This is a genomic window from Brevundimonas sp. (assembly GCF_013912065.1).
Lineage (GTDB): Bacteria > Pseudomonadota > Alphaproteobacteria > Caulobacterales > Caulobacteraceae > Brevundimonas.
The window spans coordinates 57,672-110,814 of sequence record NZ_JACESA010000012.1 but is presented as its reverse complement, the minus strand read 5'-3'; the positions used below and the strand labels follow the sequence as shown (position 1 = coordinate 110,814).

Sequence of the window (53,143 nt, the reverse complement as noted above, 5' to 3'; positions counted from 1 at the left end):
CCGGCGGGATTTCGCGGTGCGCCCGGTCATGAAGGTCGTCGACGTTCTGCGTCACCAGCAGAAAATCCCCGTCCCAGCGCGCCGCCAGATCGGCGAGGGCCCGGTGGGCGGCGTTGGGCGCGACCTGGGCCAGCTGCCGCCGTCGCAGATTGTAGAAGTCCTGCACCAGGGCCGGATCGGCGGCATAGCCCTCGGGCGTCGCCACATCCTCGACCCTGTGCCCGCACCACAGGCCGTCGTCGGCGCGAAAAGTGGGCACGCCGGACTCGGCCGATATGCCGGCGCCGGTCAGGATGACGAGGTTTCGATGAGCCATGATCCTGGTTAGCCCGTCTCTCCTCGGCGGTCAGCATGCGACCTCTTTTGACGTAGCCTTCCTCTATCGGTCACGGGCTCTTCACGGCTCCTGCGAGAGCGGCGTCAGATCGGGCTTGCCTAAAGTGCACTCAAAAAATCTGACGCCATCAGGGCGGAGCGGGCTGGCGTCTTCGGCGCCCCTCGTGACAAACAGGCTTCAACCAAAGGAGCCCCCGCCATGAAGACCCGCGCCGCCGTCGCCTTCGAGGCCAAACGTCCGCTCGAGATCGTCGAGGTCGATCTGGAGGGGCCGCGCGCCGGCGAGGTGCTGGTCGAGATCAAGGCGACCGGCATCTGCCACACCGACGCCTATACGCTGGACGGCCTCGACTCCGAGGGCGTCTTCCCGTCGATCCTGGGCCATGAGGGCGCGGGCGTGGTGGTCGAGGTGGGGCCGGGCGTGACCTCGGTCGCGGTCGGGGATCACGTCATCCCGCTGTACACGCCGGAATGCCGCCAGTGTAAGTCGTGCCTCAGCCGCAAGACCAATCTGTGCACCGCCATTCGCGGCACGCAGGGCAAGGGTCTGATGCCGGACGGCACCAGCCGCTTCAGCTACAAGGGCCAGGCCATCGCCCATTATATGGGCTGTTCGACCTTCTCGAACTTCACCGTCCTGCCCGAGATCGCCCTGGCCAAGATCCGCAAGGACGCGCCGTTCGACAAGGCCTGCTACGTCGGTTGCGGCGTGACCACCGGCGTGGGCGCGGTGGTCAATACGGCCAAGGTCGAGCCCGGCGCCAACTGCGTCGTCTTCGGCCTGGGCGGCATCGGCCTGAACGTCATCCAGGGGCTGAAGATGGTCGGCGCCGACATGATCGTCGGCGTGGACCTGAACCCTGCGAAGGAAGAATGGGGCCGTCGCTTCGGCATGACCCATTTCGTCAATCCGAAGAATGTTTCGGATGTGGTGGCGAATCTGGTCGAGATGACCGGCGGCGGCGCCGACTACACCTTCGACTGCACCGGCAACACCACGGTCATGCGCCAGGCGCTGGAAGCCTGCCACCGCGGCTGGGGCGAGAGCATCGTCATCGGCGTCGCCGAGGCCGGCAAGGAGATCGCCACCCGCCCGTTCCAGCTGGTCACGGGCCGCGTCTGGCGCGGTTCGGCCTTCGGCGGCGCGCGCGGACGCACCGACACGCCCCGGATCGTCGACTGGTATATGGACGGCAAGATCGAGATCGATCCGATGATCACCCACACCTTCGGTCTGGAAGACATCAACAAGGCCTTCGACCTGATGCACGCCGGCGAGAGCATTCGCTCGGTGGTGGTCTTCTAAAAACAGAGGAGAGACGCATGTTCACCCACGTCACCGTCGGCGCGAACGACATCGAGGCGTCGCGCAAATTCTATGATGCGGCCCTCGGCGCCCTGGGGCTCGGTCCGGCCCAGGGCCCGGATCCCAAGGGGCGGTACTGGTGGCGCACGGCCCATGGCGCCTTCGCCGTCGGCAAGCCCATCGACGGCGATCCCGCCTGCCACGCCAACGGCGGCACCATCGGCTTCGCCGCCAAGGACACGGCCATGGTCGACGCCTTCCACGCGGCGGGCGTCGAGGCCGGCGGCGCCTCGATCGAGGACCCGCCCGGCCTGCGCAACGGCGCCTTCGGCGCCCTGTACCTGGCCTATCTGCGTGATCCTTCGGGCAACAAGATCTGCGCCATGCACCGGGTCGGCTGATGGAAACGACGAAGACCCATGTCGTGCAGGGCGGGACGCTTCGCTATCTGAAACACGACAGCGCGACGACCGGGACGGTCATGACCCTGTCGGTCTTCGTTCCCGGCGGGGAGGGGCCGTTCCCGGTGCTGATCTGGCTTAGCGGCCTGACCTGCACCGAGGACAACTTCACCACCAAGGCCGGCGTCTATCGCGCCGCGGCCGAGCAGGGCGTCATCGTCGTGGCGCCCGACACCTCGCCGCGCGGCCCTGATCTTGAGGGAAAGGGCGTGGCCGACGACCCTGCCTATGACCTGGGCCAGGGCGCGGGCTTCTATGTCGATGCGACCCAAGCGCCATGGGCGCCGCATTTCCGCATGGAATCCTACGTCACGCAGGAACTCATCGCCCTGATCGACGCCGAATTCCCGACCACGGGCGCGCGCTCGATCTCTGGCCATTCGATGGGCGGCCACGGCGCCTTGACCCTGGCCCTGAACCACCCTGAACTGTTCCGCTCGGTCTCGGCCTTCGCCCCGATCTGCTCGCCGACCCGATGCGCCTGGGGCGAAAAAGCCTTCACCGCCTATCTGGGCGAGGACCGCGCCGCCTGGGACCGCCACGACGCCGCCAAACTGATCGCGGCCGGCGCGGCGCGCGGCGTCTACGACGACATCCTGATCGACCAGGGCGACGCCGACAGTTTCCTGACCGACCAACTGAAGCCCGAACTGCTGAAGGCGGCCGCCGATGCGGCGGGCCAGACGCTCACCCTCCGCATGCAGTCCGGTTACGACCACTCCTATTTCTTCATGACCAGCTTCATCGCCGACCACGTGGCCTTCCACGCCGAGCGATTGAAAAGGTAACGAGATGTCTGTGCTGCGCACCGTCCTATGGAGCTTCGGGTTGCTGGCCGTATTGGCGGCGGTCCCGGCTAAGGCGCAGGAACAGGTCGGCGACACGGATTGGCGTCCTCGCGTCGCCGCGCCAGCCTATTCGGGCGAAGGGCCGCTGGTCCGTGTCGACGAAGCGCATGGAAGCGTCCAGACCATCGATGGACGCTATGCAGGCTTCGCGGCGCTGATGCGCGCCGATGGTTATCGGGTGGACGCGGGGCGGGGGCGGCTGGACCGACCCGGCGCGCTGGAGGGTGTCGCCGTTCTGGTGATTTCCAATCCCGCTAGCCCTGACGAGGACGCACGCGCCTCCGCCCTCGACGCGTCCGAGATCGAGGCCGTGGCGTCGTGGGTGGAGCACGGGGGCTCCCTGTTGCTAGCGGCCGACCATGCTCCCCACGGCGCCGCCGCAGAGGCCCTGGCCGCTCGGTTTGGCGTCGTGATGGGCAAGGGTTACGCGGTACAGCGGGCCGGGACCGAGGTCACCGGCAACCTGAATTTTCCGCGGGAGGCGCTTGCTGATCATCCCATCATCGCGGGCCGGAACGATGCTGAAGGCGTGGCGCGGGTTCGAAGTTTCACCGGGCAGTCCTTGAAGGGGCCGGCGGAGGCGACCGTTCTGATGGCCCTTAGCGATGACGCGGTCGAGGCGCCGGATCTGGAGACGCTGCAGACAATCCGCAGCCGTCTACGAGCCGGCGAGAACCCTCAGACCGTTATGGACGAGTTGACGCGTCCTGCTCTGCCGGCCCAAGGATTGGCCATGCCATTTGGCGACGGACGCGTCGTAGTGCTGGGCGAGGCCGGAATGCTGACAGCCCAGGTCGTCGGGTTTCCCGACCAGCCGGACCGGGAACCCTTTCGGTTCGGTCTGAACACCGAAGGCCACGACGACCAGCAGTTCGCGCTGAACCTGATGCACTGGCTGTCCCGGCTGACCCCCTGATGCTAGAGGGGCGGCATGAGCGCCACCGATCCTTATGAGCCGATGTTTTCCGCCCTGTGCCGCGAGGTGGGCTTCTGCCTGCACGAGAAGGGACAGAAGCGGGTGATCGCCGCCCTGCCGAGCGGGCTGGACGCCGCCGTTCGCGCCGTCTTCGCCGCCGAAGGGGTGGACGAGCCGAATGCGCCGGGCGACGTGAAGCGCGCCGTGCGCGAATGCCTGAAGGCGAACTTGCCAGCTTGACCGTTCCGTGGCGATAAGTCGGAACGAATCCGGGTGATGACGCTTGGGTTTCACGAACGGGCGCCTAGATGAGGCGTATCGGAATCTGTCGCGAGAGGAACTCCACATGGCCTTCACCCTGCCCCCGCTGCCCTATGCCTATGACGCGCTGGAGCCGGCCATCGACAAGGAGACGATGACCTTCCACCACGACAAGCACCACCAGACCTATGTCGACAATCTGAACAAGGCCGTCGACGCCGACGCCTCGCTGCAGGGCAAGTCGCTGGAAGAAATCTTCACCAGCATCTCGACCGCGCCCAAGGCCGTGCGCAACAACGGCGGCGGTCACTGGAACCACAGCCTGTTCTGGGAACTGCTGGCCCCTGCCGGTCAGGCGGGTGAACCCTCGGCCGAACTCGCCGCCGCCATCGACAGCGACCTGGGCGGCATGGACAAGTTCAAGGAAGACTTCAACGCCGCCGGCGCCGCCCAGTTCGGCTCAGGCTGGGCCTGGCTGATCGTTCAGAACGGCAAGCTGAAGATCACCTCGACCCCGAACCAGGACAATCCGCTGATGGATGTGGTCGAGGAACGCGGCGAGGTCGTCCTGGGCGCCGATGTCTGGGAACACGCCTATTATCTGAAATACCAGAACCGCCGGGCCGACTATCTGAAGTCCTTCTGGTCGGTGGTGAACTGGAACAAGGTCAACGAACTGTACGCCGCCGCCGTCTGAGGACAGCGGTCTGGATTGCAGACGAAACGACGCCCGCCGGACCTCCGGCGGGCGTTTTCGATGGGGCGGGTCTAGTTCAGAGCGTCGGCCGCATGACGCGATCTTTGCTGCATGCGGTCGGCATGGTGCTGGCGCACCATGCGGCGCTGGCGCAGCAGGTCGTGGATGCCGTCGGCGAGGTCCAGCAACTGGCTGTCGGACAGGGGCTCCACCAGATCGACCAGCTTGTGTTTCAGGGTGTCGAAAGCCTTGTTGGAAAAGTTCGGCTTCGCCACCGGAGTGGATTGCGCCATTGTATCCTCCAGGGCGGCCCGGAGACGGGCCGCACGAGTAAGAAGAGGACGCGAAAGGGGGCGTGGTTCCCGGCCAACGTGCTTAACGGCCCGCCCGGCTTGACTCCCGCCGCCGCTCTGGCCATAAGCGCCGCCTTCCACGTGTCCGGTTCGCCGGGCGCGGGACTGATGACGGAAGATGCGTGGACCGCCGTTGAGATCGCATTCCCAATCGAGGGGATGCCGGGCCGCATCGTGAAAAAGAGAATAGAATGTCCAAGCGCCACAGCGCCAAATACAAGATCGACCGCGCCATGGGTGAAAACCTGTGGGGTCGCGCCAAGTCTCCGGTCAACAAGCGCTCCTACGGTCCCGGCCAGCACGGCCAGCGTCGCAAGTCGAAGGTGTCGGACTTCGGTCTGCAACTGAAGGCCAAGCAGAAGCTGAAGGGCTACTACGGCAACATCACCGAGAAGCAGTTCGCCAAGACCTATGACGAGGCCGCCCGTCGCAAGGGCAACACCTCGGAAAACCTGATCGGTCTGCTGGAATCGCGTCTGGACGCCGTCGTCTACCGCGCCAAGTTCGTTCCGACCGTCTGGGCCGCTCGCCAGTTCGTCAGCCACGGCCACGTCATGGTCAATGGCAAGAAGGTCGACATCGCCTCCTATCGCGTGAAGCCGGAAGACGTCGTCACGGTGAAGGAAAAGTCGCGCAATATGGCCCTGGTGCTCGAAGCCCAGCAGTCGTCGGAACGCGACATCCCGGACTATCTGGAACTGTCGGATCGTTCGTTCTCGGTCCGCTACGTCCGCGTGCCGGAACTATCGGACGTGCCGTACGCGGTGAAGATGGAACCGAACCTGGTCGTCGAATACTACGCTTCGTAAGCCGCGCTTACGAAGCCCTCTCCAAGAGGGTTATCACTCGTCGGACGGTTTGAGCCCGCAGGTGATGATCTCGGAGATTTGAGTTGGAAGGGCCCCGGATCCGTCCGGGGCCCTTTGTCTTTCGGCCTGTTCCCTTTATCGGCGAACAGGCGCATTCTCGAGCTGTTCAGGGTTCGACGGAATAGGGGAGGCCGCCAGGTGACGCGCGCCGTCTTCAAATTTGCGGCGGTAGTAGCCGTAGCCGGCGTTTCCGCCTGCGCAGGGGGGCTTCAGGACCCCAGCGTCTCGACCGTGGGCATGCCGGGGGCGCTGGAGCCGATCCATGCCGCGGCCTTCACCAAGGATTCGGCCGTCTTCTGGGTCAGTTCGAACGGTTGCACGCGCAAGGAAGATCTGATCCCCATCGTCAGCATCAAGGGCGCCGACGCGATCATCACCCTGCGCCGCATCGACGAGGACACCTGCGAGGACCCCCTGGTCCACGGCGTCGAGCTGAAATGGTCGTTCGAGGAACTGGGCCTCGCGCCCGGCTCGCCGGTCAGCGTCAACAATCCCTATCAGCTTCCCCAAACCTGAAGCCCAGACCTCAAGCAGGCCCGATTAGGCTTTCGTTAGCCGTCTTGGTCGCGGGTTGGTTAAAGTCCTTTCTCTAGTGAACGCTCATCCACCCTCTTCTGGTGCAGTTGATGCGTATCCTTTCCTGCCTGACTGGCGAACATAATCTGATGCTGGTGGCCCTGGCGGCCGTGCTGTGCGTCGTCGGTTCGGCCGTCAGCCTGCGTCTGTTCCAGCGTCTGAGATATGCCGAGAAAGGCGCGCGTACGGCCTGGACCTTCATGGGCGCCGTGGCGACCGGCGCGAACATCTGGTGCACGCATTTCGTGGCGATGATCGCCTATGATCCCGGCGTCGCCGTCGCTTACGAGCCGATGCTGACCGGCCTGTCGCTGGGCGTCGCCATCGCCGGCAGCGTCCTGGCCCTCACCGTGGCGGCGCGACGCTTCCGTTTCGCCGCCGAACTGGGCGGGGGTCTGTTCGGTCTGGCCGTCACCGCCATGCATTATACCGGCATGGCCGCCTTTGCGGTTGAGGCCGTCATCCTGTGGTCCCCCGTCTATGTGGCCGTCTCCGTCGTCGGGGCGGTGGTCCTGGGCGGGCTGACCTTCAATCGGGCGCGCGCCGCCGGCCGCAATGGCGGAACCCTCGCGGCCGCGGTCCTGATGGTCGGGGGCATAGTGACCCTGCACTTCACCGGCATGGCCGCGATGACCATCATCCCCTTCGCGCCGGCCGTCGGCGAGGTGACGGCCGAGCAGGCCAATATCGTGGTGGCCTTCGCCGTCGCCGCCGTCGGCCTGCTGGTTCTGGGCACCGGTCTGGCCAGCCATGCGCTGGACATGCAGTCCCGCGCCCAGGCCAAGATCCGTCTGGAGCATCTGGTCGAAGGCAGCGTCGACGGCATGGTGGTCGAACAGGACGGCCGCATTCTAGCGGCCAACGCCGCCTTCGCCGCACTGATCGACAGCGACCATGACGCCCTGGTGGGCGAGACCCTGTCGCGCTGGATTCCGGGCCTGGATGATCTTGCCGTCGGGGCCCTGACCCAGGCCGATGTCAGGCTCGAGCAGGGCGCGCCCATCCCGGTCGAGATCGCTGTCCGTAGCGACGGGCTCGAAACCGGCGATGCCCCCCTGATGATCTACGCCCTGCGCGATCTGCGCCCTCGTCTGGCCCAGGAACGGCGTATCGCCCACCTGGCGCGCAACGACAGCCTGACGAACCTGCCCAATCGCGCCTCCTTCCTGGAATGGCTGACGAAACAGACGGCCCAGGACAGCGGCAACCAGAAGGTCGCCCTGCTGGCCATGGACCTGGACCGGTTCAAGGAGGTCAATGATATCCACGGCCACGCCGCCGGCGACCAGCTGCTGGTCCGGATCGGCGAGCGGATGCGCGCCGCGCTTCGTCCCGGCGAATTCGTGGCCCGTCTCGGCGGCGACGAGTTCATGGCGGTCGTGCCGGTCGAGCGGCGCGAGGATGCGCTGAGCCTGGCGGACCGTCTGCGCGACGCCATCGTCGCCCCGGTCGATCTCGGCCACGCGGAGGTCGCCTGCGGCCTGAGCCTCGGCATCGCCGTCTGGCCCGATGACGCCGCCGACGTCTCGGCCCTGATCAACGACGCCGACCTGGCCATGTATCGCGCCAAGGCCTCCCTGACGACCGACGTCTGCTTCTACGAAGAGGAGATGGACGAGGCGGTGCGTAATCGCCGCCGCATCATCCAGCAGCTGCGGGAGGCTTTGGATCAGGAACAGTTCAGCCTGAACTGGCAGGTGCAGGCCACGCTCGAGACCGGCGAGGTCTCGGGCTACGAGGTTCTGCTGCGCTGGATACAGGCGGATGGGACCTTTGTTTCCCCGGCCGATTTCATTCCGCTGGCCGAGGAGACCGGCCTGATCCTGCCGATCGGCGAATGGGTGCTGCGCAAGGCCTGCGCCGAGGCGGCGACCTGGTCCGAGCCGCACAAGATCGCCGTCAATCTGTCGCCGGTCCAACTGGGCCATGTCGACCTGCCGCGCCTGGTGCATCAGATCCTGATCGAAACGGGATTGTCGCCGTCGCGGCTGGAGCTGGAGATCACCGAGACGGCCATGATCAGCGACCTGGAGCGCACGACCCATGTGCTGCGTCAGCTGAAACTGCTGGGCGTCTCCATCGCCATGGACGATTTCGGCACCGGCTATTCCTCGCTGTCCACCCTGCGCGCCTTCCCGTTCGACAAGATCAAGCTGGACCGCTCCTTCATGTCCGAGTTGGACGGCGGGCCGCAATCCGCCGCCATCATTCGCGCCGTCCTGGCCCTGGGCGAAAGCCTGGAGATTCCGGTCCTGGCGGAGGGCGTGGAGACGATGGAGCAACTGCACTTCCTGCGCGAACAGGGGTGCGACGAGGTTCAAGGCTATCTGCTGGGTCGACCCAAGCCGGTCGCCGACAATCACATTCAGGACGCCGCCAAGGCGCTGTGGCGAGATGATCTCGACGGCCCGGTGATGATCCAGGCCGCCTGATCGAAGACCTAGCGGCCGTAACCGGGCCAGTGCGCCTTGTCGGCCCGCTGGTACTGGGGCGGCAGGCCCTCGCCGTGGCCCAGGGTCACGGCGGCGTGGTGGGCCCAGTTGGGGTCGTCCAGGACCGCACGGGCGATGGCGACCAGATCGGCCTGACCCGAGGCGACGATGTCTTCGGCCTGTTGCGGATCGAAGATCATGCCGACGGCCATGACCGTTGCGTCCGGAACGGCCTGTTTGACCGCTTCGGCGAAGCGGACCTGATAACCGGGCTCGGCGCCCGGTATGTCGGCTCGCGGGGCGTTGCCGCCCGAGGTCAGGTGCAGATAGTCATAGCCCATCTCGTAGAGAGCGCGGCCGAAGGCGATCACCTCGTCCAGCGCCAGCCCGCCCTCGATCCAGTCCGAGCCGTTGAAGCGGACGCCCAGGGCCTTGGTCCGGGGCCAGGCGTCGCGCACGGCCTGGGCGACACGTAGCGGGAAGCGGGCACGGGCCTCGGCCGAGCCGCCGTACCGGTCGGTGCGCTGGTTCGACAGGGGCGACAGGAATTCGCACATCAGATAGCCGTGGGCGGCGTGCAGTTCGACCAGGTCGAAGCCCGCGCGTTCGGCGCGACGCGCCGCGTCCTCGAAGGCGGCGACCACGCGATCCATGTCCGCCTCGGTCATTTCCGCCGGCGTGTGCCAGTCGTCGCGGAAGGGCAGGGCGGACGGACCATAGGTTTGCCAGGCGCCCTCTTCGGCCGTCAGGGCGCGACCGCCCTTCCACGGCGCCGACGTCGAGGCCTTGCGGCCGGCATGGGCCAACTGGATCCCGATAGGGGTGCTGGAATAGGTGCGGACGCCCCGGAGGATCTCGGCGAAGACGGCTTCCTGCTCGTCGTTCCACAGACCGACGTCGTCGGGCGTGATACGGCCCGCGGCCTCGACGCCCGTCGCCTCGACGATGACCAGGCCGGCGCCGGAAAGGGCCAGGCGGCCGATATGCTGGACATGCCAGGGCTGGGGCACGCCGTCGATCGCCGAATACTGGCACATGGGCGCGATGGCGATGCGGTTCTTCAGCGTCAGGGGGCCGATGCTGCGCGGCGAGAAGAGGTGGCTCATGAACAGATGTCCGGGGAGGAGAGGTGCGACCGTAGCTATGTCGGTTGCGATCCCGATCAAGGCCGACCTTTCCGATTGTTCACCTGGCTTGCTGAAAATTCACGTGCCTAGAAGGGCTTGGCGCGCCACAAAAGCGTAAAGCTTCAACCGGGGATCACACCAATGCTTCGTCTCGCCCTCGCTATCGCCATCGCCGCCCCTCTGCTGTCGGGCTGTATCATCGTCTCGACCGAAAAGCCGACCACGCGCGTCATCACCGCGCCGGCTTCGGATCAGTGATGCGCGGCGCCCTGAAGGTCCTGGCGGTCGCGGCCCTCGCCGCGCCCCTGATGTCGGCCTGCGTCATCTATGACAGCACCGGCGGCGAGAACGTCTCGGTCAATGTCACCCGCAGCGACGCCCCGCCGGCCGAGGCCATTCGCGAGGCCCGGTTCGCGGACGGCGGCTTGGTCGTGCGCGTCGATTCCAACGGCTGCACCCAGGCTTCGGATTTTGAAATCGCGGTGGCCGACAATACGCCGACCGAGATCACGCTTCGCCGCACCAAGCCGGACCTGTGCAAGGCCCTGGTTCCCGACGGCGTCGAACTGCGCTGGACCTATGCCGACCTGGGCCTGGAGCCCGGCGCTCCGGCGCGGATCCTCAATCCGCTGAAATAGGCGCGAGAGACGCGTCGCCGGTCGTGGCGAAGACCGCCACCATCGACGGCGGTATACGCTGCGGCCTCAAGGTGGCGGCGTCGACCAGGCACCATTCGGAGACGCCCTGGGCGCAGACGCGGCCCTGGGCGTCCTCGATCCGGACATAGCGGTTGAAGCGCGGCCCTTGCGGATCGCCGACCCAGGTCCGCGCGACCACGCCGGTCGCGCCCGGCGCTATGGCGCGCAGATAGTCGATCTCGTGGCGCAGGGCGACCCACGAGCATCGGGCGCGGGTCTCCTCATCGAAACGGGCCGACCAATGGGCCGTGCCGACGTCCTGGAGCCAGCCCACATAGACGACGTTGTTGACGTGATCGTTGGCGTCGATGTGTTCCGGCCGGACCTCGAGCGGAACGACGAAGACCTCTCGGTCCTCCCGAGGTTGAAGGACTGGCCGCGCCATCAGGCCTCGCCCGTAGCCCCGTCCGTCGCAACGCCCTTTTCGACCATCAGGGCCTGAAGTTCGCCCGCCTGGAACATCTCGCGGATGATGTCCGAGCCGCCGACGAATTCGCCCTTCACATAGAGCTGGGGAATGGTGGGCCAGTCGGTGAAGGCCTTGATGCCTTCGCGCAGAGCCTCGTCCTGCAGCACGTCGACGCCCACGAAGGCGGCGCCGACGTGGTCGAGAATCTGCACCGCCAGCGAGGAGAAGCCGCAGCGCGGCTGGTCCGGGGTGCCCTTCATGAACAGCACGACGTCGTGCTGGGCGACGGTGTCGCCGATGAAGGTGTGAACGGGATCGGTGGTTTGAACGGTGTCGGTCACGGGAGGGAGCCTTTCGTGAAGTCCGTCAGCTAGGGAGAGCCGATGGCCGGGTCAAGGCGCCGTTGCGGCCATGCGGCGTCCGGACGCCCGGATCGGTCGATATCAGGCGGCCGCCGAGGCGGTGACCCGGCCCATCTCGATCTGCGCGGCCAGGCCCGGCGGCAGGTCGCGTTCCGGCGTGGCGGCCAGCATGTTCAGGCGGTCGACGTCATTGGCGCGGACGATGACGCTGGAGATGGTCGGGTCGGTCAGGACATAGCTGAGACAGATCGCCTCGGCCGCCCAGTTGGGCGTGCGGTACAGAAAGCCGAAGGCGTCGTTCTTGCCGGATCGCGTCGGGTGTTTGGCGCCCCCGAACCCGAACAAGCCCTTCTTGGGCGCGGCCTCGGCTCCCCGCGCCTTGGCGCGGCGATCGGTGAAATAGTCGTAGGCGAAGACCGCCATATCCTGTTCTCGGGCCGCACGGATGCGGTTGCGCAGCCTCCAGTCGGCGTTGATGTCGAACGGCGTCAACAGGACGTCGAAGGCGCCAGTCGAGACATAGGTGTCCATGACCTCGTCCCCGCCGGCCACGCCGAGCAGCTTGATCCGGCCGGTGGCGCGCAGGGCCTTCAGCGCATTGAGCGAGGACTGCGGCAGTTCGTGCTCGCCCGGTTCGTGCAGCACCGCGACGTCGATCCAGCCCAGGCCCGAGAAATGCAGCGCCCGGTCGATGGCGCCGGTCATGCCTTCCGCCGAAAAGTCGCGTTCAGCCTCGCGTCCGGCCCCTAAGCCGAGCGTCAGGCCGACACAGACCAGTTTGCGATCGACATGGGCCAGGGCCTCGCCCAGCACCTCGGCCGCGACGGGATCGGCGGTCTCGAGCCGGTAGGCGTTCACCCCGGCTTCCAAAGCGGAGTACAGCAGGTGCAGGGCGGCCTCGCGCCCCCGCGCCAGACTGTCCAGGCCGAAGCTGAGCGTCAGGTTGGAAATGGCGGCGCCGGACATGCCGAAGGGGCGATAGCGCATCGGTTCAGCCCTCCCCGGGCGGTGCGGAGGTCTCGAGGGCCAGGGCGTGCAATTCGCCGCCCATTTGCCCCTTCAGCGCCGCATAGACCATCTGGTGCTGGCGCACGCGCGGCAGGCCGGCGAAGGCGCCGGAGACAATGCGGGCGCGGTAATGGTCGCCGTCGCCGGCCAGATCGTCGATGGCGATCTCGGCGTCGGGAAAGGCGTCGACCAGATGCCGGCGCAGTGTTTCGACGGACATGGGCATGGGCGGTCTCTCGAACCTTCGTCCGCCAGCTTGCCGGATAAACCTTAATGGCGGGCTACGGCTCGCCCCGGTCTTTTCGCGGGCGTTCGAACAGCTGGACCGGGTGATCCTTGTAGGTGGTCGTCGCATAGGGTCGAAACCCCACCCGCGTCGCCAGGCGGATGGAGGCGAGGTTCTCCGGCGCGATCATGCACACGGTCCGTGCGCCCGACAGATGGGCATCGGTCCAGTCCAGCGCAGCCCGCAGCGCCTCTGCGGCGAATCCCTGGCCCTGGAAGGCGGGCGACAAGCCCCAGCCCAACTCGGGATCGGTCAGAGGCGGCTCGATCAGTCGTCGATGGTCCAGGATGGCGACATTGCCCAGATAGGCGCCGCTGTCGGCCAGTCGCATGGTCCAGCTTCCGTAGCCGGCCACGCTCCACTGTCCCAGGTCGCGCAGGAGGCGGAACCAGACCTCCTCGCTCGTCATGGCCCGGCCCGTGATGTGGCGGGTGAAGTCTTCGTCGGCCCACAGGGCCAGCAGGTCGTCGAGATCGGTCGCGGCGACCGGCGTCAGAACCAGCCGCTCCGTCGTCAGAATCGCAGCATTCACATCAGGCCCAGTTGCTTGAAGCTGGCCACCCCGTCGCGGCCGACGACCAGATGGTCGTGAACCTCGACGTTAAGCGCTCTGCCGGCCTGCACAACCTGTTTGGTGATCTCGATATCGGCGCGGCTTGGCGTGGGGTCGCCGGACGGATGGTTGTGCACCAGGATCAGGGCGCTAGCCGACAGCTCCAGCGCCCGCCTGACGACCTCGCGCGGATAGACCGGGGCGTGATCGACCGTGCCGTGGTTCTGCACCTCGTCCAGGATCAGCTGGTTCTTCTTGTCGAGATACAGGATGCGGACCTGTTCGCGCGGTTCGTGCTGCAGGGCGACGCGGACATAGGCCAGCAGGGCCGTCCAGGATGAGATGACGGGGCGTTTGGCGGCCGGTTCACGCGCGATGCGGCGTGTGACGTCGAAGATCAGCTGCAGATCCAGGGCCACCGCCCGCGTCGCCTTGCCGGGCACATAGCCCAGCGAGCGGGCGGTCTGGTCCTCGATGGCCTCGTGGCTGGCCGCCCCTATGCCGTCCAGGCCGCCGAACCGGGCGATCATATCCTTGGCCAGGACCTTGACGTCCTTGTAGGGCACGGACCGGAACAGCAGCAGTTCCAGCAATTCATAGTCGGGCAGGGCGCCCAGGCCGCCCTTGGCGGCCCGCTCGCGCAGCCGTTCGCGATGACCGTCGTGATGCCGCCGGGCCCGCGATACGGGTTCGGGTGTCAGATCTTCGAGCATGTCCCCTCCGACTTGTCCGCAACCTGAGCGGAATGTCGGAGGCGATCAAGGGTTTAGTTCGGGCGGAACAGTCCGGCCGGAGAAACGGTGAAGATTTCCAGTCCGTCTTCCGTGACCCCGATGGTGTGTTCGCACTGGGCCGACAAGGATTTGTCGCGGGTCACGGCGGTCCAGCCGTCGGACAGGACCTTCACGTGCGGCTTGCCCAGATTGACCATCGGCTCGACGGTGAAGAACATGCCGGTCTTCAGCACAGCGCCCTCGCCCTTGCGGCCGTAGTGCAGGACATTGGGGCTGTCGTGGAAGACGCGGCCGATGCCGTGGCCGCAGAAGTCGCGCACCACGCTCATGCGCTGGGCCTCGACGAATTTCTGGATGGCGAAGCCGATGTCGCCGAACGTATTGCCCGGCTTGACCTGTTCCAGGCCCAGTTCCAGCGATTGATAGGTCACGTCGATCAGCTTCTTCGCCCGGGCGTTGATCTCGCCGACCGCATACATGCGGCTGGAGTCGCCATGCCAGCCGTCGACGATGACGGTGTGGTCGATATTGACGATATCGCCGTCCTTCAGGACGCGATCGCCGGGGATGCCGTGGCAGACGACGTGATTGATCGAGGTGCAGACGGTCTTCTCGTAGCCCTTGTAGCCCAGGCAGGCGGGCAGGCCGCCGTTGTCCAGGGTGAACTCGCGGATCAGGTCGTCGATCGTGCTGGTCAGCACGCCCGGCTTCACGTGGGCGGCGATCATGTCGAGCGCCTCGGCGACCAGACGGCCGGCCTTGCGCATGCCTTCGAAGTCCTCCGCTGTGTGGATGCGGATGGCGCTGGAGCGGACCAGGGCGTCGGTTTCTAGATCAGGCGTTTCGTACATGGTTCAATCAATATCGGTCGGCTTCAGATGGCGATCCTACCACGAATGCGCAAGCTGATTGTGGCAGGCTGAGAATTCCTTCCCTAAGGGAATAACGGATTGTGTGTTGCGCGCCACGGCTCCGCACGGAAAGGAAGTGCCGTAACGTCACCTCTCGCGGGTGTGATCGTGTGCGGATTTCAGGACACAGTTTCGCCCGTTTCCCGGCAGAGAGCGGCCATGCATGCAACGCTTTGACGACACAGGCGCTGCAGCATTCCTCCCCGATACCCACCGCCGCGTTGATGGCGGGGGCAACTGTATAGGATTGGTTATGACTCCCAGGAATTTCGCCCGCATGGGCGGCATCGCTTTGACCTCGGCCCTGCTGGCCGGCGTCGCGGCTCCGGCCATGGCCGGCTCCTTCTATGTCCAGGAACAATCGACCCGCGGCCAGGGTCGCGCCAACTCGGGCGAAGGCGCCGACAAGGGCGTGCAGTCGCTGTGGTGGAACCCCGCCGCCATCGCCGGCACCGAACGTCAGGTCTATGTCGGCATGCACGGCCTGGTCCTGGATTCCGACGTCGATAATCGCGGCTCCACCGTGACCTATAACGTCCCGGTGACCGGGGTCGGCGTCATCAGCAACACGACGGCGGTCAACGGCGACCCGCACGTCCATGAAGTGGTCGAAAGCGGCATTATTCCGAACTTCGCCATCGCCATGCCGATCGGCGACCGCTTCAACGTCGGCCTGGCTGTCCAGGCCCCGTTCAACTTCACCACCAAGTACGAGCCGACCGACTTCGCCCGCTATGACGCCCTGACGTCGGAACTGCGCTCGGCCAACATCAGCCTGGTCGCCGCCATGACGGTGACCGACTGGCTGGACATCGGCGCCGGCTTCGACGCCCAGTACGCGGACGCCACCCTCTCCTCGGCCCTGCCGAACGTGGCCGTCCCTGCCGCCCTGTCGCCCGCCTATGTCCTCTCGCCGTCGACCGACGGTCGCAATCAGCTGGAAGGCGACGGTTGGGACTACGGCTGGAACGCCGGCGCCCAGATGCATTTCGGCAAGCTGGACCTGGGCCTGTCCTACCGCTCCAAGATCGAGCACGAGTTGGAAGGCACCGTGACCATCTCGGGCCTGACGGGTATTCTGGCCGGCGCCAATGTCTCGGCCGATGGCGGTGCGACCTTCACCACGCCCTGGTACGCCACCGTCTCGGCTCGCTACGCCGTCAATGATCGCCTGACGCTGAACGCCCAGGTCAACCAGATCGGCTGGAGCGAGTTCGACGCCATTCGCGTGAGCTACACGGGCGGCGGCTCGACCCTGATCCAGGACTACGACGACGTCACCACTGGCGCGATCGGCTTTGACTACAAGATCGACCCCACCATGACGGTGCGTGCGGGCCTGGGCTACGACCCGACCCCGACGCCGGACGATCACCGCACCGCCCGCATTCCGGACGGCGATCGCTTCCTCTACACCGCCGGCCTGTCCAAGACGGTGGGTTCGATGACCTTCGACGGCGCGGTGACCTATATCGACATCGACACGGCGACGATCAACGACACCCGCGACGTTTACGGCAACGGTCTGGTAGTCTCGAACCTGCGCGGCGAGGCCAATGGCCAAGGCGTCGGTTTCTCGCTGGGCGCGACCTGGAACTTCTAAGGTCCACGGCCATCGGCTGACATGAGAACGGCGGCTCCTGCAAAGGAGCCGCCGTTTTTCTTTGCCGGTTTCCAGTCTGTCACCCTCGGGTCAGACCCAAGGGTGACAGGGTTGGATCAAGCCTTGCTGGCGCCGCCGTAGCCCTTGCCGCCGTTCGACGGGCGACGGCGGGGACGGCGCTTCATTTCGCCTTCCGGGCGCGGCTCGGTCGAGGGGACGCGCTCGTTGCCCAGCGGGTTGTAAGCGCGTTCCGGACGGGCCGGAGCGGCCTCGCCGGTGGTGCGGTTGCCGCGACGCTGGCGGTGGGGCTGGCCGCCGCCCTCCGGACGGACGCCGTCGCGATGCGGAACCCGACGCCCGCGGCCGCCGCGACCGTTCTCGCCGCGCTCGCCGCCTTCGCGTTCCGGCATGGTCGCCTTCTTGCCGACGCCGGTCGCCATGATGGTGGCGTCCAGCTGGCCCAGGGCCTTGTCGTTACGACGGTCGATGGCCGGGATCTTCTGGCGGGTGACCTTCTCGATATCCTTCAGCAGCTTCATCTCGTCGCCTGCGACGAAGCTGACGGCGGTGCCGTCCTTGCCCGCCCGCGCGGTGCGGCCGATGCGGTGGACGTAGCTTTCCGGCACGTGGGGCAGTTCGAAGTTCACGACGTGCGAGACGCCGTCCACGTCGATGCCGCGCGCGGCGATGTCGGTGGCGACCAGGACGCGCAGCTTGCCCTTCTTGAAGGCGTCCAGCGTGCGTTCACGCTGGGGCTGGCTCTTGTTGCCGTGGATGGCGCCGGCTTCCACGCCGCCGGCTTCCAGATAGGCCGCGACCTTGTCGGCGCCGTGCTTGGTCTTGGTGAAGACCAGGCAGCGCGTGTATTCGGGATCGCTGAACATCTCGGTCAACAGGGCGCGCTTGCGGCCCTGTTCGACGTGGACGACCGACTGGCTGATGCGCTGCACCGTGGTCGATTGCGGCGTGACCTGGACCTTGACCGGATCCTTCAGCAGTTCGCCCGCCAGCTTGCCGATCTCGGTCGGCATCGTGGCCGAGAAGAACAGGTTCTGGCGCTTGGCGGGGATCTTGGAGACGATCTGGCGGATCGGCTTGATGAAGCCCAGGTCCAGCATCTGATCGGCTTCATCCAGCACGAAGATTTCGGTCGAGGACAGGTCGAGGTTCTTCTGCTGGATGTGGTCCAGCAGGCGGCCCGGCGCGGCGATCAGAATGTCCAGACCCTGTTGCAGGGCGCGTTCCTGGGCGCCGTATTTGACGCCGCCGAAGATGACCGCGACCCGGAAGCCCAGGTGGGCGCCGTAAGCCTTGAAGCTGTCGCCGATCTGGCTGGCCAGTTCACGCGTGGGCGACAGGACCAGCACGCGGGTGGTGCGCGGCTTGGGGGCGATGCGGTTCTCGGCCAGGCGGTGCAGGATCGGCAGGGCGAAGGCGGCGGTCTTGCCGGTGCCCGTCTGGGCGATGCCCAGCAGGTCCTTGCCCATCATGACGTCGGGAATGGCCTTTTCCTGGATCGGGGTCGGCTTGGTGTAGCCTTCCGACGCCAGGGCCTGGAGAAGGGCCTTGTTCAGGCCCATGGATTCGAATGTGGTGCTCACAGCAGTGTCTTTCGCGTGCGGCAGGGCGCATCTGGCCATGGCATGACGCCGTGGGGCCGCGCACCGCCAGTCCCGACGGGGCTTCGAAATGAAGCCTGCGGGGTGGATCGGGCGCCGCCCCGCGTGTCCGGGCAGCGAATGAATATGAGGGGCCGGCGGCTTCTACAGACAGGTCCGAAACGGACTTACACGCGCTGGAGACGCCGGAGGTCGCGATTGTGCGATGCAGCGCAAATGGGCGATCGGCGACATAAAGTCAAGCCGCCGGCGCCCGAACCGCCTGGGTGGGTCGATTTTCAGCCGGCCAAGGCGGCGCCGACGACCTGTTTGGCCTCGCCCTGAACCTGGGCCAGATGGTCGGGCCCGAGGAAGGATTCGGCGTAGATCTTGTACACCTCCTCGGTGCCCGACGGGCGGGCGGCGAACCAGGCGTCGGCGGTGACGACCTTCAGCCCGCCGATGGCCTCGCCGTTGCCGCTGGCCTTGGTCATGATGTCGACGATTGGCTGGCCGGCCAGGGTCTGGGCGGTGACGTCGGCGGGGCTGAGGGCCGCCAGACGCGCCTTCTGGGCGCGTTCGGCCGGGGCGTCGATCCGGGCGTAGGCGGGGGCGCCGTACCGGTCCGTCAGGCCGGCGTACAGCTGGCTGGCGCTCTGGCCGGTGCGGGCCTGGATCTCGGCGGCCAGCAGGCACAGCAGCAGGCCGTCCTTGTCGGTGGACCAGACCGAGCCGTCGCGGCGCAGGAAGGAGGCGCCGGCCGATTCCTCGCCGCCGAAGCCGACGCTTCCGTCCAGCAGGCCGGGCACGAAATGCTTGAACCCGACCGGCACCTCCAGCAGGCGACGGCCCAGGCCGGCGACGACCCGGTCGATCATCGACGAGGACACCAGGGTCTTGCCCACGGCCACGTCCGCGCCCCAGCCCGGCCGGTTGGCGAACAGATAGGCGATGGCGGCGGCCAGGAAGTGATTGGGGTTCATCAGCCCGCCGTCGGGGGTGACGATGCCGTGCCGATCGGCGTCGGCGTCATTGCCGAACGCCAGGTCATAGGCCGAGCCGCCCTGCATCATGCCGATCAGATTGGCCATGGCCGACGGCGACGAACAGTCCATCCGGATCTTGCCGTCGGCGTCCAGCGGCATGAAGGCCCAGCGCGGATCGACCGCGTCATTGACGACGGTCAGGTTCAGCCGATGCCGGTCAGCAACCTCGCCCCAATAGGCCACGGCCGCCCCGCCCAGGGGATCGGCGCCGATCCGGACCCCGGCGTCGCGGATCAGGTCCAGGTTCAGCACGCTGGGCAGGTCGTCGATATAGGCGGACAGGAAGTCGAACCGGCCCGCCTCGGCCCGGGCCTTGTCGAACGAGACCCGCTTCACATCGGCCAGCCCGCCCTCGATCAGCTGGTTGGCGCGGGCGGCGATGGCGGCGGTGGCGTCGCTTCCGGCGGGACCGCCCGAGGGCGGATTGTATTTGATGCCGCCGTCGCGCGGCGGATTGTGCGACGGGGTGATCAGGACGCCGTCGGCCTGGCGGCTGTTGGTCCGATTGTGGGTCAGGATGGCGTGCGACACGGCCGGGGTCGGGGTGAAGCCGTCGCGGGAATCGATCATCACCTCGACGCCGTTGGCGATCAGCACTTCCAGCGTCGTGCGGAAGGCCGGTTCGGACAGGCCGTGGGTGTCACGGCCGATGAACAGGGGGCCGTCGATCCCCTGGCTCGCCCGATATTCGGCGACCGACTGGGCGATGGCGAGGATGTGGCTTTCGTTGAAGGCGCCGTCCAGGCTGGAGCCCCGGTGGCCCGAGGTGCCGAACACCACCCGCTGGGCCGGATCGCCCATGTCCGGCCGCCGCTGGTCATAGGCGCCGAGCAGGGCGTCGAGATCGACCAGGTCTTCGGGACGGGCCTGCTGGCCGGCGCGAGGGTGCATGCGGAGACTATCCGTCTGAAGTTTCTGTTCAATCACAAATGCCGACGTTACGGGGAGGCGCGCGACATACGCCTTCATGACTGACATTTGCGACGCGGGATTGAAAGCCCGAAGCGCTCAGGTTCCACCGAAGGTGTCGCAGGACGCCGGATCGCCGGACTGATAGCCGCGTTGCAGCCACTCCACTCGCTGGGCCGAGGACCCGTGGGTGAAGCTCTCGGGCGAGACCCTGCCGCCGCCGCGTCGTTGCAGCGTGTCGTCGCCGATGGCCTGGGCGGTCTTCATGCCTTCTTCGATGTCGCCGGGCTCCAGCGCCACTTCGCCATTGGAGACGGCCGAAGCGTTCCTGGCCCAGACGCCGGCGTAGCAGTCGGCCTGAAGCTCCAGGGCGACCGAATACTGATTGGCCTCCGCCTCGCCCCGCGCGCGTTGCTGGGCCTGACGGACCTGGGCGGACGTGCCGGTCAGGGTCTGGACGTGGTGTCCGAACTCGTGGGCGATGACATAGGCGCGGGCGAAGTCGGCGCCGGACGCCCCCAACTGGGTCTCCATCTCCTGCCAGAAGTTCAGGTCCAGATAGACGCTGCGGTCGCTGGGGCAATAGAAGGGGCCCATGGCCGACTGGCCATAGCCGCAGCCGGTCGATGTGCCCTGTTCGTAGAGAACCACCTTCGGCGGTTGATAGCCGTTCAGCTTCTGCGCCCAGACATCGTTGATGTTCGCCCCGATGACGTCAACGAAACGGCCGGCCTGATCCTCCGGCGTGCCGGTCTGGCCCTGTTGCTGTTCCGCGCCGACGCCGCCGAACTGGCTGGCCAACTGGGTCGTGGTCGAGGGGTCGATGCCGAAGACGAGGTAGCCGATGATGGCCAGCACTCCGACACCGATGCCGCCGCCCGCGATGGCGCCGCCGCCCATCCCCCTTCGATCTTCAATCCCGCCGCCCGTCCGTCCGCCCCGCCAACGCATGGTCTTCCCTCCGCCCGATCCGATCCCAAGCTAGGCCGGAACGCGGTTGCGAGGGAAGGGATGCGTCACTGGGGACGATCCAGCCAATCGTCGATCTGGCTCACGCCCTGGCGGATGTTTTCGCGACGCGCGGCGGCGCTTTCGCGCAGGCTGCGTTCCTGTTCGGCGTCATAGAGGGGTCGGGTCGGGACGGTCGGAGACGCTGTCGCCTCGCGCGCGGCCTCAAGTTCGAGCCTGCGCTGATAGGTTTCGGCCTGCTGCTGGCGGGCGAGGGCCGAGTTGGTCTCGGCCTGACGCCGCAGACGCTCGTTCTCGTAGCGATGCTGGTCCGCGATTGCAGCCGGAACCCCGCCCGGATAGGCGGCGTAGGGAGGCGCATAGGGACGTGTCTGGGCCAAGGCGCCAGACGTCGCGCCGGCCAGGATCAGGGTCGAGAGGATGAGGGTCCGTCGCATGAACAGGACATGGGAAACCGTCAGGCCCATGCCAAGCGGAGCCGCAACCGTCGAGGGTTCGAGGGGTTGATTCCGCACATCCCCTCTCATCAAAGGAGCATTCCCCATGGCCCAGACCCTATCCGGCAAGACCGTCGCCATCCTGGCCACCGACGGCGTCGAACTGGTCGAGCTGACCGAACCGATGAAGGCGCTGAAGGAAGCCGGCGCAGTCGTCGAGGTGATTTCGCTGAAGGCCGGACCCTTCCAGGGGTTCAACCACCTGACCCCCGGCGACAAGGTGACGGCGGACAAGGCGGTGGCCGGCGTCGACGCCTCGGCCTATTCGGCGCTGATGCTGCCCGGCGGCGTGGCCAATCCGGACCAGCTGCGGGCCAACCAGGATGCGGTGAAGTTCGTCCGCGCCTTCTTCGACGCCGGCAAGCCGGTCGCCGCCATCTGCCACGCGCCCTGGCTGTTGATCGAGGCCGGGGTGGTCGAGGGGCGAACCCTGACCGCCTTCAACAGCATCCGCACCGATCTGAGAAACGCCGGCGCAAATGTGGTGGACGAGCCGGTGGTCGTCGACGAGGGCCTGGTGACCAGCCGCAAGCCCGACGACATCCCCGCATTCAACGCCAAGATGATCGAGGAATTCGCCGAAGGCCGTCACCAGGCGCAGGCGGACAAGACCGACCAGGCCCAGCCGGTTTCACACTGAATGAATGTGTCAGTAGTGAAATAAGGTAAGAAATACATACTCTTGATCTAAGTTCTCGACGAATCTTGCATGGCCGGGCGTGACGGGACGCTCGGCCATGGCTGGGCGGGACATCGTCGCCCTCCGATCAGGAGTCAGGAATGCAGATATCCTCCGCATCCTCGGCCTCTGCCGGTCTGTCGCTTCAGGCGCTGCGCGACCTGTTCCAGACCCAGAGCGCCGGATCCACTGGGCAAACTTCGCCCAGCGAGGGGCTGTTCAGCCCCAGTCAGGGCGGATCACCGCCCGCCCCGCCGTCCGGTCCCCCGCCTGCAAGCTCGGCGGCGACCAGCCTCAGTTCGGACACAATGTCCGCACTCCTCGAAAGTCAGGAGGCGGCCTCGACCGGCCAGGACTTCGTCAGTAGTCTGATCTCCGACTTCGATTCAGACAGCGACGGCGGCCTGAGCCTGGACGAGATCGGGTCCGCGCTCGGCCTGTCCGACACCTCGGGGCTCGCCGATGCCTTCGCCTCGCTGGACGCCGACAGCGACGGGGTGATGAGCGCCGACGAACTCGAGGCCGGTCTTCAGGCCATGGGTCCGCCGCGCGGCGGACCTCCGGGCGACGCGGCTCCGGCCTCGGCGGAGGAGACCGCTTCGACGGTGTTCGACGCCGCCGACACCAACGAGGACGGCACGGTCAGTCTGGACGAACTGCTGGCCTCTCTCGGCCAGGACGACTCCTCCAGCGTCGGCGACGCTTTCGCCGCTCTGGACACGGACAGCGACGGCGGGTTGAGCCTTACCGAACTGACCTCGGCCTTCGAGACCATGATGGCCAAACAGGTCGAATCTTACGGACGCTGGTCGTCCGAGGAGACGACCGGAAGCCTGATGGCCGCAGCCTGACGGAAAGAACCGGCGGGGCGGCGACGCCCCGCCGGCGCTCTCGATCAGGGCATCGACCAGACCGACGCCCGCTTGATCTCCTGATCTTCCAGTTCGCGGGTCGTGGGCACCCTGTATTCGGCCAGGAATTCGAGGCCGGTACGGGGAAAATAGGTGCGGCCCGGATCTCCGATCAAGACGCGGGCCCCCTGGGCGCGGGCTTGAGCCAACCAAGCCAACACGGCCTCGGTCATCGGCTTTTCGTAGCAGATGTCGCCGGCGCAGATGACCTCGACCTCGGGCGGCGGGCCGTCCAGCAGGTTGCGGTCGGTGAAGTCCAGCGTCACGCCGTTGGCCCGGGCGTTGGCGGCTGTGGCGGCCTGGCAGAAGGGGTCGATGTCGGCGCACAGGACGCAGGCGGCGCCGGCGCGCATCGCCGCGACCCCGACCAGGCCCGAACCGGCGGCGAAGTCCAGGACACGCTTGCCGGCGACCTCGTGCGGATGATCGAGCAGATAGCGGCTCAGCGCCTGACCCCCGGCCCAGGCGAAGGCCCAGAAGGGCGGCGGCAGGCCCAGTTCGCCGAGTTCCTCTTCCGTCAGCCGCCAGATGGGCGTGATCTCGTCCGCCAGCCACAGCGAGATTTCCGGGGCATGCGGCACGGGCTGGAGCCGCGTGTTGGCGCGGATGAAGGCGGCGGGATCGGAAATGGTCATCGTGGACGGCGGGTCGCCGTCTTCAGGACGCTGACATAACCGGGCGCAACCTCCATGACTGCCGCCTGGGGGCGGGCGTGGACGGCGCGGTGCAGGGCGGGAAGCTTCCAGCAGGGCACATGCATGAACAGGTGATGTTCGGCGTGGAAATTGACCCAGTAGGGGGCGATGAAGACCCGCTCCCACCAGGAGGCGCGGGTGGTGCGGGCGGCGCGGAAGGCGTCGGCGGAAGAGCCCTCGACGCAGGCGTGTTCGGCGATGTTTCTCAGCCGCGTCACCATCGGGAACCAGGTCGCCATCGGCAGCAGCCACAGGGCGAAGAAGGCCCACCAGACCCCCGCCGCGACGAAGCCCGCCAGGATCAGGGCGTTGACGGCCAGGAAGGGCAGGATCGAGCGGCCGGTGACGACGGCCTCATACTCATGGGCGCTATCGCCCTTCGAGCTGTTTGAGCGCGATTTGTCGGAGGCCATCGCCAGCGGCAGCAGGATCCGCTGCTTGAAGAAGGTCTGGCCCGTCAGGTCGCGGATCATCTTGCGGCGCAGCGAGGCGGGCGAGACGGGGAAGGGCGCCGAGAGCATCAGGTCGGGATCTTCCGGCTGTTGGGCGAAACGGTGATGGGTCAGGTGATAGGGGCGATAGGCCCCCAGGTCCGCTCCGATCGGCACGGCGCAGAGCCAGTGGCCCAGAAAATCGTTCCACTTCGCGGTCTTCGACAGCCCGCCGTGCGCCGCCTCGTGCATCAGTATGGCCAGGCCCAGCTGCCGCGTGCCGACGATCATGACGCAGATCGGGATCAGCCAGGGAACAAGGACCCCCGCGACGACGGCGAAGGCGATCACGCCCCAGCAGTGGACGACCAGCAGCGGCCCCGCCCAGGCCGGGCGGGTCTGGAAGGGCGCCCATTCCTCCGGGGTGAACAGGGTCGAGGGGGCGATACGCGGGGCGGCGGACATGGGTCCATTCTACCTCTGGCGAGGGGGCCGGCAAAGCGGAGAGATGGCGTTAGACTATCCTGACAAAAAGTCAGGTTGACATTACATGTGCCTGATGTCAGGTTGCCCTTACACGAGGAGGCGAGACATGTTGACTACAAGCAAATCAACCACCCCCGCGCATCGGCGCTATCTCTTGCGTATGACGGCCTTCACGGTCCCCTATGTGGCGATCTGCGTGGCGATGATGACCACCGACGCCTTTGACGAGATCATGGGCAAGCCCGCGGCCTGGGTGCTGGCGGCCGCGGTCTCGGCGCCGGTCATCGGCCAGATCTGGGCCTTCCTGTCCCTGATGCAGGAAAGTGACGAGTTCGTGCGCGGCGTGATGGTCAAACAGTTCGTCCTGGCCGCCGGAATGACCTTGGGCGTCGCCACCTTCTGGGGCTTCGGCGAGAGTTTCGCGGGGGCGCCGCATATCGAGACCTGGCTGATCCTGCCTCTGTTCTGGGGGATGTACGGCCTGACCTCGCCCTTCATCCGGAGCAGCCGATGAAGAACCGCCTGAAACTGCTGCGCGTCGAGCGAGGCTGGACCCAGGAGCAGCTGGGGCAGGCGCTGGGCGTGTCGCGACAGGCGGTGATCGCCCTGGAAACCGAGCGGCACGATCCGTCGCTGGACCTGGCCTACCGGATCGCGGCGACTTTCGACCGGCCGGTCGAGGATATTTTCGAGAACCCGCACGCCTGACGGCGGCGGACCAAGCTTCAAACCCAAGGGAGACTTCCGATGTTCAACGCCTTCTTCAAGGCGCGCCCGCGCCTGCGCGCCGCCCTGTTCGGTCTGGCTGTCTGCACGCCCTCGCTGGCGGTCGGGGTGACCGCCGCCTTCGCCCAGGCGCCGGCAGCCGCCGCGCCCTTCGTGTCCGACCGGCTGTCGGTCCAGGTTGTCGGCGCCGGTCCCAACGTGATCCTGATTCCTGGTCTGGGTTCGTCGCGCGAAGTGTGGCGGGCGACGGCGGATCGGCTGAAGGCTGCGCACCGGGTCCATCTGGTGCAGCTGGCCGGGTTCGCCGGCGAACCCTGGACCCACGGCGACGGCGACTTCGTTCAGCCGGAGGTCGATGAACTGGCCCGCTATATCCGCGAGGCCGGACTGGTTCGGCCGGCGGTGATCGGCCATTCGCTGGGCGGCCTCAGCGGTCTTCTGCTGGCGCAACAGCATCCCGATCTGGTCGGCCGGCTGATGTCGGTGGATTCCCTGCCCTTCTACAGCGTGATGTTCGGACCTGCGGTGACGGCCGAGAGCGCGCGGCCGTTTGCGGACCGGGCGGCGGCCATGATCCTGGGCGCCGACGCCGCGACCTTCCGGGCGCAGCAGGAGGGGACGGCGCGGGCGCTGTCGAACACGCCCGCCGAACAGGCGCGGATCCTGGACTGGTCAATGGCCAGCGATCGGCGAGCCTTCGCCGCAGCCATGAAGGATGTGATGATCACGGACGCCCGGGCCGGGTTGGCCGCGATGACGACGCCGGTGACCGCCCTTCACGCCGGGGCGGAGGGCGGAGACCTGTGGGCGCGGGAATATGCGGCCCTGCCCGGCGTGAAGCTGATCCGCGTCGACGACAGCCGGCATTTCATCATGGCCGACCAGCCGCAGCCGTTCGCGGCGCTGGTGGATCAGTTCCTGGCGGATTGATCAGCCCGGCTTGGGCGTCACGTCCCCGGCCTTGACTGGCGCGCCGGCGAACTCGTCGGCGTAGGCCGGGTTGAGCAGGGAGCGGAAGACCGACTGGGGCACGGCTATGCGGTAAGCCCCGTCCGAATAGGGGCCGATCTGATAGGCGCCGATCAGGAAGGTAACGCCGCCCGCCTTGCCCGGCGTCGTGCCGGGGGTCAGGACGAAGGGGGTGGCGACGGCCTTGGGGCAGGTCCACATCTTGCCGCCCAGGGTCGCCGTCTCCGAGCCGGGCGAGCGGGCCTGTTTGGCGGCGTTGGCGGCGTCGCACAGGGCCTTGTCCAGACCGGACAGGTCGGCGCCGGGGCGGAACAGGTCGGCGAAGCCCAGCCGCTTCTTCATCGCCTTGTCCCACAGGACGGCCGAGAAACTGGTGTTGGGATGGGCGCCGCCGGTGAATTCGAAATCGGTGCGGGCCAGGCTGAACAGTTTCCCGGTCTCGGCGCCGGGCTCGAAGGCGATGGTCTTCTCGTAGGCGCCGGGGCCGCCGCCGGCTTCGGACAGGTCGGCCTGGGCGCCCTCGGAGAACTGACGCAGGTCGCGCACGGCGGCGGCGTAGAGGGGGGCGTGCAGATCCGGCTTGGATTTGACGGCGTCCGGCAGGGTCAGTTTGACGGTGGCGTACTGGGTCTTGGAATCGAAGCTCATCGGCGCGCCGGCCGAAGCGTCGGTGACGGCGGCGGGCGCGGCCGGGGCGGGGGCCGGCGCCTCGGCCTTGTCATCGCGGCGCTGGCAGGCGGCGACGGTCGCGGCGACGGCGGCCGACAGCAGCAGAAGGCGAACGGTGGAGGTCATGGGGGGCTCCTTCACAGGCCGAGAGATCCGAGGGCGATGGCGGCGAGCAGGATCAGGCCCGCTTCGCGGTTGGACTTGAACAGCTTCAGCGCCAGGGCGCCGTCGGTGCGGTCGAGGCGGGCGACCTGCCGGGCCAGATGGGCGGCGTAGGCGACGAGGCCGATCCAGAACAGCGGGCCCAGGCCGGCGGCGAGGCCGGCCAGAGCGGCGAGGGCCAGGCTGATGACGTAGAAGACGGCGACGCCGGGACGGACGGCCGAGGCCAGACGCCGGGCCGAGGATTTGACCCCGATCATGGCGTCGTCCTCGATGTCCTGCAGGGCGTAGACGGTGTCGTAGCCGAGGGTCCAGAAGACTCCGCCGAGGTAGAGGAAGACGGCGGGGGCGTAGGCCTGCCATGTCAGAGCGATCGCGTGGCCGCTGTCGCTGGACGGCGACCAGAGGAAGGGACGGAACTCGTCGATGATATCCGGGGGCAGCAGAAGCGCCGCGGCCGCCAGCGGCAGGGCGGCGGCGAATCCCATCAGGGCGCCCCAGTTGAAGGTCAGGCCCAGCCAGGCCTGAGGCCACCAGGTGATCCGCTTCATGAAGGGATAGGCGGCGACCAGGGCGCAGGAGCCGACGCCCAGCAGGATGGCGACGGTCGGCAGGGTCAGCAGGATCAGGAGGCTGATCAGGCTGCAGGCCACGACGAAGGCCCAGGCCTGTTTGAGGCTGATCAGGCCGGCGGGGATGGGGCGCAGGGCGGTGCGGGCGACCTTGGCGTCGAAGTCGCGGTCGACGATGTCGTTGAAGCCGCAGCCGGCGGCCCGCATCAGGCAGGCGCCGATCCCGAAGCCGACGAACAGCCACAGGTCATAGAGGCCGGGCGCTTGGCGATACTGGGCCAGGGCCAGGGCGATCCCCTGCCACCCGGGCAGCAGCAGCAGCCAGATGCCGATGGGCCGATCGAACCGCCCCAGCTTCAGCCACGGCTTCAGCGCCTCGGGCGCATGGCGGTCCACCCAGTTGGCGCCGGCGTCGGGGAGGGGGGCGGAGGTCATGGCCAAGGCTTAGCGGGAATGGGCGGCAGGGTGAAGGCGGGAATGGGCGCTGAACCGGCCAAGGCTTCGGCCGAATTGCACAGGGACGAAATCAGTGCAAACTGTGCAATTTCGAAATAAATCGCTGTTTTTGCTGGCATAAATCTTCCCGCGAGATTGCACTGTGCAATTGAGTGCAGTTTTAATCGGGATGTCGGGCTCCGAAGAGGGGGCCCATGACTTCAGCTTAAGTCTGGCGGCGATGTCAAAGACCGGGGCGGATCGAAAATGGGTCCGCCGGGCTCCATCCTTACACCGTGGGGGAACCCAGGCGGGAAACGCGGCGCGAGATTTCGGCAAGGCCTTGAAATCGTTAGGGCCGTACCAGCGTCATTGTGAGGGTTGGCCCAAGCCGCAGGATGCTGAAAGATCGAGACCGCGGCAGGTTCGCGCTCTCGCGCGCCGCTGGGTTCCGGGTCTTCGCTACGCTTCGCCCGGAATGACGAAAGAAGAGAGGAGCCTTCTTCCCTTGTGGGAGAAAGAAAACCCCTCCCCCGGAAGGGGGGAGGGGCCGATCATTTTCAGTTCTGGTAGACGTCGCCGGAGCCGGCGATTTCGCTGGTCAGTTTGGCCGGGCGGGTGGCCAGGGTGACGTCGCCGGAGCCCGCGATGCGGACCTCGACGTCGCCGGTGGGGGCCAGGTCGGCGTCGCCGGAACCGGAGATGGCGACCGTGGCGTCCCGAGTGTTCAAGCCCCGGAGATCGGCGTCGCCGGAGCCGGCGATGGCGAGGTCCAGGCCCTCGGTGCGGCCGGCGGCGGTCACGTCGGCGGAACCCGAGATGGACAGGCCCAGGGTCGGCTGGTCATAGTCCCGGATGTCCAGGTCGCCCGAGCCGTTGGAGGCGAAGTTCCGCACATCGCGGGCGGTGACCACGACGCGCAGTTCGTCGCGCTCCGACCGGGCCGAGAAGTTTCCGCCGTTCCAGCCGAAGACCACCCTTTCGTCCCCGTCGCCGAGGGAAAGGCGGCCGTCCTGAAGACGGACCCGATCGGTCAGGCTCTTGGGACCCGTAATGACGACGGTGTCAGCCGGCCCCTGGACGTATTCGACATCAAGGCTGGAATCGACGGCCAGGGTGTCGCCGCCGGTCCAGGCCAGGGTCCGCGTGGTGAAGGGGCCGAGGTCCTCGGTTCCCGCGTTCTTGACCCGTTCGAAGCGGATGGTCTCGCCGTCGCGGTTCTTGATGGTCCAGGCCCAGCCGTGGCGTTGCAGATCATGGCCGCCGAGCGCGAGCGCTCCGCCCATGGTGACGAGGCACAGCACCAGGGCGGCGCCGGCGATGATGAACAGTGTGCGGATCATGCCGAGACTCCCGAGCTCGAGGCTTCAGATTGGGCGGCGGATTGGGGTTCAAGCGCCGGCTTCAGCAGCCGGTAGTGCAGGCGGGCGAACCAGACGGTTCCGTTGACTAGCCAGATGGTGACGATGGTCAAGAGGGCGCCGATGAAGACGGCGCCGGCCATCAGGCCCAGCCCCATCAGGACCGCCGCGAACGGGCCGCCGGGGAAGCCGGCGAAAGGACCGGCGACCATGACCGCGCCGCCCGAGAAGAACAGGGCGATGGCGGCGATGAAGAAGCCGAACAGGGTCCCCACCACGCCCATCATGATCGGCAGAAGGATCAGGATGTCGATGGCCCCCAGGCCCAGGACGGCGAAGACGGCGGCGGCGGCGGCGGAGGGGTTCTTCTCCTGGCGCCAGCGCTGGATGCCGGCCTCGGCCTTCAACTCGCGGGCAAGCCGGCCCGGATCGCCAAGAGCGTCGGCCACCTCGGCCTCGGTGCGGCCGGCGGCCAGGCCGTCGGCGAAATGGGTCTCATAGTCGGCGACGATGTCGTTCGCCGTGGCGGTCGGCAGGCCGACCAGGCCGCTTCTGAGACGGGCGATGAATTCGGCGCGCGTCATTGTTCCGTTCCCTCCGGTTGAGCCTTGGGCTCTTGAGCGCTGGGCTCTTGAATGCTGGGCGTATCGGCCACTACGGCGTCGACGGCCCGGGTGAAGGCCGACCATTCGGCGGTCTGGGCGGCGAGGGCCGTCCGTCCTGCTTCGGTCAGGCGATAGTATTTCCGCGACGGGCCGGACGAGGATTCGACCAGATAGGTCTCGACCTGTCCGTCCGACTGCATGCGCCGCATGAGGGGGTAGATGGTGCCCTCTCCCATGCCGATCGCGTCCGACAGACGGCTGGCGATCTCGTAGGCGTAGCTGTCGGCGCGGTTCAGGAGCGCCAGGACGCATAGGCCCAGAACCCCCTTCTTCAGTTGTATTTCGATGGTTTCGGACACCTCTGTCTCTCCTCTGATGGGGATTGATTACGGCAAGGTATCTTGTGACGCAAGGTACCTGCTTAAACATGACGAAGGTTTAATCCAACGCGGTTCGGCGAGACATTGAGGCGGGTTTACGGCGTGCGGCGTGGGGATCGCTTGGCAAGCGAAGGGCGATCCGATAGGGACTCGACAGAGTGCCGGGTGGAATAACATGCCCGCGCGAAGACTTGAGAGCCATTCTCAAGTCTCTGCTGCTAAACGATATTATGGGGACTTCGTATGGGAATGGGGACGCGAGCCCTGACAGGAGCGAAGGCGGCGACGTCCGCGGCGACAGCCGTGGGACTGGCCCTGTTCTTCGCCGCGCCGGCTTGGGCGCAGGATCTGATGGGCCAGCCGACGCCCGGCGGCATCGATCTTCAGCCGGCCGCCGCGCCGCTGAAGCACGACGCCATCTGGTTCCACAATATCGTGCTGATGCCGGTGATCACCTTCATCACCCTGCTGGTGCTGGGCCTGCTGGCCTGGATCGTGTTCCGCTACAACAAGAAATCCAATCCGACGCCCGCGCGCTGGAGCCACAACACGATGGTCGAGATCGTGTGGACGGTGCTGCCGGTGGTGATTCTGGTGGGGATCTCGCTGTTCTCGTTCCGGCTGCTGTTCTCGTATCACGACATGCCGGAGCCGGACCTGACGGTGAAGGTCACGGGCAACCAGTGGAACTGGGCCTATGAATATCCGGACCAGGGCGTCGCGGAATATATCTCCAACATGGTGCCGGAAAACGAACTGGCCGAGCGCGGCCTGTCGCACAGCGTCTATCGCCTGGCGGCGGACGAGCCGATGGTGGTGCCGGTCGGTCAGACGGTGCGACTGCTGATCACAGCCTCGGACGTCATCCACGCCGTCGCCCTGCCGGCCTTCGGCCTGAAGACCGACGCCGTGCCCGGCCGGGTCAACGAGACCTGGTTCAAGGCCGAACGCACCGGCGTCTTCTACGGCCAGTGCTCGGAACTGTGCGGCGTCGACCACGCCTTCATGCCGATCCAGATCAATGTGGTGTCCCAGGCCGAGTTCGAGCGCTGGGTCGTGTCCAAGGGCGGCTCGATGACGCCGCCGGCGGCCGAGGCCGCGCCGGGCGGAACCGCCGCCCAGGCCGCGGTCGGCACCACGGGCGCTCCCGTCCTGGGAACCGCCACGACCGGTCCCCAGTTCGGCGCCAACGACGACATACCGACCGCGCAGACGGCGACGACGCCGACCGCTCAACCCGCTCCCGCCGCGGCTCCCGCCGTGCCGGCCGCCCAGTAAGAGGCGAGCAGTTTCATGGCTGACGCTACCATCTCCGCCCGCGACACGCTTCACGCGCACGAGGCGCACCCGCATCACGACGACAAGCCGGGCTTCTTCACCCGCTGGTTCCTGTCGACCAATCACAAGGACATCGGCACCCTGTACCTGCTGTTCGCCATCATGGCGGGCATCGTGGGCGGCGCCCTGTCGGGCCTGATCCGCTGGGAACTGGCCGAGCCGGGCATCCAGATCTTCAAGGAAGGCTCGTCGATCCAACTGCTGGGTCTCGTGGAACAGTCCAAGCACGGCTATAACGTCACCGTCACGGCCCACGCCCTGATCATGATCTTCTTCATGGTCATGCCCGCCATGATCGGCGGCTTCGGCAACTGGTTCGTGCCGATCATGATCGGGGCGCCGGACATGGCCTTCCCGCGCATGAACAACATCTCCTTCTGGCTGCTGGTCGCGGCCTGGGTGCTGCTGTGCCTGTCGATGTTCGTCGACGGCGGACCGGGCAAGGGATTCGGCGGGGGCTGGACAGCCTATCCGCCGCTGTCGACCACGGGCCACGTCGGCCCGGCCTTCGACCTGGCCATCTTCGCCCTGCACGTGGCGGGCGCCAGCTCGATCCTGGGCGCGATCAACTTCATCACCACGATCCTGAACATGCGGGCGCCGGGCATGACCCTGCACCGGATGCCGCTGTTCGCCTGGTCGGTGCTGATCACCGCCTTCCTGCTGCTGCTGTCGCTGCCGGTTCTGGCGGGGGCGATCACCATGTTGCTGACCGACCGCAACTTCAACACCCACTTCTTCGATCCGGCCGGCGGCGGCGATCCGATCATGTACCAGCACCTATTCTGGTTCTTTGGTCACCCGGAAGTCTACATCCTGATCCTGCCGGGCTTCGGCATCATCAGCCACATCGTCTCGACCTTCTCGAAGAAGCCGGTGTTCGGCTATCTGGCCATGGCCTACGCCATGGTGGCCATCGGCTTCGTCGGCTTCATCGTGTGGGCGCACCACATGTACACGGTCGGGATGAGCATCAATCTGCGCGCCTATTTCATCGCCGCGACCATGATCATCGCGGTGCCGACGGGGGTGAAGATCTTCAGCTGGATCGCCACCATGTGGGGCGGGTCCATCAGCTTCAAGACTCCCATGCTGTGGGCCATCGGCTTCATCTTCCTGTTCACCGTCGGCGGGGTGACGGGCGTGGTCCTGTCGAACGCCGGCATCGATTACAGCCTGCACGACACTTATTATGTCGTGGCCCACTTCCACTATGTGCTGTCGCTGGGCGCCGTCTTCGCCATCTTCGCCGGCTTCTACTACTGGTTCGAGAAGATGTTCGGGGTGAAGTACAACGAGTTCCTCGGCGCGACCCATTTCTGGATCATGTTCGTCGGGGTGAACCTGGTCTTCTTCCCGCAGCACTTCCTGGGTCTGCAGGGCATGCCGCGTCGCTATGTCGACTATCCGGACGCCTTCACCCTGTGGAACCAGGTGTCGTCGATCGGCTATGCGATCACGGCGATCGGCGTGGTGGTCTTCCTGATCATGCTGGCCGAGGCCGCCATCCGCCGTCGTCCGGGCGTCGCCAATCCCTGGGGCGAAGGCGCCACGACCCTGGAATGGACCCTGTCCTCGCCGCCGCCGACGCACCAGTTCAACGAACTGCCGGTGGTCAAGGGCGACGACCACTGATCACAGGCTCGACCTGACGCAGGGGCCGCTCTTTCCACCGGAAGGGGCGGCCTTCTGCTTTCGGGTGTGCTATGCCGCGCGTGCCGATGACCTCGTACCCATGACCCAAGACGTCCAGAGCCAGCCCAGGATTTCGACCGCCCAGCCGGAAGACTATTTCCAGCTGCTGAAGCCGCGCGTCATGTCGGTGGTGGTCTTCACCGCCGTGACCGGCCTGGTCATGGCGCCGGGATCGATAAACCCCCTGGTCGCCGCCATCGCCATCCTGTGCATCGCCGTCGGGGCGGGCGCGGCCGGGTCTCTGAACATGGCGCTGGAGGGCGAGACCGACGCCCTGATGCGACGCACGCGCGGCCGGCCGGTGGCGGCGGGACGCGTTCGCAAGAATGACGCCATGGCCTATGGCGTCATCCTAAGCCTGTTCTCGGTCATGCTGCTGGGGATGAACACCAACTGGTTCGCGGCCGGTCTTCTGGCCCTGACTATCGTCTATTACGCTGGCTTCTACACCCTGCTACTGAAGCGGCGGACGCCGCAGAATATCGTCATCGGCGGGGCGGCGGGGGCCTTTCCCCCGGTGATCGGCTGGGCGGCGGCGACGGGCGATGCGCCCTGGCAGGCCTGGCTGCTGTTTCTGATCATCTTCCTGTGGACCCCGCCCCACTCGTGGGCCCTGGCCCTGTATTCGGCCGGCGACTACGCCAAGGCCGGCATACCGATGATGCCGGTGGCGCGGGGGGCGAAGTCCACGCGGCTGCAGATTCTGATCTATTCTCTGGTCTTCGTGGCCTCGACCGTGGCGCCGGCTCTGGTCGGCATGGGCGGGCTGATCTACGCCGTCGTCTCGGTCGGCGGGGGGCTGGGCTTCCTGGGCCTGGCCTGGCGGCTTTACCGGTCGCGCGCTGGGGACGAGCCGGACAAGGCCGACACGGTGGGACGCGAGGCCGCATTGTACGACGTCAAGGTCCAGGCCAAACCGGCCCGTGACCTGTTCGCCTTTTCGATCCTGTATCTGGTCGCCCTGTTCTCGGCCTTTCTGGTCGAGGCCCTGTCGGGCCTGGGAGCTTAAGCCATGCGTCTGACCCCCGAGGAACTGCGTGCGCGTAAGCGGCGCAATGTCTGGATCGCTGCGGCCCTGGTCGCCTTCATCGTCCTGGTCTTCACCACCACGGTCCTGCGTCTGCAGCAGAACCAGGCGGCCGGGCGCGCTATGCTGCAAGAGGCGACGGCGGCGCCACGATGAACAATCCCGGCCGCAAGAACCTGATCGCCGTCGTCTGCGTCCTGGGCGTGATGGGGATGACGGGCGCGGCCTTCGCGGCGGTGCCCCTGTACCGGATGTTCTGCCAGGTCACGGGCTTCGACGGCACGGTGCGCCGGGCGGACAAGGCGCCGGACACGGTGCTGGACCAGACGGTGCTGGTGCGGTTCGACACGAACGTGCGCGGCCTGCCCATGACCTTCCGCGCCGAACAGACGACCCAGAGGGTGCGGATCGGCGAGACTGGCCTGGCCTATTTCGACGTCACCAACACCTCGGATCAGCCGATCCAGGTGCGGGCCGGCTACAATGTCGTGCCGGAATACACCGGTCCCTATTTCCAGAAGCTGCAGTGTTTCTGCTTCCAGGATCAGACCCTGGCGGCGGGCGAGACCCGTCAGTTTCCGGTCCAGTATTTCATCGCCCCCGAACTGGCCACCGACCGCGAGGCCAAGGGCGCGCGCGAATTCACCCTGAGCTACACCTTCTATCCCTCGGTCGACGCGCCCACGGGACCCGGGGGCGGGGCGGGCGCCTGATGGCCCCATCGGGGCGACCACGGCGGAAACACGGCATCCTCTGGCGCGGCGCAAAAGCGGACGTTATAGCTGGGGGATAAGGCGAGTTCATCGCCAGCCTAATATTAGAGATGAAACGCATGGCCGACGCGCACGCCGCACCGCACCACGACTATCACCTCGTTGCGCCCAGCCCATGGCCGCTGCTGTCGTCCATCGCCGCGACGATCATGTTCATCGGCGCCGTGATCTGGATGAAGGGGCTGGCGCCGGCCGAGAACGGGGTGATCGCCGCGAACTTCCTGGCCGAGGGCAAGCCGGGCGTCTTCTTCGCCGGCCTGGCGGGGGTGCTGATCTCGGCCTTCGGCTGGTGGTCGGACGTGATCAAGGAGTCGAAGGCGGGCGACCATACGCCGGTCGTGTCGATCGGCCTGCGCTACGGCATGATCCTGTTCATCGCGTCCGAGGTGATGTTCTTCGTCGCCTTCTTCTGGATGTTCTTCGACATGGCCCTGTTCCACGAATCCCGCGCCCTGACGCCGGAAGTCGGAACCTGGGCCGATACCGCCAAGGCCTGGTCGACCTGGCCGCCGCAGGGGGTCGAGGTCCTCAGCCCCTGGCAGCTGCCGCTGCTGAACACCGTCACCCTGCTGCTGAGCGGCTGCACCGTCACCTGGGCCCACCATGCGATCCAGACCGGCGACCGAAAGGGCGCCAAGATCGCCCTGGCCATCACCGTGGCCCTGGGCGTGCTGTTCACCTGCGTTCAGGCCTACGAATATCAGCACATCCTGCACGAGCACCTGTTCTTCAATGAGGAAGCGATCAACTCGGGCCTCTATGGGTCGATCTTCTTCATGGCGACGGGCTTCCACGGCTTCCACGTCCTGATCGGCACCATCTTCCTGGCGGTCTGCCTGCTGCGGCTGCTGGGCGGCGACTTCACGCCGGAGAAGCATTTCGGCTTCGAGGCGGCCGCCTGGTACTGGCATTTCGTCGACGTGGTCTGGCTGTTCCTGTTCGCCTTCGTCTACGTCGTCTTCGGTTGATCCCGGACACCACGGACAGTCTCAAGACGGCGGGGGACGAGGGATCGTCTCCCGCCGTCGCCGTTTGCGCCGACCCGGTGCGGGCAGGTCTGAAAGGCCGGTGCCCGCGCTGCGGTCAGGGGCGGCTGTTCGCGGGCTTCCTGAAGGTGCGGCCCGAATGCGAGGCCTGCGGGCTGGACTTCTCGACCATCCAGACCGGCGACGGTCCGGCCAGTTTCATCATGCAGATCGCCGGTTTCCTGGTCGGGTTTTCGGCCCTGTTCGTCGAAATCAAATATCATCCGCCGATGTGGCTGCACCTGATCGTCTGGCTGCCGCTGGTGGTCGCCCTGTCGCTGGCCCTGATGCGGCCGGGGCGGGGGCTGATGATCGGGCTGCAATACCGGAATCAGCGATGAAACGGTTTCCGTGGATCCTGACCCTGCTGACGGCGGCGGCTCTGGTGCTGCTGGTCGGGCTGGGCGTGTGGCAGGTCGAGCGGCTGAAGTGGAAACAGGACCTGATCGCGGCGGCCGATGCGGCCGCGTCGAAACCGCCCGCGCCTCTGGACGCGGTTTTACGGCAGGGCGATCTGGAGTTCCGCAAGGCCCTCATCGTCTGTCCCGGACTGGCGACCGCGCCCTATATCGAGCTTCAGTCCATCCATGAGGGCGAGGCGGGGGTGCGGCTGATCTCGGCCTGCCGGCCCGTGGGTCAGGATTTCAGCCTGCTGATCGACCGGGGTTTCATCGCCGAGGGGGTTTCGGCCCGGCCGCGCGTGGCGTCTTCGACCCTGCCGCTGGTGCTGATCGGCGAGTTTCGCACCTTCGATCCACCCGGCGCCCTGGTCCCGGCGCCGGCGAACGGCCGCTTCTACGGTCGCGACACGGCGGCCATGGCCCTGGCGCTGAAGGTCGAGGGGCCGGTGCGGCCGGAGGCGGTGTTTGCGACCACTCCGACCAATCCCGAGTTCGCGGCCTTGCGCCCGTCGGCGCCGCCGGCGGCCTTCTCCAACAATCATTTCGGTTACGCCCTGACCTGGTTCGGGCTGGCGATCGTGCTGGCGGGTTTCTATGTGGCCCTGCTTCGACGCAGATTAAAGAAAGACCTTTCCTGACCGCTTCCCTGCACACCCTGTCCAACGGCGTCCGCGTCGTCTGCGATCCCATGCCCGGCCTGAAGACCCTGGCCGTCGTCGTCACCGTCAAGGGCGGGGCGCGGTGGGAGGCCGAGGACCGCTCGGGCTGGTCGCACCTGCTGGAACACCTGGTCTTTAAGGGCGCCGGCGACATGGCCGCGCGCGAGATCGTCGAACGGATCGAAGCCGAGGGCGGCACGATCAACGCCTCCACCGGCTATGAACGGACCAGTTTCGAGGTGCGCGGCCTGGACGGCTCGCTGCCGCTGGCGATGCAGGTGCTGTCGGACCTGGTTTTCCGGCCGACGCTGGACGCCGCCGAGATCGAGCGCGAGAAGGACGTGGTGGCCCAGGAGATCGCCGAGGCCTTCGACACCCCCGACGACCATGTGTTCGAGATGGCCCAGACCCGGGCTTTCGGCGGCCAGCCGCTGGGCCGGCCCATCCTGGGCTCGGTCGCCAGTCTGAAATCGGCGGAAAGGGCGACGGTCGAGGCCTGGCGGGCGCGGCTCTATTCGCCGGACCGGATGGTGGTGGCGGCGTCCGGCGCGGTGGACGAGACCGAGCTTCTGGCCCTGGCCGAGCGCTGGTTCGGCGATGCCGTCGCCACTCCGGTTCAGGCGCCGGCGCCGGCCGCCTTCGTCGGCGGACATGCGAAACTGACGCGCAAGATCGAACAGGCCAATCTGGTGTTCCAACTGCCGGCCCTGTCGGCGACCGATCCGGCCCTGTCGTCGATGCGTCTGTTCGGCGAAATCCTGGGCGGGGGCATGGCCTCGCGGCTGTTCCAGAGCGCGCGGGAGGAGCGGGGCCTGGCCTACGCCATCGACGCCTATCAGGAACCCTATGAGGACACTGGGGTGCTGGGCATCTACGCCGGGGCGGCGGCGGATCGGGCGAAAGAACTGGCCGAGGTGTCGGCGGGCGAGGTGCGGGCCCTGGCGGAGACCGGACCGACGGCGGCGGAGCTGTCGCGGGCCAAGGCGGTGATGAAGGCCGGCCTGTGGATGTCGGACGAAAACCCGATGAGCCGGGCAGGGCGCAATGCGGCCCAGACCCTGATCTTCGGCGCGCCTCGCGCCAGTCTGGCCATGACCGAACAGCTTGAGGCGCAAACCATCGAGGACGTGCGGGCGGTCGGCGGTCGGTTGCTGGCCGGCGGCCTGGCGGCCAGCGCCGTCCTGGGTCCAAAGTCGGCCGGACCGGCGGGCGAGGCCTTCGCGACGGCGCTGTTCGGGGCGTGACCGCCCTTTCCTCGCGGCCTCGGTTGTGGGAGTGTCGCGCAAGATTTGCAGAGCCGGAGCACCCCCATGTCCGTCCGCGTCGCCCTGATCGTCGGCAGTCTGAGACACGGCTCCTATTCCCGCGCCATCGCCCTTGAGCTGAAGACGCTGGCCGCCCCGACGCTGGCGCTGGATATGGTCGAGATCGGCGATCTGCCGCTGTACAATCCCGATCTGGAGACCGAGGACGCGCCCCAGGCCTGGACGCGTTTCAGGGCCGAGGTGTCGGGCGCCCAGGCCGTGCTGTTCGTGACGCCGGAATATAATCGCTCGATCCCCGGCGCGCTGAAGAACGCCCTCGACGTCGGCTCGCGCCCCTATGGCCACAGCATATGGTCGGGCAAGCCGGCCGCCATCGTCAGCGTCTCGCCCGGCGCCATCGGAGCCTTCGGCGCCAACCACCACCTGCGCCAGCCGCTGGTCTTCCTCGACATGCCGGTGATGCAGCAGCCCGAGGCCTATCTCGGCAATGTCGCGGACCTGCTGGACGATGACGGCCGGCTGAAGTCCGACGGGACCCGCGATTTCCTGGAGGGATTCACGGACGCGTTCGCGAAGTGGATTGAGAAGATCAAGGGCTGATCGTCCGACCTGGGATTGAGGACTGCTCCCGTGCGGCTTTCCCAACTCCCTGACCGGCATTGTGTGATATTCACGACAACCCGCAGGGGTTGCTTAACCATAAGCCTTTAAATATTCCTGATGACCGCCGTCGCCTGCCTTAAAATCTTCGTCGCCGACGAGCTTCAGGCTGCCGACCCGGAGAGAATAGCGAACCTCACCGCCAAGGTGGCGGGCGCCTATTTCGAGACGACCTGGCTTTGGCCCAGGCGCTACGGTCAGGTCGCCCCGCATTCCTTCGTATTGGCCGATCCGCGCGCCACCGCCCTGGATGCAAGAGAACTTCAGGGACTCGCTCGCGACCTCCAGCACAAGTTGTTCGGCGACGTGGGCGACGGCGAGATCACCCTGCTGATGTTCGAGGGCAATCAGGCCGACATCATGCGGTTTTCCGGCATGACGGCAAAAGAGCTTTCCGCCATCCTGTCGGGAGAAGACGACGGCCTCCTGGCGGGCCGGGTTTGCCGGATCACCACCGACGAGGTGACTTCGATCGTGCCGAAAGGCGGCCCCGTGACGGGGCAGCCGTCGATGGAGCAACTGGCTCAGGAGGCCCCGACGCCGGAACCCGCTCGGGTCGTTTACAGAGGCGTCTATCACACCGGGCGTGAAACCTTCATCGGCAACGTCGCCGTCTGGCGGGAAACCCCAACAGCGAACTACGGCTTCGAGCCGGTTCGCGCCGACGGCGATCAGCCCGAATATGATATTCCCACGCTGGAGGGCGGACTGGAGGCGGTTCGCGGCCTTTCCGTGGGTATAATGTTCTTCCCGATCAGCTTCTCCTCGATCGTCAAGATGAGCACTCGCGCCGAGTTGTTGCCGTGGCTGGAGGCCCTGCCGCGAGCGAAACGGGGGCAGTTGGCGGCGGCTGTTTATGAGACGCCGCGCGCGCCGAGCTTCTGGGCCCTGTCGCAGCTCAAGACCTATCTGGAACCCTTCTTCGGCCGCATCGACCTTCGGGTCACTGACCCGGCGTTCCAGATCGACGATCTGCCTCCGGGCCTGGCGGACAGCGTCACCCTGGTCCTGCCGAAGACCACGGAAGCGGCGCGTCTGAAGGCGATCACCCGGTTCATGAAGGAGGCGCCTGTCTATCAGCGCCGCAGGGTCCGGCAGGGGATCAGCGACGTCACCACCAAGCGCGAGCTCAACAGCTGTATCGAATACGCCGCGCCCTTTCTCACGGGTCCCGCCGTGACAGACATGTTGGAGAAACCCGCCCGCGGCGTCGCCTGTCCTGTGCTGGATCTGCCCCTGCATGACTGGAGCCAGCAGCAAGCCGACTTCGGGACCGAATAAGTCCACGACAGGCAATAGGCCCGACGCACCACCCGGTGGCCCAATTGAAAACGGCGGCTCCGTGAGGAGCCGCCGTTTCCGTTCAGACGTGTGCTGAAATCAGCCGACGGTCTGGAGCTGGCCAGCCGATTCCTTGCCCGAACGCTTGTCGCGTTCCAGCTCGTAGGAAACCTTCTGGTTTTCGTCCAGGCCGCGCAGGCCGGCGGCTTCAACAGCCGAAATGTGGACGAAGACGTCCTTGCCGCCGTCGTCGGGTTGGATGAAGCCGTAACCCTTGGTGGGGTTGAACCATTTAACAGTGCCGGTAGCCATTTTGAGACCTCCGTTAGAAATTGACCGAGGGAACGTCCGTTCGGCCTGTCGGGTCTGAATGGGAGCGGCCTGGACTCGTGCGTTCGCAGAGAGAGTGGGCGTTACGCAGAGAGATCGACGAGCCCTATGTGCTCAGGTCTTTGTGACAAATGCAAGCGCGACCGATGAGATCAATATCGGGGCGGGGGGAACGGTCGAGCTTGGAGGGCGTTCAGTAACCACAAGGAAAGGCCCCAACATGAACCGCACCCATGTCGTGGAGCGCGCCTATCAGCTCGCCCGCACCCCCGAATGTCTGAACACCGGCGATGTCGTCAAGGCGCTGTCGGGCGAAGGATACTCGAGCGCCGAGATTTCCCACTTCCAGGGCAGTTCGATCCGCGCCGACCTGAACCGCATCTGCAAGGAAACCTCGTCCGAGGCGGCCTGATCTTCGATCAGACCAGACCGTTCATCGTCGGCGCCTCGGCCGCGCTGCCTGGGAAGACCCGGGAATCCAGGGCGGCGCGGTCGACGCCCATATGGTCGCGCAGCACCCCCTTGAATACGGACCGGACGTCCAGCGTCGGGGCCAGATCGCGGCCGTCGAACAGGCGATTGTCGGCCAGGGTCGGCCAGTCGCCGATCAGACCGCCGGGCCTCAGCGCCCCACCCGCCAGCAGCAGCGACGAACCCGTGCCATGGTCGGTGCCCTGGGTTCCGTTGGTGCGGGCGGTGCGGCCGAACTCGGTCGCCACCACGACGACTGTGCGGGACCAGTCTTCGGCCAGACCGTCCTTCAATCCCGAAACCAACTGGTCCAGACCCGTCAGACGCACCTGAAGCTGGCCCTTCTGGCCCGCATGAGTGTCCCAGCCGTCCAGCGAGACGGCGACCACATCGGCCCCTTCGGCCCCGGTCATAAGCCGGGCGATCGCGCGACCCAGGCCCGGGACATCGTTGCGTCTGAGGACCTCGCCCTTGCCCCCCATGCTGATCAGATTCTCGGTCGCAAGTCCGCTGGCCAGGTTCGGGCCGAGCATCGGGTCGTCGACATAGAGATCCTGAAGCAGGGAGGCGATCCGGTCGTCGCCCCGCACCCGACCGCCCGGCGCCCAGCTCGAGACAGGGGCGTCGCCGCGCAGGATCAGCGGCGTCTGGGCGCCGATCGACAGACCTCTGAGCGTGGTTCCGCCTGCGGCGACGATGGCGCGGTTCAGCCAACCGTCGTCTTGTTGGCGCAGGGCTTCGCCGCCGTTCTCGAGCACATCCTGGGCGTCGAAATGGGATCGCACCCGCACCGGCAGGGCGACAGCGGGCGCGAACCTCAGTTGGCCCTGTTCGTGGAGGTCGTGCATGCCCGTAAGCGCGGGGTGCAGGCCGAAACCCTCGCCGAGGTCCAGCACGCCGTCCGCCTCGCCCGGCGCCGCCAGGGCCAGACTACCGCGCAGAGCCGCATAGTTCGGATCGGCATGGGGAACCGTCACGGACAAGCCGTCCATGGCGCCGCGGGCGATGACCACGACCAGCTTGTTTCGGGGCGCGCCCGACTGCGCGGCGACGCGCCCGGCGAAGGCCAGGCCCAGGCCGGCGGAGGCTGCGCCCAGCAGGGCGCGTCGGTTGAGAGCGAGACAGGTCATCGGCGCTGGAACTCCGGCGACATGAGGAGAAGGGTCAAGGCTTCGGTGCGGCTTTCGGCCCGGGCGACGGCCAGGCGGGTGCGCTCGGACAGCCGATCTCTCAGGGCGTCGGCCGCCGTGGCGTCGACGTCCGACAGTCGGGCGACCGCGGCGGCCGACTGCGCCCAGTTCAGCCGCTTGACCAAGGCGTCGGGGCCGGCCCAGTCGGCGGCCGTGTCGGGCCAGCCCTCGGGCGACGGGGCGGCGAAGGGCGGTTGGCCCATCGTGACGAGGGCCTGACGCAGAGGCAGGATCCGCTCGGGCCGACTGTTCAGCGCCCTGTGGGTCGAGACGATGAACTCATAGGGCGTCTTGATCTTGGCCAGCTGGGGCGTCCAGGTCTCGGGGGCCTCGACCAAGGCGCGGGCGACCTGGGTCAGGTCTCCGTCTGATTCCGTCCAGGCCGCTTCCAGTCGGGCGACCAGGCGTTCAGGCGGCGTGTCGGAGACGAAATGGGCCGCGATCCGGCGCGACAGGCGTTTCGCCGTGGCGGGGTGTCGGGCCAGGTCGCGCAATATGGCCTCGCCCTGGGCCTTGCCTGCCTGCGGATAGGTCTTGCCCAGCACGGTGCGGCCGCCGGGTTCGTGGATATTGGCCCGGAAGACGAAGCCATTGCGCCCGACCTCGATCTGACGCGCGGACTGTCGGGCGCCCTGCGGGTCCTGGCGTCCCGGCGTCGACCAGCCGGTCAGGGCCCGGGCCAGTTCGGTGACGTCCGCCTGAGTATAGCCGGCGTCGGCGCCCACGGTGTGGAGCTCCAGCATCTCGCGGGCCAGATTCTCGTTCAGACCGACCTTGCGGCGCGTCCCCGCCCTGCTGTCTGGGCCGGCCGAACGGACCTGGTCCAGGTACAAGAGCATGGCCGGATGCTGTTCTGCGGCGATCGCCAGGTCCTCGAACCTGCCGAAGACGTTTGGGCGGATCGCCTCGCGCTCATACTGGTCGATGAAGGCGCCGCTGGAGAATCTGACGGCGGAGACGGTGAGAGCGTTGGCCCAGAACAGGGCCCAGCGTTCGGCGAAGCCCCGTTCCGTCTCGGCGCCCAGCCGGGCGCGGGCGAGAAAGGCCTGGGCCGTGTCCTCGGTGATGTCGCGCCGCTCCGCCTGACGGGCCTGACGGGTGGCCGCGGCGGTGGGCTCGGCCGCGTCGCCTGTCGCCCCATCGGTTCGGCTTTGCGCTTGGCTGGTCTGATAGGCGAGGAATTCCGCCATCCGCTGTTCGGACGGCGTGAAGTCGCCCGTCGGCTGGGGCGCGCCGTCTCGCCGGATCTGAGCGACGGCCCAGCCGCGCGGATCGGCGGCGACGCGGTCGATCTCGCCAGGGCGCGCCCCTAGACCCAGCCGGGTCACGGCGATGGCGGCGTCGGTCGGGGATGCGGCCATGGCGGTCTCCTGTCCGTCGGTCCCATTGTAACGCGTCGGAAACAAAACTCCGTCGCGATCAGATTCCCGTGCGTCTGTCGCCAAGCGGCCGGCGGCGCGCTAGGTTGCAGCGCGATGGCCCTCCTGGACTGGATGAGCGATGTGGCCGGACCGGTGGTCCGGGGTGACGGCGTGCTGTTGCGGCCGCCGCGCGCATCCGATTATGCCGCCTGGTCCGGGCTGCGCGACGGGTCGCGGGACTATCTGCAGCCCTGGGAGCCGGCCTGGCCCGACGACGACCTTAGCAAGGCCGCGTTCCGACGTCGGCTGTCGATCTATGCGCGCGAGATGGATCTGGGCAACGCCTGGCCCTTCTTCGTCTTCATCGACGGAGGGCGAACCCTGGTCGGCGCCGTGACCCTGTCGAACGTGCGGCGCGGCGTCGCCGAGACCGGCACCCTGGGCTACTGGATCGGCCAGCCCTACGCCGGACGGGGCCATGCGACGGCCGCGATGCGGGCGGTGGTGGGATACGCCTTCGACCGGCTGAAACTGCACCGTCTGGAGGCCGCCTGCCTGCCGTCCAATCACGCCTCGCGGCGTGTGCTGGAAAAAACGGGTTTTCGACACGAGGGCAGGGCGCGGGCTTATTTGAAAATTAACGGCGAGTGGGCAGATCATCTTCTGTTCGGCCTCGTCGAGGACGAGTTCGACCGCGGCGACCCTACGCCGTCTTGAGGGGGCGACAGCCTTGAACGCGCGATCCCGATCCCTGGCCTGGGACGCCACCACCGCCATCGAGGCGCTGGCGGCGGCGGACACGGCCCTGTGGGTCTGGACCCCCGCCCAGGATGAGCTGCGCTTCACCGGGGCGACACGCGCCCTGGGCCTGGGCCCGCTGGCGCCGGAATGTTCGGGCGCCGGCTTCGTCGCCTCGGCCCTGCCGCAGGATCGGTCGCTGGCCGAAAAAATGCTGAAGCCGCAGGAGGAGGGGACCGAGGTCGCCGTGCGCCTGCGCATGCGCGGATCCGAGACCTGCCTGTGGCGCGGCGTCTGGCTGGAGGACGGGCTGCGCGCCGCCGGCGTGGTGGCGCTGGAGACCAAGTTCGCCGGTTCGGATCGCGACACCCTGACCGGGCTGCTGGATCGCCGCGCCTTTGTCGCCCGCGTCGGCGAGGTTCTGACCCAGTCGGGCGAGTATGAGATCGTGGTCGGCGACGTCGACCGGCTGAGGCGTCTGAACGAGGCCCTGGGTCACGAACGGACAGACCTGGTGCTGTCGGCCCTGGGCTCGCGTCTGGCCGCCGCCTTCTCCAAGGACGCGTCCCCGGCGCGGATCGGCGAGGACGAATTCGCCATCATCGTGCCCAAGACCGCCTCGCACACCAGCTATCGGCTGCGCGAGGCGCTGGAACAGCCCCTGCGGGTGGCGGGCTTCGACATCTATCCGACCGTCTCCATCGGCGCCGTGGTGGTCGAGGGCGGGCCGGACGCGCCGGACGCCTCGGAACTGCTGCGCCGGGTGGAACTAGCCGTCGAATCGGCCAAGGGCGCCGGGCGCGGCGGATCGGCGGCGTATGGCCGGGCGTTGGAAAGCGACAGCCTCAGCCGCCTGGCGCTGGAGGCGGACCTGCGCAACGCCTTCGTGCGCGGCGAGATCGTGCCCTTCTTCCAGCCGATCGTGAACCTGAACACCGGCGCCGTGGCGGGGTTCGAGGCCCTGGCGCGCTGGCGTCACCCGCGGCGCGGCCTGGTGCCGCCGGACGAGTTCCTGGGGCTGACGGCCGACCTGGGCATGATGAACGACCTGGGCCTCTTGATGATGACCCAGTCGGCGCGGCAACTGGCCGAATGGATCCAGCGCCACCCCCTGGCCGGCAAACTGTTCTGCAGCGTCAATCTGTCGGTCGGCGAGATCGAACGCCCGCACCTGTGCGAGGACGTGGCCCGGATCATCAAGGAAAGCGGCCTGCCCAAGGGCGCGCTGAAACTGGAAGTGACCGAGGGCGACATCATGCGCGACACCGCGCACGCCGCCGAAGTGCTTCAGTCGCTGAAGGACGTCGGGGCGTCGCTGGCGCTGGATGATTTCGGCACCGGCTTCTCGTCCCTCTCCTATCTGGCGCGCCTACCGTTCGATACGCTGAAGATCGACCGCTATTTCGTCCTGACGATGAACAAGGACGAGGGCTCGGCCAAGATCGTCAAGTCGGTGGTCAACCTGGGCCGCGACCTGTCGCTGGAGGTCGTCGCCGAAGGGGTGGAGAACGCCGATCTGGCCGCCCTGCTGCTGGAGGCCCAGTGCCACTACGGCCAGGGCTTCGGCTATGCGCCGGCGCTGCCGGCCCAGGAGGCCGAGGTCTATCTGGCCGAAAGCCTGGCCGACGGCACGGCGCCGCTGAAACAGCGGTCGGCCTAGGCTTCAGTCCGGTTTTCGACCCACGCGGACGAGTGCGCCGTTGGGATCGCTGACGGCGAACTCGTACATGCCCCATGGCTTCATTTCCGGCCCTGCGCCGATGATGAGGTCGCGCACGTTTTCGGCGGCGGCGTCCACATCCTCGACATAGATGTAGAGACCGAGGGCGTTGTCCTCGATCCGGGCGGGCCAGCCGGGTGTGGCGTTGAGATGAAGACTCCCCCCGCGTCCGTCTTCCAGCAGACGATAATCGCCGTAGTCGCTGACGACCGCGAAGCCCAGGCGGCGATAGAAGGCTTCGCTGACGTCCATGTCTCGCGCGGGCACGATGGCGACGACCTGGTGTTGCGATGTCATGTGGTTCTCGACGCCTCCTGCTCCGGATCGCAACCACGCGACCGGCCCATGCGTCCTGATGATGCGTCGCGCCTCGCTTTTGGAAAACCCACAAGCCCGCGTTTTCATCCCTTTCCGGACAGCCGGGCCGTATTGTCCGGACCGGCGTAGGCGAACCTGCCCGTCCGCCAATCCTCGGCTAGGATGTGTCATGACCGAAGACGAGATGCAGGATCGGGACACGCGCCGTCAGCGGACGCGAGAGGCGATCACCGACGCCCTGATCCGGTTGATGTTCTCGCGTCGCTACGCGGCCATCCGCACGACGGATCTGATCCAGGCCGCCGACGTCGGCCGTTCGACCTTCTATGAGCATTTCCGAAGCAAGGACGAGGTTCTGGTCGCGGTCGTTGAGCCGATCCTTGCGCCCTTCGCGCGGGCGGCGGCCGGGCGGGGCAATACCGCGCGTTTGTGCGCCATGCTGGATCATCTTTGGGAAAGGCGCGCGCTCGCCCGTCACCTCTTCGAGCCCCCGTTGCTGGCCCGGCTCCAGCGCAGACTGGCCGCGATGATAGAACTGCTCGCAGAACCACATGGCGACGAGGTGGTTCCTGCGTCGCTTGCCGCCAGGGGCGCGGCGGCCGGCCAACTCGTGATGTTGCACACCTGGCTGATCGGCGAAGTCTCCTGCCGTCCAGACGCCCTGGCCAAGGCCCTTGTCGGCGTTCGTTGAACGAGGAACAGTGGGAGCCATGACCGACGCCCGACTGGAGATCGCCGCCGGCTTCGCCACCGCCCAGGGGCCGAAGGCGGACAATCAGGATTTCGGAGGCGTGCATCTGGGCACGCCGGCCGAGCAGCGCGAGCATGGGGTCGTGGCGGTCATCGCCGACGGGGTGTCGGGCTCGAAGGCCGGGCGGATGGCGGCCGAACTGACGACGCGCAGCTTCATCGACGGCTATCTGGACCAGAATCCGTTGAACGGCATCGCGGCCAACGGGATCAAGGCGCTGCGGGGCTTCAACCGCTGGCTCCATGCGCGGGGGAAGATCGATCCGGCCATGGAGGCGGCGGCGACCACCTTCACCGCCCTGATCCTGAGGGGACGCGAGGCGGTGGCCCTGCATGTGGGGGACAGCCGGGCCTGGCATTTCCGCGACGGGGTGCTGACCCGTCTGACCGAGGATCACACCCGGTCCCAGCAGGGGCTGAGCCATGTGCTGTACCGCGCCGTGGGGATCGAGGCCGACGTCAAGCTGGACGTGCGCCATGTGGGGCTCGCGCCGCATGACCGGCTGTTGCTGACCACCGACGGGGTGCATGGGGTGCTGTCCGACGCAGCCCTGGCGCGGCTGCTGGGGCGGCGCGGATCGCCCGACGCCGACGCCAAGGCCATATTGGCCGAGGTGGCCGAGGTCGGCGCGCGCGACAACGCCACCGCCCTGGTCATCGACGTAATGGGGATCGGGGCGCCGGATTGGGAAGCCATCACGGCCGAGGCCGAGGGGCTGGCCATACTGCCGCCGCCGAAGCCGGGCGACGCCGTCGACGGCTTTCATCTGGAGCGGGTCGTGGCGGACGGACGCTATACGCGGCTGTTCCTGGCGCGGTCCGGGGACGAGCGGGTGGTGCTGAAATTTCCGAAGCCGGCCGCGGTGTCCGAGCGCGGCGCGCGCACGGCCTTCCTGCGCGAGGCCTTCATCGGCCGGCGGATCGACAGTCCTTTCGTCGGCAAGGTGCTGACGCTGGATGCGGGGCGCCAGAGCCGGCTCTATATCGCCCAGCCCTTCTATCAGGGCGTCACCCTGCACGCCTGGCTGGCGCAGGAGGGGCCGTTCGAGATCGCCGAGGGGATCGGCTTGGCCCTGATGCTGGCGCGCGGCGTGTCGGCCCTGCACCGGGCGGGGGTGACGCACCGCGACATCAAGCCGGACAATGTGATCCTGGAGGCGAACGGAGGGCTGAAGCTGGTCGATCTGGGCGTGGCGCGCCTGCGTCAGGCCGAGGAGTTCGCCGAGGCCGAGGCGCCCGGCACCCCCGGCTTCAAGGCGCCCGAAATGTATGACGGCGAAAGCGGGAACGCGGCGACCGACCAGTTCGCCCTGGGCGTCACCCTGTACCGGCTGTTCACCGGCTCCTATCCGTGGGGCGAGGTCGATCCGTCGGACGTCCCTCGTTTCGACCGGCCCCCGACGCCGCCGAGCCGGCGGCGACCGGACATGCCCGCCTGGCTGGAGGCGGCCATACTGCGCGCGGTCGCCGTCGATCCCGACGACCGGTTCGAGGACGTCGAGGAACTGATCCACGTGCTGGAAACGGGCAGCGCCGTCGCCGCTCCCGCGCCGCGCCCGCTGTCGCTGATCGAACGCGATCCGGTGCGGTTCTGGCAGGGACTTTGCCTGGTTCTGGTCGTGCTGCTGATGGTGTCGCTGGCGACGCGATAGGCGTTTATACGCGTCCTGAAATGGATCGGATGCCGTGACATTTGGCGACAGCCGGCTGTGCGGAACATCCCCAGGTTCAAGGCTTTCCGGTGCCGCGGGGACAGTCGTGCCCGTCTCCCCGTTCCTCAGCCGCGAAGGCCCTTTCCATGATCAAGACAATCGCTTCCAGCGCCCTGGCGCTGGCCCTCGTCTCCACGCCCGCGCTGGCTCAGTCCGTGGCGCCCGATTGGTCCGGCCCGTATGTCGGTATCTTTGGCGGCTATAATCAGTCGAATGACGACGAGGACGAAATCCTGCGTTTCGACCGCAATCTCGACGGCAACTATGGTGACCCGGTCACGACCGCCGCCGGCGCGAACGCCTTCAGTCCCGGTTTCTGCGGCGGCGCGGCCACCAGCACCGGCCCGTCCACCGGCTGCAAGGACGACAATGACGGGGTCGAGGCGGGCGTGCGCGCCGGCTATGACATGCAGTTCGGCAATATCGTCGTCGGCGCCCTGGCCGAATACACCGTCAATAATGTTCAAGACACGGTGACGGGTTTCAGCACCACCCCCGCCTTCTACAGCTTCACCCGCGAGCTGGAGAGCACGGCGGCCGTCCGCGCCAGGCTGGGCTACGCCATGGGACCGGCGCTGATCTACGGCACGGGCGGCTACGCCTATGGCCAGTTCGACAACCGCTTCCGCACCTCGAACACGGCCAACCGCTTCACGGAAACCACCGAATCCGATGACGGCGACGGCTGGCAGGCGGGCGGCGGCGTCGAATACGCCCTCGGTCGCGGCCTCACCGTCAGCGGCGAATATCTCTACACATCGCTGAGCGTCGACAGCCCTGTGATCCGTGTCGACAGCACCGGTACGACCCCGGCCGCCAACCCCTTCATCCTGGCGCCGAACACGACCGGCACCGACATGACGCGCGGCAACGGCAAGTTCGGCACGCACATGGTGCGGATCGGCATGAACTATCGATTCTGATCGCAAGTCACCGAACGGTCGGGTGCAATCCCCGACCGTTCAACTGACGGCAGGTCAGGCCGCTTCGGCCATGGGCGGCAGGACGTTGTCCAGTTCAAGCAGGCTGATCATCTCGCCGTCGATGGCGAAGATGCCGGCGATGACGCCGCCGTCGTCGCCCAGGTCCGGCGTCTGTTGTCGCGAGGCGTCGTCAAGCTCGACGATGTCCGACACGGCCTCGACCAGCAGGCCGACCGTGCGCGCCCCGCACTTGACCACCATGATGGCGTGCCGGGCCGAGGGCTCCTTGGTCGGCAGACCCAGGCGCGCCGCCAGGTCGATGATCGGCAGGACGACGCCGCGCAGATTGACGACGCCCTTCATATAGTCAGGCGACTTCGGAAGCGGGGTGGTGGGCGTCCAGCCACGGATCTCCAGCACCGAGGTGATGTCGATGCAGAAGGCCTGTTCGCCGACGCGAAAGCCGACCAGTTCGCGCCGACCGCTTTTGGAACCTGTCATTACAACGCCTCTCCATCCGATACCGAGCCGGCCGGCTGGGGTGTCGATCTCGGCCAAACCCAGGGCGTGTCGCCACGTCACAAGGGCAGTCTCAGCCATCAGGCTGGCGAATTCGTTAATGGAACAGTGAATTTCGGTGGAAAGCAGAATTCGTCGCTCACATCCGCAGGACCGACTTGTGTAAACAAGCGTCGAATAGTTCAGAGGCGATATGGTTGCCTGGCTAACTGTAGATTAACTTCAGATCGTGCTTAATTTTCAACCATTGGGGTATGTAGGCTTGCGCGACTACAATGCCGCGACTAGGTGATTGTGCGTAATTTCTGCGTGGCGACTCGCGTCGTTTCGGATAACACGAGTGCGATTTCCATTAATGTCTGACAGTTTAACAGAACATCATGGAAACGACTCAAGTCACGAAACTGTATCTGATTTGGTGATGGATCAGAGGGCGGCGCTCCAGCTGTTGATCAAGCAAAGGATAGGTCTGATTTCTCGCCGTTGGACGGCGCGGGCCGCCAGGCTGTTCAAGACCTACGGATATACAAGCGCCCAACGGGCGCCGTTGCATCTGCTGAAGAACGCGCCGGCCGGTCTGACGCAGGCTGAACTCGCCGGCGGGCTTCAGCTTTCGGAGCCTACGCTTTCGCGGCGAGTGGCGCGCCTGCTCGCGGACGGGCTGGTGTCGAAGCATCGACTGCAGGGCGACGGACGCGCGAATCTGATCAAGCTGGAGCCTGCCGGTCATCAGGCGCTCGAACGATCGGAAACCACGGCGGCGCGGGATCGGGACCTGCTGTTTCAGGGACTTACGGACGAGGATTTGGGCGTCACCCTGCGTGTCCTGGACACGCTGGCGGACCGGATGGCCGGCCCTATCGAAACCGCGAGCGAGGGCGGGCACACGTCAGCCTAGGCGCGTCCGCCCTGGCTGGATAACCGGGCCGCATCGACTCCCATCAGGGCCAGGACGCGAGTCCATTTTGAATCGTGGTCGCCGTCGAAGATGAGGTCCAGATCGGCGTCTGCGGTCAACCAGACATTCTCGGCCAGCTCGTCCTCGAGTTGGCCCTCGCCCCAACCGGCGTAGCCGAGCAGCAGCGTGGATCGCCGCGGGCCGCCGACCTCGTCGGTCATCGCGGCCAGGGCCTCGCGCGTGCCGGTCATGGCCAGACCGTCGCCGAAGGGCAGGGTGTCCTCGCCGACGCCCCAGTCATCCGTATGCAGAACAAAGCCGCGTTCACGTTCGACCGGGCCGCCCATCAGGACGGCGCGGCCGATAGACTGTTCCGGCGCATGCGCCTCAAGCTTGTCCAGCACGGTCTTCAGATCCACGCCGCGAGCCGGCCGGTCGATCCGCAATCCCATGGCGTGATCCGGTCCGTGGGCGCAGATCAGAATCACGGCGTGTTCGAACCGGGGGTCGCCGATGCCGGGCATGGCGACCAATAGACGGCCCGTCAGGGATGAGGCGTCGTTCATGATAACCATATCATCGGGGCAGACGCGGTCCGGCGCAAGGCGCATTGACGGCGCGTCGGAGCTTGCGGCGGCCGCCGCGGCGTATATCTGTCGCTGGCGCATCCAACCAACCCCGCGCGGAGAGACTTCATGACCATCCAGATCGGCGACCGCATCCCCGACGCGACCTTCGCCCAGGCGACGGCCGAAGGGCCCAAGCCCGTCAACACCGCCGAAATCTTCGCCGGCAAGACCGTGGCCCTGTTCGCCGTTCCCGGCGCCTTCACCCCCACCTGCTCGGCGCGCCATCTGCCGGGCTTCAAGGACAATCTGGACGCCATCAAGGGCAAGGGCGTCGACGTCGTGGCCTGTATCTCGGTCAACGACGCCTTCGTCATGAAGGCCTGGGCCGATAGTCAAAACGTGGACGACGGTTCGATCGTCATGCTGGCCGACGGCAACGGCGACCTGACCCGCGAGCTGGGCCTTGTGCTGGATGGTTCGGGCTTCGGCCTGGGCGAACGTTCGCAGCGCTATTCCATGCTGGTGAAGGACGGCGTGGTCACCCAGCTGAACATCGAGCAGGGCGGCGAATTCAAGGTCTCTTCCGCCGAGCATCTGCTGGCGCAGCTCTGATAGGGTGCGACCCGCGCGATCGCTTTACGGCACGAGCGCGGATCGACGATGACCGACGTCTT

The 53,143-nt window shown here is 66.9% G+C and carries 63 protein-coding genes (2 of these 63 only partly in view); 36 read left to right on the top strand and 27 right to left on the bottom strand.

Translation table 11 applies throughout. The features are described from left to right. A protein-coding gene (locus H2037_RS11880) for an NAD-dependent deacylase (RefSeq protein WP_292122071.1) crosses the window boundary here: on the bottom strand, positions 1-316 show its 5' portion. Its footprint begins 395 nt before the window's first position; the window shows 316 of its 711 coding nt (coding positions 1-316); the start codon lies at positions 314-316; its stop codon lies off the left edge, out of view. A 219-nt stretch (positions 317-535) separates the two neighbouring features. Between H2037_RS11880 and H2037_RS11875 the strand changes: the two genes are divergently transcribed. The 6 genes from H2037_RS11875 (at position 536) to H2037_RS11850 (ending at position 4,825) form a co-directional block, all read left to right on the top strand. Beyond that, positions 536-1,642 carry an S-(hydroxymethyl)glutathione dehydrogenase/class III alcohol dehydrogenase gene (locus H2037_RS11875; protein ID WP_292122069.1) on the top strand — a complete coding sequence of 369 codons (1,107 nt, stop codon included), beginning with the start codon at positions 536-538 and terminating at the stop codon, positions 1,640-1,642. A gap of 17 nt (positions 1,643-1,659) precedes the next feature. Beyond that, on the top strand, positions 1,660-2,043 hold the full coding sequence (locus H2037_RS11870) for a VOC family protein (protein ID WP_292122067.1): 384 nt from the start codon (positions 1,660-1,662) through the stop codon (positions 2,041-2,043). Beyond that, positions 2,043-2,891: an S-formylglutathione hydrolase gene (gene fghA / locus H2037_RS11865; protein WP_292122064.1), complete on the top strand. Its 849-nt coding sequence runs from the start codon at positions 2,043-2,045 to the stop codon at positions 2,889-2,891. Before H2037_RS11870 ends, fghA begins: the two co-directional genes overlap by 1 nt. 10 nt (positions 2,892-2,901) lie before the next feature. Further along, positions 2,902-3,867 (top strand): DUF4350 domain-containing protein, encoded by a 966-nt coding sequence (locus tag H2037_RS11860; protein ID WP_292122061.1) that lies wholly within the window; start codon positions 2,902-2,904, stop codon positions 3,865-3,867. 15 nt (positions 3,868-3,882) lie between these two features. Beyond that, the gene (locus tag H2037_RS11855) at positions 3,883-4,107 is read left to right on the top strand and encodes a hypothetical protein (RefSeq protein WP_292122058.1); all 225 of its coding nucleotides are present in this window, start codon (positions 3,883-3,885) and stop codon (positions 4,105-4,107) included. Between the two features lie 106 nt (positions 4,108-4,213). After that, positions 4,214-4,825, top strand: a complete 612-nt coding sequence (locus H2037_RS11850) for a superoxide dismutase (RefSeq protein ID WP_292122055.1) — start codon at positions 4,214-4,216, stop codon at positions 4,823-4,825. A gap of 71 nt (positions 4,826-4,896) precedes the next feature. Here the strand turns inward: H2037_RS11850 and H2037_RS11845 are convergent, their stop codons facing one another. After that, entirely contained in the window at positions 4,897-5,118 is a 222-nt protein-coding gene (locus H2037_RS11845; RefSeq protein ID WP_292122052.1) for a hypothetical protein, read from the bottom strand. Positions 5,119-5,369: 251 nt separating this feature from the next. On the opposite strand from H2037_RS11845, the gene rpsD reads away from it, so the two are divergent. The 3 genes from rpsD (at position 5,370) to H2037_RS11830 (ending at position 9,055) form a co-directional block, all read left to right on the top strand. Continuing rightward, complete coding sequence (rpsD, locus tag H2037_RS11840; protein WP_292122049.1) at positions 5,370-5,987, top strand: 30S ribosomal protein S4; 618 nt, start codon at positions 5,370-5,372, stop codon at positions 5,985-5,987. A gap of 198 nt (positions 5,988-6,185) precedes the next feature. Continuing rightward, positions 6,186-6,563 (top strand): hypothetical protein, encoded by a 378-nt coding sequence (locus H2037_RS11835; RefSeq protein ID WP_292122047.1) that lies wholly within the window; start codon positions 6,186-6,188, stop codon positions 6,561-6,563. Positions 6,564-6,673: 110 nt separating this feature from the next. Continuing rightward, positions 6,674-9,055 (top strand): EAL domain-containing protein, encoded by a 2,382-nt coding sequence (locus H2037_RS11830; RefSeq protein ID WP_292122044.1) that lies wholly within the window; start codon positions 6,674-6,676, stop codon positions 9,053-9,055. 8 nt (positions 9,056-9,063) lie between these two features. Here H2037_RS11830 and H2037_RS11825 read toward each other — a convergent pair whose 3' ends face one another. Next, entirely contained in the window at positions 9,064-10,161 is a 1,098-nt protein-coding gene (locus H2037_RS11825; RefSeq protein WP_292122041.1) for an NADH:flavin oxidoreductase/NADH oxidase, read from the bottom strand. A gap of 278 nt (positions 10,162-10,439) precedes the next feature. Here H2037_RS11825 and H2037_RS11820 point away from each other — a divergent pair, with 278 nt between their 5' ends. Continuing rightward, complete coding sequence (locus H2037_RS11820; RefSeq protein WP_292122039.1) at positions 10,440-10,820, top strand: hypothetical protein; 381 nt, start codon at positions 10,440-10,442, stop codon at positions 10,818-10,820. Here H2037_RS11820 and H2037_RS11815 read toward each other — a convergent pair. From H2037_RS11815 to map, 7 genes are all read right to left on the bottom strand, one after another. Next, the gene (locus H2037_RS11815) at positions 10,804-11,265 is read right to left on the bottom strand and encodes a thioesterase family protein (protein WP_292122036.1); all 462 of its coding nucleotides are present in this window, start codon (positions 11,263-11,265) and stop codon (positions 10,804-10,806) included. The genes H2037_RS11820 and H2037_RS11815 overlap by 17 nt on opposite strands. Beyond that, positions 11,265-11,630, bottom strand: coding sequence for a Grx4 family monothiol glutaredoxin (grxD, locus tag H2037_RS11810; RefSeq protein WP_292122034.1), 366 nt, complete (start codon positions 11,628-11,630; stop codon positions 11,265-11,267). The genes H2037_RS11815 and grxD overlap by 1 nt, the downstream gene beginning before the upstream one ends. Before the next feature lie 102 nt (positions 11,631-11,732). After that, positions 11,733-12,638 carry an oxidoreductase gene (locus H2037_RS11805; RefSeq protein WP_292122032.1) on the bottom strand — a complete coding sequence of 302 codons (906 nt, stop codon included), beginning with the start codon at positions 12,636-12,638 and terminating at the stop codon, positions 11,733-11,735. Between the two features lie 4 nt (positions 12,639-12,642). Then, positions 12,643-12,885 (bottom strand): BolA family transcriptional regulator, encoded by a 243-nt coding sequence (locus H2037_RS11800; RefSeq protein WP_292122029.1) that lies wholly within the window; start codon positions 12,883-12,885, stop codon positions 12,643-12,645. Positions 12,886-12,940: 55 nt separating this feature from the next. Next, positions 12,941-13,477 carry a GNAT family N-acetyltransferase gene (locus H2037_RS11795; RefSeq protein ID WP_292122026.1) on the bottom strand — a complete coding sequence of 179 codons (537 nt, stop codon included), beginning with the start codon at positions 13,475-13,477 and terminating at the stop codon, positions 12,941-12,943. Then, complete coding sequence (gene radC / locus H2037_RS11790; protein ID WP_292122023.1) at positions 13,474-14,211, bottom strand: DNA repair protein RadC; 738 nt, start codon at positions 14,209-14,211, stop codon at positions 13,474-13,476. Before radC ends, H2037_RS11795 begins: the two co-directional genes overlap by 4 nt. Positions 14,212-14,264: 53 nt before the next feature. Beyond that, complete coding sequence (gene map, locus H2037_RS11785) at positions 14,265-15,083, bottom strand: type I methionyl aminopeptidase (RefSeq protein WP_292122022.1); 819 nt, start codon at positions 15,081-15,083, stop codon at positions 14,265-14,267. 313 nt (positions 15,084-15,396) lie between these two features. On the opposite strand from map, the gene H2037_RS11780 reads away from it, so the two are divergent. Continuing rightward, positions 15,397-16,746 (top strand): outer membrane protein transport protein, encoded by a 1,350-nt coding sequence (locus H2037_RS11780; protein ID WP_292122019.1) that lies wholly within the window; start codon positions 15,397-15,399, stop codon positions 16,744-16,746. Positions 16,747-16,862: 116 nt separating this feature from the next. Here H2037_RS11780 and H2037_RS11775 read toward each other — a convergent pair whose 3' ends face one another. The 4 genes from H2037_RS11775 to H2037_RS11760 form a co-directional block, all read right to left on the bottom strand. Further along, complete coding sequence (locus H2037_RS11775; protein WP_292122016.1) at positions 16,863-18,386, bottom strand: DEAD/DEAH box helicase; 1,524 nt, start codon at positions 18,384-18,386, stop codon at positions 16,863-16,865. A 257-nt stretch (positions 18,387-18,643) separates the two neighbouring features. Continuing rightward, positions 18,644-20,281: a phosphoglucomutase (alpha-D-glucose-1,6-bisphosphate-dependent) gene (gene pgm, locus H2037_RS11770; RefSeq protein WP_292122013.1), complete on the bottom strand. Its 1,638-nt coding sequence runs from the start codon at positions 20,279-20,281 to the stop codon at positions 18,644-18,646. A 117-nt stretch (positions 20,282-20,398) separates the two neighbouring features. After that, the gene (locus tag H2037_RS11765; RefSeq protein WP_292122010.1) at positions 20,399-21,250 is read right to left on the bottom strand and encodes a neutral zinc metallopeptidase; all 852 of its coding nucleotides are present in this window, start codon (positions 21,248-21,250) and stop codon (positions 20,399-20,401) included. A 65-nt stretch (positions 21,251-21,315) separates the two neighbouring features. After that, on the bottom strand, positions 21,316-21,783 hold the full coding sequence (locus H2037_RS11760; RefSeq protein ID WP_292122007.1) for a hypothetical protein: 468 nt from the start codon (positions 21,781-21,783) through the stop codon (positions 21,316-21,318). A gap of 28 nt (positions 21,784-21,811) precedes the next feature. Here H2037_RS11760 and H2037_RS11755 point away from each other — a divergent pair, with 28 nt between their 5' ends. Together H2037_RS11755 and H2037_RS11750 are read left to right on the top strand one after the other, a co-directional pair. Beyond that, positions 21,812-22,405 carry a type 1 glutamine amidotransferase domain-containing protein gene (locus tag H2037_RS11755; RefSeq protein WP_292122004.1) on the top strand — a complete coding sequence of 198 codons (594 nt, stop codon included), beginning with the start codon at positions 21,812-21,814 and terminating at the stop codon, positions 22,403-22,405. Positions 22,406-22,545: 140 nt separating this feature from the next. Further along, positions 22,546-23,295: an EF-hand domain-containing protein gene (locus H2037_RS11750; protein ID WP_292122001.1), complete on the top strand. Its 750-nt coding sequence runs from the start codon at positions 22,546-22,548 to the stop codon at positions 23,293-23,295. 44 nt (positions 23,296-23,339) lie between these two features. On the opposite strand, the gene H2037_RS11745 is transcribed toward H2037_RS11750, so the two are convergent. After that, positions 23,340-23,990 (bottom strand): methyltransferase, encoded by a 651-nt coding sequence (locus H2037_RS11745; RefSeq protein ID WP_292121998.1) that lies wholly within the window; start codon positions 23,988-23,990, stop codon positions 23,340-23,342. Beyond that, complete coding sequence (locus H2037_RS11740) at positions 23,987-24,946, bottom strand: fatty acid desaturase family protein (RefSeq protein ID WP_292121996.1); 960 nt, start codon at positions 24,944-24,946, stop codon at positions 23,987-23,989. Before H2037_RS11740 ends, H2037_RS11745 begins: the two co-directional genes overlap by 4 nt. 127 nt (positions 24,947-25,073) lie before the next feature. Here H2037_RS11740 and H2037_RS11735 point away from each other — a divergent pair, with 127 nt between their 5' ends. The 3 genes from H2037_RS11735 to H2037_RS11725 are packed head-to-tail and all read left to right on the top strand — an operon-like array spanning position 25,074 to position 26,623. Beyond that, a complete protein-coding gene (locus tag H2037_RS11735; RefSeq protein ID WP_292121992.1) occupies positions 25,074-25,481 on the top strand; it encodes a hypothetical protein in 408 nt (135 codons plus the stop codon). Further along, positions 25,478-25,675 (top strand): helix-turn-helix transcriptional regulator, encoded by a 198-nt coding sequence (locus H2037_RS11730; protein WP_287898158.1) that lies wholly within the window; start codon positions 25,478-25,480, stop codon positions 25,673-25,675. The genes H2037_RS11735 and H2037_RS11730 overlap by 4 nt, the downstream gene beginning before the upstream one ends. Before the next feature lie 39 nt (positions 25,676-25,714). Further along, a complete protein-coding gene (locus H2037_RS11725; protein WP_292121989.1) occupies positions 25,715-26,623 on the top strand; it encodes an alpha/beta hydrolase in 909 nt (302 codons plus the stop codon). On the opposite strand, the gene H2037_RS11720 is transcribed toward H2037_RS11725, so the two are convergent. The 5 genes from H2037_RS11720 to H2037_RS11700 form a co-directional block, all read right to left on the bottom strand. Further along, positions 26,624-27,457, bottom strand: coding sequence for a DUF3298 and DUF4163 domain-containing protein (locus tag H2037_RS11720; RefSeq protein ID WP_292121987.1), 834 nt, complete (start codon positions 27,455-27,457; stop codon positions 26,624-26,626). It abuts the gene before it with no gap. An 11-nt stretch (positions 27,458-27,468) separates the two neighbouring features. Next, positions 27,469-28,500, bottom strand: coding sequence for a UbiA family prenyltransferase (locus H2037_RS11715; RefSeq protein WP_292121984.1), 1,032 nt, complete (start codon positions 28,498-28,500; stop codon positions 27,469-27,471). Between the two features lie 560 nt (positions 28,501-29,060). Further along, positions 29,061-29,843 carry a DUF2807 domain-containing protein gene (locus tag H2037_RS11710; protein ID WP_292121981.1) on the bottom strand — a complete coding sequence of 261 codons (783 nt, stop codon included), beginning with the start codon at positions 29,841-29,843 and terminating at the stop codon, positions 29,061-29,063. Then, entirely contained in the window at positions 29,840-30,445 is a 606-nt protein-coding gene (locus H2037_RS11705; protein ID WP_292121977.1) for a DUF1700 domain-containing protein, read from the bottom strand. Before H2037_RS11705 ends, H2037_RS11710 begins: the two co-directional genes overlap by 4 nt. Next, complete coding sequence (locus tag H2037_RS11700) at positions 30,442-30,825, bottom strand: PadR family transcriptional regulator (RefSeq protein ID WP_292121974.1); 384 nt, start codon at positions 30,823-30,825, stop codon at positions 30,442-30,444. Before H2037_RS11700 ends, H2037_RS11705 begins: the two co-directional genes overlap by 4 nt. 264 nt (positions 30,826-31,089) lie before the next feature. Between H2037_RS11700 and coxB the strand changes: the two genes are divergently transcribed. The 11 genes from coxB to H2037_RS11645 all read left to right on the top strand — a co-directional run bounded on the left by coxB (position 31,090) and on the right by H2037_RS11645 (position 40,970). Further along, a complete protein-coding gene (gene coxB / locus H2037_RS11695; RefSeq protein WP_292121971.1) occupies positions 31,090-32,124 on the top strand; it encodes a cytochrome c oxidase subunit II in 1,035 nt (344 codons plus the stop codon). Between the two features lie 15 nt (positions 32,125-32,139). Further along, complete coding sequence (ctaD, locus tag H2037_RS11690) at positions 32,140-33,819, top strand: cytochrome c oxidase subunit I (protein WP_292121968.1); 1,680 nt, start codon at positions 32,140-32,142, stop codon at positions 33,817-33,819. A 100-nt stretch (positions 33,820-33,919) separates the two neighbouring features. Beyond that, positions 33,920-34,888, top strand: coding sequence for a heme o synthase (locus tag H2037_RS11685; protein ID WP_292121965.1), 969 nt, complete (start codon positions 33,920-33,922; stop codon positions 34,886-34,888). A gap of 3 nt (positions 34,889-34,891) precedes the next feature. After that, entirely contained in the window at positions 34,892-35,062 is a 171-nt protein-coding gene (locus H2037_RS11680) for a hypothetical protein (RefSeq protein WP_292121962.1), read from the top strand. Then, on the top strand, positions 35,059-35,619 hold the full coding sequence (locus H2037_RS11675) for a cytochrome c oxidase assembly protein (RefSeq protein ID WP_292121960.1): 561 nt from the start codon (positions 35,059-35,061) through the stop codon (positions 35,617-35,619). Before H2037_RS11680 ends, H2037_RS11675 begins: the two co-directional genes overlap by 4 nt. A gap of 119 nt (positions 35,620-35,738) precedes the next feature. After that, positions 35,739-36,647 carry a cytochrome c oxidase subunit 3 gene (locus H2037_RS11670; RefSeq protein ID WP_292121957.1) on the top strand — a complete coding sequence of 303 codons (909 nt, stop codon included), beginning with the start codon at positions 35,739-35,741 and terminating at the stop codon, positions 36,645-36,647. After that, positions 36,644-37,045: a DUF983 domain-containing protein gene (locus H2037_RS11665; RefSeq protein ID WP_292121954.1), complete on the top strand. Its 402-nt coding sequence runs from the start codon at positions 36,644-36,646 to the stop codon at positions 37,043-37,045. Before H2037_RS11670 ends, H2037_RS11665 begins: the two co-directional genes overlap by 4 nt. Next, complete coding sequence (locus H2037_RS11660; RefSeq protein WP_292121951.1) at positions 37,042-37,743, top strand: SURF1 family protein; 702 nt, start codon at positions 37,042-37,044, stop codon at positions 37,741-37,743. Before H2037_RS11665 ends, H2037_RS11660 begins: the two co-directional genes overlap by 4 nt. A gap of 50 nt (positions 37,744-37,793) precedes the next feature. After that, positions 37,794-39,008 (top strand): pitrilysin family protein, encoded by a 1,215-nt coding sequence (locus H2037_RS11655; RefSeq protein WP_292121948.1) that lies wholly within the window; start codon positions 37,794-37,796, stop codon positions 39,006-39,008. Between the two features lie 66 nt (positions 39,009-39,074). Next, a complete protein-coding gene (locus H2037_RS11650; RefSeq protein WP_292121944.1) occupies positions 39,075-39,629 on the top strand; it encodes an NAD(P)H-dependent oxidoreductase in 555 nt (184 codons plus the stop codon). Positions 39,630-39,749: 120 nt separating this feature from the next. Then, entirely contained in the window at positions 39,750-40,970 is a 1,221-nt protein-coding gene (locus tag H2037_RS11645) for a hypothetical protein (protein ID WP_292121941.1), read from the top strand. 99 nt (positions 40,971-41,069) lie between these two features. On the opposite strand, the gene H2037_RS11640 is transcribed toward H2037_RS11645, so the two are convergent. Continuing rightward, positions 41,070-41,282: a cold-shock protein gene (locus tag H2037_RS11640; protein WP_166622634.1), complete on the bottom strand. Its 213-nt coding sequence runs from the start codon at positions 41,280-41,282 to the stop codon at positions 41,070-41,072. 238 nt (positions 41,283-41,520) lie between these two features. Between H2037_RS11640 and H2037_RS11635 the strand changes: the two genes are divergently transcribed. Next, complete coding sequence (locus tag H2037_RS11635; protein WP_292121937.1) at positions 41,521-41,712, top strand: hypothetical protein; 192 nt, start codon at positions 41,521-41,523, stop codon at positions 41,710-41,712. 7 nt (positions 41,713-41,719) lie between these two features. On the opposite strand, the gene H2037_RS11630 is transcribed toward H2037_RS11635, so the two are convergent. Together H2037_RS11630 and H2037_RS11625 are read right to left on the bottom strand one after the other, a co-directional pair. Then, complete coding sequence (locus tag H2037_RS11630; protein ID WP_292121934.1) at positions 41,720-42,901, bottom strand: DUF1501 domain-containing protein; 1,182 nt, start codon at positions 42,899-42,901, stop codon at positions 41,720-41,722. Beyond that, entirely contained in the window at positions 42,898-44,322 is a 1,425-nt protein-coding gene (locus H2037_RS11625) for a DUF1800 domain-containing protein (RefSeq protein ID WP_292121931.1), read from the bottom strand. Before H2037_RS11625 ends, H2037_RS11630 begins: the two co-directional genes overlap by 4 nt. Positions 44,323-44,436: 114 nt before the next feature. On the opposite strand from H2037_RS11625, the gene H2037_RS11620 reads away from it, so the two are divergent. Both H2037_RS11620 and H2037_RS11615 read left to right on the top strand, forming a co-directional pair. Then, positions 44,437-45,039, top strand: coding sequence for a GNAT family protein (locus H2037_RS11620; protein WP_292121929.1), 603 nt, complete (start codon positions 44,437-44,439; stop codon positions 45,037-45,039). 13 nt (positions 45,040-45,052) lie between these two features. Continuing rightward, positions 45,053-46,720: a bifunctional diguanylate cyclase/phosphodiesterase gene (locus H2037_RS11615; RefSeq protein WP_292121927.1), complete on the top strand. Its 1,668-nt coding sequence runs from the start codon at positions 45,053-45,055 to the stop codon at positions 46,718-46,720. Positions 46,721-46,723: 3 nt separating this feature from the next. On the opposite strand, the gene H2037_RS11610 is transcribed toward H2037_RS11615, so the two are convergent. Continuing rightward, entirely contained in the window at positions 46,724-47,077 is a 354-nt protein-coding gene (locus H2037_RS11610; RefSeq protein ID WP_292121924.1) for a VOC family protein, read from the bottom strand. Between the two features lie 190 nt (positions 47,078-47,267). Between H2037_RS11610 and H2037_RS11605 the strand changes: the two genes are divergently transcribed. The 3 genes from H2037_RS11605 to H2037_RS11595 all read left to right on the top strand — a co-directional run bounded on the left by H2037_RS11605 (position 47,268) and on the right by H2037_RS11595 (position 50,483). Further along, positions 47,268-47,789 carry a TetR/AcrR family transcriptional regulator gene (locus tag H2037_RS11605; protein ID WP_292121922.1) on the top strand — a complete coding sequence of 174 codons (522 nt, stop codon included), beginning with the start codon at positions 47,268-47,270 and terminating at the stop codon, positions 47,787-47,789. Positions 47,790-47,808: 19 nt separating this feature from the next. Further along, positions 47,809-49,500 (top strand): bifunctional protein-serine/threonine kinase/phosphatase, encoded by a 1,692-nt coding sequence (locus H2037_RS11600; RefSeq protein ID WP_292121920.1) that lies wholly within the window; start codon positions 47,809-47,811, stop codon positions 49,498-49,500. A gap of 146 nt (positions 49,501-49,646) precedes the next feature. After that, a complete protein-coding gene (locus tag H2037_RS11595; RefSeq protein ID WP_292121918.1) occupies positions 49,647-50,483 on the top strand; it encodes an outer membrane beta-barrel protein in 837 nt (278 codons plus the stop codon). Between the two features lie 54 nt (positions 50,484-50,537). On the opposite strand, the gene H2037_RS11590 is transcribed toward H2037_RS11595, so the two are convergent. Further along, positions 50,538-50,984, bottom strand: a complete 447-nt coding sequence (locus tag H2037_RS11590; protein WP_292121916.1) for a chemotaxis protein CheW — start codon at positions 50,982-50,984, stop codon at positions 50,538-50,540. A gap of 373 nt (positions 50,985-51,357) precedes the next feature. On the opposite strand from H2037_RS11590, the gene H2037_RS11585 reads away from it, so the two are divergent. After that, on the top strand, positions 51,358-51,900 hold the full coding sequence (locus H2037_RS11585; RefSeq protein ID WP_365833680.1) for a MarR family transcriptional regulator: 543 nt from the start codon (positions 51,358-51,360) through the stop codon (positions 51,898-51,900). On the opposite strand, the gene H2037_RS11580 is transcribed toward H2037_RS11585, so the two are convergent. After that, positions 51,897-52,466 (bottom strand): YqgE/AlgH family protein, encoded by a 570-nt coding sequence (locus tag H2037_RS11580; protein ID WP_292121913.1) that lies wholly within the window; start codon positions 52,464-52,466, stop codon positions 51,897-51,899. The genes H2037_RS11585 and H2037_RS11580 overlap by 4 nt on opposite strands. 129 nt (positions 52,467-52,595) lie before the next feature. Between H2037_RS11580 and H2037_RS11575 the strand changes: the two genes are divergently transcribed. Both H2037_RS11575 and H2037_RS11570 read left to right on the top strand, forming a co-directional pair. Further along, positions 52,596-53,081, top strand: coding sequence for a peroxiredoxin (locus H2037_RS11575; protein ID WP_292121910.1), 486 nt, complete (start codon positions 52,596-52,598; stop codon positions 53,079-53,081). Positions 53,082-53,129: 48 nt separating this feature from the next. Continuing rightward, a protein-coding gene (locus tag H2037_RS11570; RefSeq protein ID WP_292121908.1) for a very short patch repair endonuclease crosses the window boundary here: on the top strand, positions 53,130-53,143 show its beginning. The gene runs 415 nt beyond the window's last position; the window shows 14 of its 429 coding nt (coding positions 1-14); it begins with the start codon at positions 53,130-53,132; its stop codon lies off the right edge, out of view.

What these genes read in the sequence shown, in the direction of transcription:
- H2037_RS11655 (WP_292121948.1), top strand. Translation starts at nt 37,794, where the DNA reads ATGCCCGGCCTGAAGACCCTGGCCGTCGTCGTCACCGTCAAGGGCGGG.
- H2037_RS11780 (WP_292122019.1), top strand. Translation starts at nt 15,397, where the DNA reads ATGACTCCCAGGAATTTCGCCCGCATGGGCGGCATCGCTTTGACCTCG.
- H2037_RS11735 (WP_292121992.1), top strand. Translation starts at nt 25,074, where the DNA reads ATGTTGACTACAAGCAAATCAACCACCCCCGCGCATCGGCGCTATCTC.
- H2037_RS11640 (WP_166622634.1), bottom strand. Translation starts at nt 41,282, where the DNA reads ATGGCTACCGGCACTGTTAAATGGTTCAACCCCACCAAGGGTTACGGC.
- pgm (WP_292122013.1), bottom strand. Translation starts at nt 20,281, where the DNA reads ATGCACCCTCGCGCCGGCCAGCAGGCCCGTCCCGAAGACCTGGTCGAT.
- H2037_RS11740 (WP_292121996.1), bottom strand. Translation starts at nt 24,946, where the DNA reads ATGTCCGCCGCCCCGCGTATCGCCCCCTCGACCCTGTTCACCCCGGAG.
- coxB (WP_292121971.1), top strand. Translation starts at nt 31,090, where the DNA reads ATGGGAATGGGGACGCGAGCCCTGACAGGAGCGAAGGCGGCGACGTCC.
- H2037_RS11575 (WP_292121910.1), top strand. Translation starts at nt 52,596, where the DNA reads ATGACCATCCAGATCGGCGACCGCATCCCCGACGCGACCTTCGCCCAG.
- H2037_RS11710 (WP_292121981.1), bottom strand. Translation starts at nt 29,843, where the DNA reads ATGATCCGCACACTGTTCATCATCGCCGGCGCCGCCCTGGTGCTGTGC.
- H2037_RS11725 (WP_292121989.1), top strand. Translation starts at nt 25,715, where the DNA reads ATGTTCAACGCCTTCTTCAAGGCGCGCCCGCGCCTGCGCGCCGCCCTG.
- H2037_RS11590 (WP_292121916.1), bottom strand. Translation starts at nt 50,984, where the DNA reads ATGACAGGTTCCAAAAGCGGTCGGCGCGAACTGGTCGGCTTTCGCGTC.
- H2037_RS11620 (WP_292121929.1), top strand. Translation starts at nt 44,437, where the DNA reads ATGGCCCTCCTGGACTGGATGAGCGATGTGGCCGGACCGGTGGTCCGG.
- radC (WP_292122023.1), bottom strand. Translation starts at nt 14,211, where the DNA reads ATGCTCGAAGATCTGACACCCGAACCCGTATCGCGGGCCCGGCGGCAT.
- H2037_RS11715 (WP_292121984.1), bottom strand. Translation starts at nt 28,500, where the DNA reads ATGACCTCCGCCCCCCTCCCCGACGCCGGCGCCAACTGGGTGGACCGC.
- H2037_RS11585 (WP_365833680.1), top strand. Translation starts at nt 51,358, where the DNA reads ATGTCTGACAGTTTAACAGAACATCATGGAAACGACTCAAGTCACGAA.
- H2037_RS11830 (WP_292122044.1), top strand. Translation starts at nt 6,674, where the DNA reads ATGCGTATCCTTTCCTGCCTGACTGGCGAACATAATCTGATGCTGGTG.
- H2037_RS11855 (WP_292122058.1), top strand. Translation starts at nt 3,883, where the DNA reads ATGAGCGCCACCGATCCTTATGAGCCGATGTTTTCCGCCCTGTGCCGC.
- H2037_RS11705 (WP_292121977.1), bottom strand. Translation starts at nt 30,445, where the DNA reads ATGACGCGCGCCGAATTCATCGCCCGTCTCAGAAGCGGCCTGGTCGGC.
- H2037_RS11635 (WP_292121937.1), top strand. Translation starts at nt 41,521, where the DNA reads ATGAACCGCACCCATGTCGTGGAGCGCGCCTATCAGCTCGCCCGCACC.
- H2037_RS11675 (WP_292121960.1), top strand. Translation starts at nt 35,059, where the DNA reads ATGAACAATCCCGGCCGCAAGAACCTGATCGCCGTCGTCTGCGTCCTG.
- H2037_RS11600 (WP_292121920.1), top strand. Translation starts at nt 47,809, where the DNA reads ATGACCGACGCCCGACTGGAGATCGCCGCCGGCTTCGCCACCGCCCAG.
- ctaD (WP_292121968.1), top strand. Translation starts at nt 32,140, where the DNA reads ATGGCTGACGCTACCATCTCCGCCCGCGACACGCTTCACGCGCACGAG.
- H2037_RS11800 (WP_292122029.1), bottom strand. Translation starts at nt 12,885, where the DNA reads ATGCCCATGTCCGTCGAAACACTGCGCCGGCATCTGGTCGACGCCTTT.
- H2037_RS11750 (WP_292122001.1), top strand. Translation starts at nt 22,546, where the DNA reads ATGCAGATATCCTCCGCATCCTCGGCCTCTGCCGGTCTGTCGCTTCAG.
- H2037_RS11685 (WP_292121965.1), top strand. Translation starts at nt 33,920, where the DNA reads ATGACCCAAGACGTCCAGAGCCAGCCCAGGATTTCGACCGCCCAGCCG.
- H2037_RS11580 (WP_292121913.1), bottom strand. Translation starts at nt 52,466, where the DNA reads ATGAACGACGCCTCATCCCTGACGGGCCGTCTATTGGTCGCCATGCCC.
- H2037_RS11630 (WP_292121934.1), bottom strand. Translation starts at nt 42,901, where the DNA reads ATGACCTGTCTCGCTCTCAACCGACGCGCCCTGCTGGGCGCAGCCTCC.
- H2037_RS11805 (WP_292122032.1), bottom strand. Translation starts at nt 12,638, where the DNA reads ATGCGCTATCGCCCCTTCGGCATGTCCGGCGCCGCCATTTCCAACCTG.
- H2037_RS11730 (WP_287898158.1), top strand. Translation starts at nt 25,478, where the DNA reads ATGAAGAACCGCCTGAAACTGCTGCGCGTCGAGCGAGGCTGGACCCAG.
- H2037_RS11745 (WP_292121998.1), bottom strand. Translation starts at nt 23,990, where the DNA reads ATGACCATTTCCGATCCCGCCGCCTTCATCCGCGCCAACACGCGGCTC.
- fghA (WP_292122064.1), top strand. Translation starts at nt 2,043, where the DNA reads ATGGAAACGACGAAGACCCATGTCGTGCAGGGCGGGACGCTTCGCTAT.
- H2037_RS11850 (WP_292122055.1), top strand. Translation starts at nt 4,214, where the DNA reads ATGGCCTTCACCCTGCCCCCGCTGCCCTATGCCTATGACGCGCTGGAG.
- H2037_RS11680 (WP_292121962.1), top strand. Translation starts at nt 34,892, where the DNA reads ATGCGTCTGACCCCCGAGGAACTGCGTGCGCGTAAGCGGCGCAATGTC.
- H2037_RS11650 (WP_292121944.1), top strand. Translation starts at nt 39,075, where the DNA reads ATGTCCGTCCGCGTCGCCCTGATCGTCGGCAGTCTGAGACACGGCTCC.
- rpsD (WP_292122049.1), top strand. Translation starts at nt 5,370, where the DNA reads ATGTCCAAGCGCCACAGCGCCAAATACAAGATCGACCGCGCCATGGGT.
- H2037_RS11720 (WP_292121987.1), bottom strand. Translation starts at nt 27,457, where the DNA reads ATGACCTCCACCGTTCGCCTTCTGCTGCTGTCGGCCGCCGTCGCCGCG.
- map (WP_292122022.1), bottom strand. Translation starts at nt 15,083, where the DNA reads ATGTACGAAACGCCTGATCTAGAAACCGACGCCCTGGTCCGCTCCAGC.
- H2037_RS11765 (WP_292122010.1), bottom strand. Translation starts at nt 21,250, where the DNA reads ATGCGTTGGCGGGGCGGACGGACGGGCGGCGGGATTGAAGATCGAAGG.
- H2037_RS11595 (WP_292121918.1), top strand. Translation starts at nt 49,647, where the DNA reads ATGATCAAGACAATCGCTTCCAGCGCCCTGGCGCTGGCCCTCGTCTCC.
- H2037_RS11755 (WP_292122004.1), top strand. Translation starts at nt 21,812, where the DNA reads ATGGCCCAGACCCTATCCGGCAAGACCGTCGCCATCCTGGCCACCGAC.
- H2037_RS11815 (WP_292122036.1), bottom strand. Translation starts at nt 11,265, where the DNA reads ATGGCGCGGCCAGTCCTTCAACCTCGGGAGGACCGAGAGGTCTTCGTC.
- H2037_RS11775 (WP_292122016.1), bottom strand. Translation starts at nt 18,386, where the DNA reads ATGGCCAGATGCGCCCTGCCGCACGCGAAAGACACTGCTGTGAGCACC.
- H2037_RS11660 (WP_292121951.1), top strand. Translation starts at nt 37,042, where the DNA reads ATGAAACGGTTTCCGTGGATCCTGACCCTGCTGACGGCGGCGGCTCTG.
- H2037_RS11870 (WP_292122067.1), top strand. Translation starts at nt 1,660, where the DNA reads ATGTTCACCCACGTCACCGTCGGCGCGAACGACATCGAGGCGTCGCGC.
- H2037_RS11670 (WP_292121957.1), top strand. Translation starts at nt 35,739, where the DNA reads ATGGCCGACGCGCACGCCGCACCGCACCACGACTATCACCTCGTTGCG.
- H2037_RS11610 (WP_292121924.1), bottom strand. Translation starts at nt 47,077, where the DNA reads ATGACATCGCAACACCAGGTCGTCGCCATCGTGCCCGCGCGAGACATG.
- H2037_RS11645 (WP_292121941.1), top strand. Translation starts at nt 39,750, where the DNA reads ATGACCGCCGTCGCCTGCCTTAAAATCTTCGTCGCCGACGAGCTTCAG.
- H2037_RS11825 (WP_292122041.1), bottom strand. Translation starts at nt 10,161, where the DNA reads ATGAGCCACCTCTTCTCGCCGCGCAGCATCGGCCCCCTGACGCTGAAG.
- H2037_RS11605 (WP_292121922.1), top strand. Translation starts at nt 47,268, where the DNA reads ATGACCGAAGACGAGATGCAGGATCGGGACACGCGCCGTCAGCGGACG.
- H2037_RS11845 (WP_292122052.1), bottom strand. Translation starts at nt 5,118, where the DNA reads ATGGCGCAATCCACTCCGGTGGCGAAGCCGAACTTTTCCAACAAGGCT.
- H2037_RS11625 (WP_292121931.1), bottom strand. Translation starts at nt 44,322, where the DNA reads ATGGCCGCATCCCCGACCGACGCCGCCATCGCCGTGACCCGGCTGGGT.
- H2037_RS11875 (WP_292122069.1), top strand. Translation starts at nt 536, where the DNA reads ATGAAGACCCGCGCCGCCGTCGCCTTCGAGGCCAAACGTCCGCTCGAG.
- H2037_RS11820 (WP_292122039.1), top strand. Translation starts at nt 10,440, where the DNA reads ATGCGCGGCGCCCTGAAGGTCCTGGCGGTCGCGGCCCTCGCCGCGCCC.